The organism is Rhizobium sp. RU36D, from assembly GCF_900176345.1.
Taxonomy (GTDB): Bacteria; Pseudomonadota; Alphaproteobacteria; order Rhizobiales; family Rhizobiaceae; genus Allorhizobium.
The window spans coordinates 112973-170492 of the sequence record NZ_FWXU01000003.1; the positions used below are offsets into that span (position 1 = coordinate 112973).

At 61.8% G+C, this 57520-nt stretch carries 50 protein-coding genes and 1 other RNA gene (1 of these 51 only partly in view); 13 read left to right on the forward strand and 38 right to left on the reverse strand.

Annotation, left to right across the window (positions count from 1 at the left end):
• Nucleotides 1-15: 15 nt before the first annotated feature.
• The 17 genes from murB to B9A97_RS05205 all read right to left on the reverse strand — a co-directional run bounded on the left by murB (nucleotide 16) and on the right by B9A97_RS05205 (nucleotide 18510).
• The gene (murB, locus tag B9A97_RS05125) at nucleotides 16-990 is read right to left on the reverse strand and encodes a UDP-N-acetylmuramate dehydrogenase (protein ID WP_084363954.1); all 975 of its coding nucleotides are present in this window, start codon (nucleotides 988-990) and stop codon (nucleotides 16-18) included.
• Nucleotides 987-2402 carry a UDP-N-acetylmuramate--L-alanine ligase gene (gene murC, locus B9A97_RS05130; protein ID WP_084363955.1) on the reverse strand — a complete coding sequence of 472 codons (1416 nt, stop codon included), beginning with the start codon at nucleotides 2400-2402 and terminating at the stop codon, nucleotides 987-989. Before murC ends, murB begins: the two co-directional genes overlap by 4 nt.
• Nucleotides 2399-3520 (reverse strand): undecaprenyldiphospho-muramoylpentapeptide beta-N-acetylglucosaminyltransferase, encoded by a 1122-nt coding sequence (gene murG, locus B9A97_RS05135; RefSeq protein WP_084363956.1) that lies wholly within the window; start codon nucleotides 3518-3520, stop codon nucleotides 2399-2401. Before murG ends, murC begins: the two co-directional genes overlap by 4 nt.
• 186 nt (nucleotides 3521-3706) lie before the next feature.
• Complete coding sequence (gene ftsW, locus B9A97_RS05140) at nucleotides 3707-4861, reverse strand: putative lipid II flippase FtsW (RefSeq protein ID WP_084363957.1); 1155 nt, start codon at nucleotides 4859-4861, stop codon at nucleotides 3707-3709.
• A gap of 1 nt (nucleotide 4862) precedes the next feature.
• Nucleotides 4863-6272, reverse strand: a complete 1410-nt coding sequence (gene murD, locus B9A97_RS05145; protein WP_084363958.1) for a UDP-N-acetylmuramoyl-L-alanine--D-glutamate ligase — start codon at nucleotides 6270-6272, stop codon at nucleotides 4863-4865.
• A gap of 7 nt (nucleotides 6273-6279) precedes the next feature.
• Entirely contained in the window at nucleotides 6280-7380 is a 1101-nt protein-coding gene (gene mraY / locus B9A97_RS05150) for a phospho-N-acetylmuramoyl-pentapeptide-transferase (protein WP_084363959.1), read from the reverse strand.
• Nucleotides 7381-7405: 25 nt separating this feature from the next.
• The gene (locus tag B9A97_RS05155; protein ID WP_084363960.1) at nucleotides 7406-8839 is read right to left on the reverse strand and encodes a UDP-N-acetylmuramoylalanyl-D-glutamyl-2,6-diaminopimelate--D-alanyl-D-alanine ligase; all 1434 of its coding nucleotides are present in this window, start codon (nucleotides 8837-8839) and stop codon (nucleotides 7406-7408) included.
• The gene (locus B9A97_RS05160; RefSeq protein WP_084363961.1) at nucleotides 8836-10296 is read right to left on the reverse strand and encodes a UDP-N-acetylmuramoyl-L-alanyl-D-glutamate--2,6-diaminopimelate ligase; all 1461 of its coding nucleotides are present in this window, start codon (nucleotides 10294-10296) and stop codon (nucleotides 8836-8838) included. Before B9A97_RS05160 ends, B9A97_RS05155 begins: the two co-directional genes overlap by 4 nt.
• A gap of 60 nt (nucleotides 10297-10356) precedes the next feature.
• A complete protein-coding gene (locus B9A97_RS05165) occupies nucleotides 10357-12102 on the reverse strand; it encodes a peptidoglycan D,D-transpeptidase FtsI family protein (RefSeq protein WP_084363962.1) in 1746 nt (581 codons plus the stop codon).
• Complete coding sequence (locus tag B9A97_RS05170; RefSeq protein ID WP_084363963.1) at nucleotides 12102-12494, reverse strand: cell division protein FtsL; 393 nt, start codon at nucleotides 12492-12494, stop codon at nucleotides 12102-12104. The genes B9A97_RS05165 and B9A97_RS05170 overlap by 1 nt, the downstream gene beginning before the upstream one ends.
• The gene (rsmH, locus tag B9A97_RS05175) at nucleotides 12487-13521 is read right to left on the reverse strand and encodes a 16S rRNA (cytosine(1402)-N(4))-methyltransferase RsmH (RefSeq protein WP_084363964.1); all 1035 of its coding nucleotides are present in this window, start codon (nucleotides 13519-13521) and stop codon (nucleotides 12487-12489) included. The genes B9A97_RS05170 and rsmH overlap by 8 nt, the downstream gene beginning before the upstream one ends.
• A 14-nt stretch (nucleotides 13522-13535) precedes the next feature.
• Nucleotides 13536-13976, reverse strand: coding sequence for a division/cell wall cluster transcriptional repressor MraZ (gene mraZ / locus B9A97_RS05180; protein ID WP_084363965.1), 441 nt, complete (start codon nucleotides 13974-13976; stop codon nucleotides 13536-13538).
• 407 nt (nucleotides 13977-14383) lie between these two features.
• Nucleotides 14384-14813: RNase P RNA component class A (gene rnpB, locus B9A97_RS05185), an RNA gene on the reverse strand.
• Nucleotides 14814-14872: 59 nt separating this feature from the next.
• The gene (locus B9A97_RS05190; RefSeq protein ID WP_084363966.1) at nucleotides 14873-16066 is read right to left on the reverse strand and encodes an FAD-dependent oxidoreductase; all 1194 of its coding nucleotides are present in this window, start codon (nucleotides 16064-16066) and stop codon (nucleotides 14873-14875) included.
• Nucleotides 16067-16221: 155 nt separating this feature from the next.
• A complete protein-coding gene (locus B9A97_RS05195) occupies nucleotides 16222-16746 on the reverse strand; it encodes a lytic transglycosylase domain-containing protein (RefSeq protein ID WP_084363967.1) in 525 nt (174 codons plus the stop codon).
• 268 nt (nucleotides 16747-17014) lie between these two features.
• The gene (locus tag B9A97_RS05200; protein WP_084363968.1) at nucleotides 17015-17776 is read right to left on the reverse strand and encodes an N-acetylmuramoyl-L-alanine amidase; all 762 of its coding nucleotides are present in this window, start codon (nucleotides 17774-17776) and stop codon (nucleotides 17015-17017) included.
• Nucleotides 17773-18510: a J domain-containing protein gene (locus B9A97_RS05205; protein ID WP_084363969.1), complete on the reverse strand. Its 738-nt coding sequence runs from the start codon at nucleotides 18508-18510 to the stop codon at nucleotides 17773-17775. The genes B9A97_RS05200 and B9A97_RS05205 overlap by 4 nt, the downstream gene beginning before the upstream one ends.
• Before the next feature lie 178 nt (nucleotides 18511-18688).
• On the opposite strand from B9A97_RS05205, the gene B9A97_RS05210 reads away from it, so the two are divergent.
• The 4 genes from B9A97_RS05210 to B9A97_RS05225 all read left to right on the forward strand — a co-directional run bounded on the left by B9A97_RS05210 (nucleotide 18689) and on the right by B9A97_RS05225 (nucleotide 22660).
• A complete protein-coding gene (locus B9A97_RS05210) occupies nucleotides 18689-19576 on the forward strand; it encodes a DMT family transporter (protein WP_084364155.1) in 888 nt (295 codons plus the stop codon).
• Nucleotides 19577-19668: 92 nt separating this feature from the next.
• Nucleotides 19669-20883, forward strand: coding sequence for a pyrophosphate--fructose-6-phosphate 1-phosphotransferase (locus B9A97_RS05215; protein ID WP_084364156.1), 1215 nt, complete (start codon nucleotides 19669-19671; stop codon nucleotides 20881-20883).
• A gap of 48 nt (nucleotides 20884-20931) precedes the next feature.
• Nucleotides 20932-21567: a LysE family translocator gene (locus B9A97_RS05220; protein ID WP_084364157.1), complete on the forward strand. Its 636-nt coding sequence runs from the start codon at nucleotides 20932-20934 to the stop codon at nucleotides 21565-21567.
• Between the two features lie 121 nt (nucleotides 21568-21688).
• Nucleotides 21689-22660, forward strand: a complete 972-nt coding sequence (locus B9A97_RS05225; RefSeq protein ID WP_084363970.1) for a transglycosylase SLT domain-containing protein — start codon at nucleotides 21689-21691, stop codon at nucleotides 22658-22660.
• A 20-nt stretch (nucleotides 22661-22680) separates the two neighbouring features.
• Here B9A97_RS05225 and B9A97_RS05230 read toward each other — a convergent pair whose 3' ends face one another.
• Nucleotides 22681-24051, reverse strand: coding sequence for a serine hydrolase domain-containing protein (locus B9A97_RS05230; RefSeq protein WP_084363971.1), 1371 nt, complete (start codon nucleotides 24049-24051; stop codon nucleotides 22681-22683).
• Nucleotides 24052-24143: 92 nt separating this feature from the next.
• Complete coding sequence (locus B9A97_RS05235) at nucleotides 24144-25709, reverse strand: putative bifunctional diguanylate cyclase/phosphodiesterase (protein ID WP_179145227.1); 1566 nt, start codon at nucleotides 25707-25709, stop codon at nucleotides 24144-24146.
• Between the two features lie 141 nt (nucleotides 25710-25850).
• Here B9A97_RS05235 and B9A97_RS05240 point away from each other — a divergent pair, with 141 nt between their 5' ends.
• The 4 genes from B9A97_RS05240 (at nucleotide 25851) to B9A97_RS05255 (ending at nucleotide 29991) form a co-directional block, all read left to right on the forward strand.
• Nucleotides 25851-27098 (forward strand): BtaA family protein, encoded by a 1248-nt coding sequence (locus tag B9A97_RS05240; protein ID WP_084364158.1) that lies wholly within the window; start codon nucleotides 25851-25853, stop codon nucleotides 27096-27098.
• Entirely contained in the window at nucleotides 27098-27757 is a 660-nt protein-coding gene (locus tag B9A97_RS05245) for a class I SAM-dependent methyltransferase (protein ID WP_084363973.1), read from the forward strand. Before B9A97_RS05240 ends, B9A97_RS05245 begins: the two co-directional genes overlap by 1 nt.
• Before the next feature lie 137 nt (nucleotides 27758-27894).
• Nucleotides 27895-28677: a glycoside hydrolase family 25 protein gene (locus B9A97_RS05250; RefSeq protein ID WP_084363974.1), complete on the forward strand. Its 783-nt coding sequence runs from the start codon at nucleotides 27895-27897 to the stop codon at nucleotides 28675-28677.
• A 138-nt stretch (nucleotides 28678-28815) separates the two neighbouring features.
• Nucleotides 28816-29991, forward strand: coding sequence for a lytic murein transglycosylase (locus B9A97_RS05255; protein ID WP_244564134.1), 1176 nt, complete (start codon nucleotides 28816-28818; stop codon nucleotides 29989-29991).
• A 27-nt stretch (nucleotides 29992-30018) separates the two neighbouring features.
• On the opposite strand, the gene B9A97_RS05260 is transcribed toward B9A97_RS05255, so the two are convergent.
• Nucleotides 30019-31332 carry a cation:proton antiporter gene (locus B9A97_RS05260; RefSeq protein WP_244564135.1) on the reverse strand — a complete coding sequence of 438 codons (1314 nt, stop codon included), beginning with the start codon at nucleotides 31330-31332 and terminating at the stop codon, nucleotides 30019-30021.
• Between the two features lie 140 nt (nucleotides 31333-31472).
• Between B9A97_RS05260 and B9A97_RS05265 the strand changes: the two genes are divergently transcribed.
• Nucleotides 31473-32366 carry a DMT family transporter gene (locus tag B9A97_RS05265; RefSeq protein ID WP_084364160.1) on the forward strand — a complete coding sequence of 298 codons (894 nt, stop codon included), beginning with the start codon at nucleotides 31473-31475 and terminating at the stop codon, nucleotides 32364-32366.
• 475 nt (nucleotides 32367-32841) lie between these two features.
• On the opposite strand, the gene metF is transcribed toward B9A97_RS05265, so the two are convergent.
• The 5 genes from metF to ettA form a co-directional block, all read right to left on the reverse strand.
• Complete coding sequence (gene metF / locus B9A97_RS05270) at nucleotides 32842-33750, reverse strand: methylenetetrahydrofolate reductase [NAD(P)H] (protein WP_084363976.1); 909 nt, start codon at nucleotides 33748-33750, stop codon at nucleotides 32842-32844.
• Nucleotides 33737-34765 carry an ArsR/SmtB family transcription factor gene (locus B9A97_RS05275; protein ID WP_084363977.1) on the reverse strand — a complete coding sequence of 343 codons (1029 nt, stop codon included), beginning with the start codon at nucleotides 34763-34765 and terminating at the stop codon, nucleotides 33737-33739. The genes metF and B9A97_RS05275 overlap by 14 nt, the downstream gene beginning before the upstream one ends.
• 180 nt (nucleotides 34766-34945) lie before the next feature.
• Nucleotides 34946-37261, reverse strand: coding sequence for a methyl-accepting chemotaxis protein (locus B9A97_RS05280; protein WP_084363978.1), 2316 nt, complete (start codon nucleotides 37259-37261; stop codon nucleotides 34946-34948).
• A 356-nt stretch (nucleotides 37262-37617) separates the two neighbouring features.
• Nucleotides 37618-39879, reverse strand: coding sequence for a methyl-accepting chemotaxis protein (locus tag B9A97_RS05285; RefSeq protein ID WP_084363979.1), 2262 nt, complete (start codon nucleotides 39877-39879; stop codon nucleotides 37618-37620).
• Nucleotides 39880-40071: 192 nt separating this feature from the next.
• Nucleotides 40072-41721, reverse strand: coding sequence for an energy-dependent translational throttle protein EttA (gene ettA / locus B9A97_RS05290; protein WP_084363980.1), 1650 nt, complete (start codon nucleotides 41719-41721; stop codon nucleotides 40072-40074).
• A 258-nt stretch (nucleotides 41722-41979) separates the two neighbouring features.
• Between ettA and B9A97_RS05295 the strand changes: the two genes are divergently transcribed.
• The 3 genes from B9A97_RS05295 (at nucleotide 41980) to B9A97_RS05305 (ending at nucleotide 45939) form a co-directional block, all read left to right on the forward strand.
• The gene (locus B9A97_RS05295) at nucleotides 41980-42954 is read left to right on the forward strand and encodes an alpha/beta fold hydrolase (RefSeq protein ID WP_084363981.1); all 975 of its coding nucleotides are present in this window, start codon (nucleotides 41980-41982) and stop codon (nucleotides 42952-42954) included.
• A 133-nt stretch (nucleotides 42955-43087) separates the two neighbouring features.
• Nucleotides 43088-44290 carry a succinate--glutarate CoA-transferase gene (locus tag B9A97_RS05300; RefSeq protein WP_084363982.1) on the forward strand — a complete coding sequence of 401 codons (1203 nt, stop codon included), beginning with the start codon at nucleotides 43088-43090 and terminating at the stop codon, nucleotides 44288-44290.
• A complete protein-coding gene (locus B9A97_RS05305; RefSeq protein WP_084363983.1) occupies nucleotides 44287-45939 on the forward strand; it encodes a thiamine pyrophosphate-binding protein in 1653 nt (550 codons plus the stop codon). Before B9A97_RS05300 ends, B9A97_RS05305 begins: the two co-directional genes overlap by 4 nt.
• 8 nt (nucleotides 45940-45947) lie before the next feature.
• Here B9A97_RS05305 and B9A97_RS05310 read toward each other — a convergent pair whose 3' ends face one another.
• From B9A97_RS05310 to B9A97_RS05330, 5 genes are all read right to left on the reverse strand, one after another.
• Complete coding sequence (locus B9A97_RS05310) at nucleotides 45948-46340, reverse strand: GFA family protein (RefSeq protein WP_084363984.1); 393 nt, start codon at nucleotides 46338-46340, stop codon at nucleotides 45948-45950.
• Between the two features lie 141 nt (nucleotides 46341-46481).
• Nucleotides 46482-46823 (reverse strand): RidA family protein, encoded by a 342-nt coding sequence (locus B9A97_RS05315; protein ID WP_084363985.1) that lies wholly within the window; start codon nucleotides 46821-46823, stop codon nucleotides 46482-46484.
• 43 nt (nucleotides 46824-46866) lie between these two features.
• A complete protein-coding gene (locus B9A97_RS05320) occupies nucleotides 46867-47205 on the reverse strand; it encodes a protein tyrosine phosphatase family protein (RefSeq protein ID WP_084363986.1) in 339 nt (112 codons plus the stop codon).
• Between the two features lie 79 nt (nucleotides 47206-47284).
• The gene (locus tag B9A97_RS05325) at nucleotides 47285-48115 is read right to left on the reverse strand and encodes an aldose 1-epimerase family protein (RefSeq protein ID WP_084363987.1); all 831 of its coding nucleotides are present in this window, start codon (nucleotides 48113-48115) and stop codon (nucleotides 47285-47287) included.
• A gap of 5 nt (nucleotides 48116-48120) precedes the next feature.
• Nucleotides 48121-48564 carry a MarR family winged helix-turn-helix transcriptional regulator gene (locus B9A97_RS05330; protein WP_244564136.1) on the reverse strand — a complete coding sequence of 148 codons (444 nt, stop codon included), beginning with the start codon at nucleotides 48562-48564 and terminating at the stop codon, nucleotides 48121-48123.
• Between the two features lie 318 nt (nucleotides 48565-48882).
• Here B9A97_RS05330 and B9A97_RS05335 point away from each other — a divergent pair, with 318 nt between their 5' ends.
• Nucleotides 48883-50148 (forward strand): L,D-transpeptidase family protein, encoded by a 1266-nt coding sequence (locus tag B9A97_RS05335; protein ID WP_244564141.1) that lies wholly within the window; start codon nucleotides 48883-48885, stop codon nucleotides 50146-50148.
• Between the two features lie 315 nt (nucleotides 50149-50463).
• On the opposite strand, the gene B9A97_RS05340 is transcribed toward B9A97_RS05335, so the two are convergent.
• The 8 genes from B9A97_RS05340 to B9A97_RS05375 form a co-directional block, all read right to left on the reverse strand.
• Entirely contained in the window at nucleotides 50464-51183 is a 720-nt protein-coding gene (locus B9A97_RS05340; protein WP_084363989.1) for a ParA family protein, read from the reverse strand.
• Between the two features lie 259 nt (nucleotides 51184-51442).
• Nucleotides 51443-51829, reverse strand: coding sequence for a hypothetical protein (locus B9A97_RS05345; protein ID WP_084363990.1), 387 nt, complete (start codon nucleotides 51827-51829; stop codon nucleotides 51443-51445).
• 143 nt (nucleotides 51830-51972) lie between these two features.
• Nucleotides 51973-53118, reverse strand: coding sequence for an iron-containing alcohol dehydrogenase (locus B9A97_RS05350; protein WP_084363991.1), 1146 nt, complete (start codon nucleotides 53116-53118; stop codon nucleotides 51973-51975).
• The gene (locus B9A97_RS05355) at nucleotides 53115-54500 is read right to left on the reverse strand and encodes an aldehyde dehydrogenase family protein (RefSeq protein ID WP_084363992.1); all 1386 of its coding nucleotides are present in this window, start codon (nucleotides 54498-54500) and stop codon (nucleotides 53115-53117) included. The genes B9A97_RS05350 and B9A97_RS05355 overlap by 4 nt, the downstream gene beginning before the upstream one ends.
• Before the next feature lie 18 nt (nucleotides 54501-54518).
• Nucleotides 54519-54935 (reverse strand): type II toxin-antitoxin system VapC family toxin, encoded by a 417-nt coding sequence (locus B9A97_RS05360; RefSeq protein ID WP_084363993.1) that lies wholly within the window; start codon nucleotides 54933-54935, stop codon nucleotides 54519-54521.
• On the reverse strand, nucleotides 54928-55356 hold the full coding sequence (locus B9A97_RS05365) for a helix-turn-helix domain-containing protein (RefSeq protein ID WP_084363994.1): 429 nt from the start codon (nucleotides 55354-55356) through the stop codon (nucleotides 54928-54930). Before B9A97_RS05365 ends, B9A97_RS05360 begins: the two co-directional genes overlap by 8 nt.
• 76 nt (nucleotides 55357-55432) lie before the next feature.
• Nucleotides 55433-56803, reverse strand: a complete 1371-nt coding sequence (locus B9A97_RS05370) for a glutamine synthetase family protein (RefSeq protein ID WP_084363995.1) — start codon at nucleotides 56801-56803, stop codon at nucleotides 55433-55435.
• A 96-nt stretch (nucleotides 56804-56899) separates the two neighbouring features.
• Nucleotides 56900-57520: the 3' portion of a TRAP transporter substrate-binding protein gene (locus B9A97_RS05375; protein WP_084363996.1), read on the reverse strand. It continues 420 nt past the right edge of the window; the window shows 621 of its 1041 coding nt (coding positions 421-1041); its start codon lies off the right edge, out of view; the stop codon is at nucleotides 56900-56902.

Below are 57520 nucleotides of genomic sequence, written 5' to 3' on the forward strand. Positions count from 1 at the left end.
TAACCAAAGATTTTGTTATGCCGTGGTAACGCCCATGAAAGGCTTTACCTCACGACCCGGCATGAACAGCCCGAGTCGCTTGATCTCCCATTCCAGCTTGATGCCGGCGGTTTCGAAAACCCGCTGACGCACCGTTTCGCCGAGATATTCCAGGTCATATCCGGTGGCGTGGCCGACATTGATCATGAAATTGCAGTGAAGCGACGACATCTGGGCGCCGCCAATCATAAGACCGCGGCAGCCCGCCTCGTCGATCAGTTTCCAGGCGGAATGACCCTCTGGGTTCTTGAACGTCGAACCGCCGGTCTTTTCCTTGACCGGCTGCACGGTTTCACGGTGGTGGCGCACTGCATCCATGTCGGCGCGGATCTGCGCCCGGTCGCCCGGATAGCCTTCGAACACGGCGCTGGTAAAGATCAGGTCCGACGCTGCCTCGCTGTGGCGATAGCTGTAGCCCATATCGGCATTCGACAGCGTCAGGATATTGCCCTTGCGATCGACCGCCTCCACCTCGACGACGCGCTGGGACGTGTCGCCGCCGTTCGCGCCGGCATTCATGCGAAGCGCGCCACCGATCGAACCGGGAATGCCATAGTAGAAATGGAAGCCGCCGATATTGTTGTCCATTGCCATGGCGGCAATGTATTTGTCCGGGCAGATGGCGCCGGCACGAATGCGGTTTTCGCCGGCCAGTTCCACCTGGCCAAAGCCCTTGGCCGACAGCCGCAGAACAACGCCGGGAATGCCACCATCGCGCACCAGAAGGTTGGAGCCGACGCCAACCACCGTCAGCGGCACCTCTTCCGGCAGGATCTTGAGGAAGGCCACGAGATCGTCCCGGTCATGGGGCTGGAACATCAGTTCGGCCAGCCCACCCGCCTGGAACCAGGTCACCCGGTCCATCGGCGCGTCAGGCGTCAGCCGCCCCCTGATATCCTTGACCCCGCTTCCCAGCGAGGCCAGCAGCTTTTCCCCATCCACCTGTTTCATGCCGTCTTTCCCGAAAGGCTTTCCAATTCCCCGGGCAGCGCCGCCGCCCACTGCGTGATACTACCCGCGCCCAATAGAACTACGAAGTCACCAGGCTTTGCAATGTCTGCGACAATTGGCGCAAGTTCGGCCGGCGAAGAGAGGAAGCGCGCATCGCGATGGCCGCCGGAACGGATCCGTTCGACCAGCGCTTCCGACGTGATGCCCTCGATCGGGTCCTCGCCGGCTGCATAGACCGGGGCCAGGAGAATGCTGTCGGCCTCGTTGAAGCAGTTCGCGAAGTCATCAAACAGGCTGGAGAGCCGCGTGAAGCGATGCGGCTGATGGACGGCAATGATTCGACCCTGGCAGGCCTCTCGGGCCGCTTTCAGCACGGCCTTGATCTCAACGGGATGATGACCGTAGTCGTCGAAGACGCTGACACCATTCCAGGTGCCGGTCAGGGTGAAGCGCCGCTTGACGCCGCCAAAGGCCGACAACCCCTTCTTGATCGCCTCCTCGGAAATCCCGAGCCGGTTGGCAACCGCAATGGCGGCAGTCGCATTGGAGATGTTGTGGCGACCCGGCATCGGCAGGGCCAGGTCCTTGAACTCGAACACGCGGCCGGTGCGCCGACGGCGGATAACCACGTCGAACAGCGAGCGGGTGCCCTCATGGCGCACATTCATGAAGCGCACATCCGCCTGCGGGTTCTCGCCATAGGTGATGACCTTGCGATCCTCGATCCGGCTGACCAGCGCCTGGACCTCTGGATGATCGATGCACATGACGCCGAAGCCGTAGAACGGCACGTTTTCCACGAACTGGCGGAAGGCCGCCCGAACCGCGTCGAAATTTCCGTAATGGTCCAGATGCTCGGGATCGATATTGGTGACGATGGCGACATCGGCGGGCAGTTTCAGAAAGGTGCCGTCGGATTCGTCGGCCTCGACCACCATCCACTCGCCCTCGCCCATGCGGGCATTGGTGCCATAGGCATTGATGATGCCGCCGTTGATGACGGTCGGATCGAGACCGCCAGCCTCCAGCAGGGTCGCGACCATCGAGGTGGTCGTCGTCTTGCCATGGGTGCCGCCGATCGCGATGGCATTGCGGAAGCGCATCAGTTCGGCCAGCATCTCGGCGCGACGCACCACCGGCAGCAAGCGCTCCCGTGCGGCCTTCAGTTCCGGATTGTCCTTCTTGATCGCGGTCGAGACGACCACGACTTCGGCATCGCCTAGGTTCTCGGCGCGGTGCCCCACGAACACCTCGATACCCTTGGCACGCAGCCGCTGCACATTGGCGCCATCGGACTGGTCGGAGCCCTGCACCCTGTGGCCAAGATTGTGCAGTACCTCGGCAATGCCACTCATGCCGATGCCACCGATCCCGATAAAGTGGACCAGCCCGATGGTTTGCGGCATTTTCATGCGTTGGCTCCCTTGATGTCCGTCAGCGTCTTGCCTGCGGCAATAGCCTCAACGAGGTCGGCAAGCAAGCGCGCGGCATCCGGCTTGCCGGAAAGCCTGGCTGCGGCCGCCATGGCAGACAGTTTTTCCGGCTGGCGCATGGCCTCGCTCAGCAGGGATGCGACGCGCTCCGGCGACAGTTCGGCCTGCGGAATGACCGTCGCACCACCCGCCTTTTGCAAGGCGGCGGCATTGGCGGCCTGGTCATGGTCCAAGGCGTAAGGATAGGGCACCAGGATGGACGGCCGGCCGATGACCGACAGTTCCGACACCGTCGAGGCGCCCGAGCGGCAAATGACGAACTGCGCCTTGGCGATACGCGCGGCCATGTCGGAGAAGAAGGGCGACACCTCGGCCTGCACGCCAAGCTCGCGATAGGCGGCAACCACCTGCTCGCGATCCTCAGGCCGGGCCTGGTGGGTCAGGACAAGGCGCTGTCGCAGATCGGCATCCATCAGGCGGATGGCAGCAGGTAGAGCTGCCGAAAAGAACTGCGCGCCTTGGCTCCCGCCGAACACGACAAGATTGAACGGCGCATCACCGTGAGACGCGACATAGGGAACGGCAGATGCCTCTATGACCGCCGGTCGCACGGGATTGCCTGTTACCACGGTCTTGCCGGCATAGGCGCCGGCCGCCGGCAGAAAGCCACCGGCGATGGCGCGCACGCGTGCGGCAAGCGCCTTGTTGGCGCGCCCCATGACAGCGTTCTGCTCATGCACCAGGCTTGGTACGCCGAGCCGGGTCGCGGCAAGAAGCGGTGGCACGGTCGGATAACCACCAAAGCCCACGACAGCCTTTGGCCTGAGCTGGCGGACCAGCTTCGTGGCAAGTCTCACGCCGCGCCACAGCGTCCACGCCGTTTTCAAGACGGCAATCGGGTTCTTGGAGGCAAAGGTGGCCGACGGAACGGTATGGATCGCCCCGGCCGGGAACTTGCCGGCAAAGCGCTCCGCACGACTGTCTGTGACAAGGTGAACATCATAACCGCGATCCGCCAGCGTATGCGCCAGCGCCTCGGCAGGAAACAGATGCCCGCCGGTTCCGCCGGCAGCAAGAAGGATGATACCTTTGGTCATGATTTTACACCTGGGGCATACCCCCCTCTGCCCTGCCGGGCATCTCCCCCACAAGGAGGGAGATCAGTTGGAGCCGCCGCAGTCAATGCTTGGTTTCGTGAATGCGATACGCCGCCCCGAGTCGATCTCCCCCCATGTGGGGTAGATGCCTGGCAAGGCAGAGAGGGGTAAACCACAGTCACTGCTCTACTCCGCCGGCACGCCATGCGAGCCGCGGAACAGGATGCGCTCCTGCGCCCGCTTTTCCGGCCGGCGTCGCGTCAGCGCCAGAATGAAGCCGGCGGTCACGCAGATGGCGATCATCGAGGAACCGCCCGAGGAAATCAGCGGCAGGGTCATGCCCTTGGCGGGGAGCAGTTCCAGATTGACGCCGATATTGATCATCGACTGTGCACCGATCTGCAGCACGAGGCCCGCCACGGCGAAGCGGTTGAAATCGTCCCGCTCGCTATAGGCATGGGAGAGGCCGCGCACCACCAGGACTGCAAAGAGCGCGACAAGCGCCATGCAGAACAAGATGCCGAATTCCTCGGCGGCGACGGAGAAGATGAAGTCGGTATGGCTGTCGGGAATGATCCGCTTGACGATGCCTTCGCCAGGCCCCTGCCCCAGCCAGTCACCGCGAATGATCGCCTCGCGCGCCGTATCGACCTGAAACGTATCGCCTTCCCCGGTGAGAAAGCGATCGACACGCGCCGTAACGTGCGGAAGACTGTAATAGGCAGCCGTGAAGCCCACCGCCCCCAGCGCGCCTAGCACCGTGATCCAGAGCCAGGGCATGCCGGCCATGAAGAACATGCCGCCCCAAACGACCGAGGTCAGGATGGTCTGGCCAAGGTCCGGCTGCGCAATCAGCAGGACCGCCACGATGCCGAACAGCATCATGGCAAACAGGTTGCCCGGGATATCGGGCTGGCGAGCATGTTCGGCGAACAGCCAGGCGCAGACGACCACGAAGGCCGGCTTCATGAATTCGGAGGGCTGGATCGAGTTGCCGAAAATGTTGATCCAGCGGCGCGCGCCCTTGATCTCCGCACCGAAGAACAGCGCCAGCACCATCAGGCCCAGCGAGACGATCAACAGCACCAGCGCCGTGCGCCGGATCTGTCGCGGGCTGAGGAAGGATAGGCCGATCATCACCGCAAGTGACGGCACGATGAACATGGCGTGACGCTTGACGAAGTGGAAGCTGTCGAGGTTCAGGCGCTCGGCAACGGCGGGCGACGCCGCAAAGGACAGCATCAGCCCGATGCCCATCAGCAGCACGAACAGGATTAGAAACAACCGGTCGATTGTCCAGAACCAGTCTGCGACCGGCCCGCGTTCCGCGCGACTTACCATCTCACGTCCCTCCTTGTGGCGCTTCCACCAGCATGGTTACTCCATCGAGTGCCGCGACATGGCCGACAAAGGCCTCACCGCGCACTTCGAAGTTCTTGTACTGGTCGAAGCTTGCGCAAGCCGGGGAGAGCATCACGGCCACGTCGCGCCCATCTTCGGCCGCATCGGCAGCCGCATGGACCAGCGCCCGCTCAAGCGTGCCGGAAATCTCGAAAGGCACGGCGTCACCAAGCGTGGCCGCGAAGGCGGAGGCCGCCTCGCCGATCAGATAGGCCTTGGCAATGCGCGGGAAGAGCGGCGCAAGCGTGGTGATGCCACCCTCCTTGGGCAGGCCACCGGCGATCCAGTAGATGCGGTCATAGCTGGAAAGCGCCGGCGCGGCGGCATCGGCATTGGTCGCCTTGCTGTCGTTGACGAAGACGACATTGCGGCGCCGTCCGACCGGCTGCATGCGATGCTTGAGACCGGCAAAGGATTTGAGCCCCGCCCTCACCTCGTCAGCGGAGACGCCAACGGCCAGGCAGGCGGCAATCGCCGCAGCGGCATTCTGCGCATTGTGGCTGCCGCGCAACGTCTGGATGCCATCCAGATCGCAAAGCAAGGTGGCCGTTCCACCATGCGCCTCCATGATCCGTTGCCGCTCGGCATAGAAGCCATCGGCCAGCGGCTGGCGCTTCGAAATGCGGACTACTTTTGTGCCCGAACGCTCGATGCGGTCGGCAATGCGCTCGCAATAGCTGTCATCGACACCGACGACGGCAGTGGCGCTACCCGCCACGAGCCGTTCCTTGACATCGGCATAATGCTGCATCGTGCCGTGACGGTCGAGATGATCCGGCGTGAGGTTGAGCAGGATGCCGGCGGATGGATCGATCGTCGGCGCCAGGTCGATCTGGTAGGACGAGCATTCGACCACGAAGAACCGTCCGGGCTTCGGCGGATCGAGCGTCAGCACGGCGCGGCCGATATTGCCGCCCAGTTGCGTGTCGCGGCCCGCGGCAGAAAGGATGTGCGCGATCAAGGCCGTCGTGGTGGACTTGCCGTTTGTGCCGGTAATGGCAATGAACGGGCAGTCCGGCGCATGCGCCCGGCGCTCCCGCACGAAGAGTTCGACATCGCCGATGATCTCGACCCCGGCCGCTTTGGCCAGCCCCACCGTCCAATGCGGCTTGGGGTGGGTGAGCGGCACGCCGGGCGAGAGCACGAAGGCGGCGAAGCCGTTCCAGTCGACACTACGAAGGTCGGCGGTTCCGATGCCCTGGGCCGCAGCCTTGGCGACGCTGTCGGGATTGTCGTCGCAGGCAACCACATCGGCGCCGCCGGCAACCAGCGCCTGCGCCGTCGCAAGGCCGGAGCCGCCGAGGCCGAACAACGCCAACCTGCGACCCTTGAAGGTGGTGACCGGGATCATGGCCGCCTCACCGCAGCTTGAGCGTGGACAGGCCGAGCATGGCCAGGCCCACGGCGATGATCCAGAAGCGGATAACCACCTGGCTTTCGGTCCAGCCCAGCTTTTCGAAGTGATGGTGGATCGGCGCCATCAGGAAGACCCGCTTGCCGGTCATCTTGAAATAGCCGACCTGGATGATGACCGACAACGTCTCGGCGACGAACAGGCCACCGATGATGACCATGACGATCTCGTGCTTGGTGGCAACGGCCACCGAGCCGATCAGGCCGCCGAGCGCCAGAGATCCGGTATCGCCCATGAAGATTGCGGCGGGCGGTGCGTTGAACCAGAGGAACCCGAGACCGGCACCGATCACGGCACCGAGGATCACCGCAAGCTCGCCCGTTCCCGGCACGAAGTTGATCTGCAGGTAGTTGGCGAACATGGCATTGCCGGCCAGATAGGCGATCAGCCCGAAGGCGGCCGCAGCAATCATGACCGGCACGATGGCAAGACCGTCGAGACCGTCGGTGAGGTTGACGGCATTGCCGGCCGCCACGATCACGAAGCCGCCGAACAGCACGAAGAAGATGCCGAGATCGACAAGGAAATCCTTCACGAAGGGAAAGGCGATCGAGGAGCCGAGATGCGAGCCGGAAGCGCTGGCGTTGAGCGCGGAATTCATCATGAAATAGACAGCGATACCGGCAACGACAAACTCGATGGCCAGGCGCGCCTTGCCGGAAAAGCCCTTGTCGGTCTGCTTGGTGACCTTGAGATAGTCGTCATAGAAGCCGATTGCGCCGAAGGAGAGCGTCACCAGCAGCGTCGCCACCACATAGATGTTGGAGAGATCGGCCCACAAGAGCGACGAACCGACGATGCCGGCAAGGATCATCAGGCCGCCCATCGTGGGAGTGCCAGCCTTCTTGAAATGCGTCTGCGGACCATCGGCGCGGATTGGCTGCCCCTTGCCCTGGCGCACCCTGAGGGAGGAGATCATCCGCGGCCCGAACAGGAAGACAATCAGCGCCCCGGTGAACATCGCCGCTCCGGTACGGAAGGTGATGTACCGGAAGAGATTGAAGAATTGCAGGTTGTCCGCCAGTTCGACAAGCCAGATCAGCATTGGAGCCCTTTCGAAGAAGCCCGGATTAAATTTGGCGCCCCGTGTCGTGGAATGCCGGATACTTGTCAAGCAGGGCTGCGACGATCTTGCCGAAACCGATGCCGAGGGATGATTTGACCATGACGACATCGTCCGGACGCACCGCATCCACGACGAATTGAGCCAGATCCTCGGTGCGCTCGCGATACTCCACCTGGACGTTTTCCGGCAGAGATGCCTTCAGCGCGGCCATTTCGGCGCCGGCGAGCCAGACATGCTCGATGCCAGCTGCCAGGATCGGGCTCGACAGCTCGGCATGCACCTTCTCGGAGAATTCGCCCATTTCCAGCATGTCGCCAAGGACGGCAATCCGCCGCCCTGCCCCCTCGGGATGGGAGGACGCGAGCACCGCAAGGGCGGCCCGCATGGAGGCCGGATTGGCATTGTAGCTTTCATCGATCAGCGTGAAAGCGCCGTCGCCCAGGTCAAGCCGGTGGCGAGCGCCCCGTCCCTTGACGGGCGTCAGCCGGGTCAACACCTCGATCGCCTGATCAAGGTCGGCGCTGCACAGCCGAACGGCGGCCAGCACGGCGAGCGCGTTTTCCGCGATATGCTTGCCCGGAGCCCCAATTTCGACTTCGCGGGCGACACCCGCCAGATCGACCGACATTGCCGAGCGTTCCGGCCCGCCATGAAACTCCAGCAGCCGGAAATCAGCCTTGGAATGGTGGCCGAAGCTCATGACGTGGTCGATGCCGATGGCATGCGCCGCCTTTTGCAGGAAGTCATACTGCCCGTTGTCGCGGTTGAGGAGTGCGTAGCCACCCGGCTCCACGCCTTCGAAGATTTCCGCCTTGGCAGCCGCGATCTCCTTGAGATTGCGGAAATTGCCGAGATGAGCCGCGGCGATGGTGGTGATGATCGCGACGTGCGGCCGCACCATCCGGGTGAGCGGCGATATCTCACCGGGATGGTTCATCCCGATCTCGAACACGCCGAAATCCGTATCGGCCGGCATGCGCGCGAGCGTTAGCGGCACGCCCCAGTGGTTATTGAAGGAGGCGACCGCCGCATGCACCTTGCCGGAGGGCTCCAGCACCTTGCGCAGCATTTCCTTGGTCGTGGTCTTGCCGACCGAGCCGGTGACGCCGATGATGCGCGCGCGTGACCGATCGCGAGCCGCAATGCCCAGCCGCTGCAGGCCGACCAGCACGTCATCGACCACGATCATCGGCACGGTCAGGCGCCCAAGCGCCGGAAGCTTGGCCTCGCTCACGACCAGCAGCGAAGCGCCGTTCGCAACGGCAAGGCTCGCAAAATCATGGCCGTCGACACGGTCTCCCTTGATGGCGAAGAAGACATCGCCGGGAGAGATTGAACGGCTATCGATGGAAATGCCGGTAATGCCATCCGGAAGGCTGCCATAGGGGCGCCCCGCCATGGCTGCGATCATGTCCTTCGTGGTCCAGAGAAAGGTCAAGTCCGAAGCTCCTCCAATGCCTTGCGTATTTCGGCATGGTCCGAGAAGGGCAGCGTGACATCGCCAACGGTCTGCCCCTCCTCATGCCCCTTGCCGGCGACGATCAAAGTATCGCCCGTGCCCAGCAGACCGACGGCATGCCGGATGGCCGCGGCCCGGTCGCCGATCTCCGTCGCGCAACTGGCCGCCGCCATGATCTCGGAGCGAATGGTTTGCGGCACCTCCGAGCGCGGATTGTCGTCGGTCACGATCACCACATCGGCCAGCCGGCAGGCGATCTCGCCCATGATCGGCCGCTTGCCGCGATCCCGGTCGCCGCCGCAGCCGAAGACGACGATGACGCGGCCCGTCGTGAACGGGCGAACCGAATTCAAAACGTTTTCCAGTGCATCCGGCTTGTGCGCGTAGTCGACATAGGCGAGCGCGCCCGAGGCCGTGTTACCGACCAGTTCCAGACGCCCGGCCGCACCCTTCAGTTTTTCCAGCGCCTTCAATGCCATCTCGGCCGGAACGCCGGTCGAGATGGCAAGCCCGGCGGCAACAAGCGCATTCGCCACCTGGAAATCCCCCGCCAACGGGATATGCACCTCGAAAATCTGACCACCGACATGCACCTCGACGGTCTGCTTGTGGCGAAAATGCTCGATCCGCTTTACGGTCAGGAAATTCCCTTTGCGACCGACGGTGCGGACGTCATGGCCAGCCTCGGTTGCGACGCGGATCGCCTGATCAGACCAGGCGTCATCCGCAAAGATGATCGCCGGCGCGCCCTTGGGCAGCAGCGTGTCGAACAGCCGCATCTTGGCCGCCATATAGTCTTCAACGGTGGGATGATAATCCATGTGATCACGGCCAAGATTGGTGAAGGCCGCAGCAGCGAGCCTGACGCCATCCAGGCGGCACTGGTCCAGACCGTGGCTCGAAGCCTCCATAGCAGCGTGGGTCACGCCTTCGGCGGCAAGCTCTGCCAGCATGCGATGCAGCGCGACCGGGTCCGGCGTCGTCAGCGAGCCGTAGTCGTTGCGCGTCGGCGAAACAACGCCGGTCGTGCCTACCTGCGCCGCGGCCAGGCCGGCAGCCGCCCAGATCTGGCGGGTGAAGGAAACAACCGATGTCTTGCCGGCCGTGCCGGTCACCGCCACCATCGTCTCCGGCTGCGCGCCTGCGAGCTTGGCGGCGGCTAGCGCCAGGAAGCGCCTGGGATTGCCGACAACAAACACCGGCACAGCGGCTTCGACGACATGCGCGGACACGACGGCGGCCGCCCCCTTGGCCACGGCATCCTCGACGAACCGCGCGCCATCGGCCTTGGAGCCGGCCAAAGCGACGAAAACATCGCCCGGCACAATCTTCCGGCTGTCGGCCAAGACCCCGGATATCTCAATTGAACCGTCCGGGCCGTCAAGCCGATCGCCCAGATCGGCATCCCCGTCGAAAGCCAGGTCACGCAGTTTCATGTCCGCCACTTTTCCATTCCTGACGCGCGATTTCCAGCGAATCGCGCGACATAATCCTACTCAATAGGAAACGAGCAATCCCGACCCGTCGTCCCCGAAGCTGGGTTCTACACCAAGAATTGCGGCGGTTCTGCGGATAATATCGCCCGCCATGGGCGCTGCAGACGTGCCGGCCAGCGCAGCACCATTGCCTTTGTCCGTTTTCGGCTCGTCGATGAAGGTCAGCACCACATATTGCGGATCGCTGATCGGAAAGGCCGCGAGGAAGGCGTTAAAGTTCTTGTCGCCGACATAGCGGCCGTTCACGACCTTGTCGGCGGTTCCCGTCTTTCCGCCGACATCAAAGCCTTCGACACGCGCGTTGCGGCCGGAGCCCTTGACCCCGTTCCAAGCGAACAGGAAGCGCATGTCCTTGCTGGTGGAGGGCTGCATGACCTGCTGGGCCACGAGATCGGCCTCTTCGCGGGTTCTCGGCAGGAATGTCGGCTGGATCAGCTTGCCGCCATTGACCAGCGCGACCCCGGCGACGGCAGTCTGCAGCGGCGTGGTCGAGACGCCGTGACCGAAGGAAATGGTGATCGAGTTGATCTTCTTCCATTCCCGGGGCTGGCTCGGCATGGCCACCTCGGGCAGTTCCGTCTTCATCTTCGTCAGCAGGCCCAGCCGCGTCAGGAACTCCTTATGTCCCTCGGTGCCAACCATGTCGGCAATCTTCGCCGTACCGATGTTGGAGGAGTACTGGAAGACTTCCGGCACCGACAGGACACGGTTCTTGCCGTGAAAGTCTTTGATGGTGAAGCCGCCGATCCGGATCGGATAACGCGCATCGACGGAATCGCGCAACGTGATCTTGCCGGCATCGAGACCCATGGCGAGCGAGAAGGACTTGAAGGTCGAGCCCATCTCGAACGTGCCGTTCGACATCCGGTTCAGCCAACCTTCCTTGCTACCCTCAGCCGGATTGTTGGGATCGAAATCCGGCAAGGACGACATGCCGAGGATTTCGCCGGTATGGGCATTGATCACGACCGCACCGGCACCCAGAGCCTGGAACTTGACGACGGCATCCGCCAGCACGTCCCGGACAATATTCTGAACGCGCAGATCGATCGAAAGCTTGACCGGTTCCAGCGGTGCGTCGCTGGTCATGCCGACAGCCAAGAGGTCTGCAAGACCCTGGTTGTCGATGTATTTCTCCATGCCCGACATGCCGTGGTTGTCGATATTGACATAGCCGACGATATGCGAGGCGGTCGAACCGCCGGGATAGAAGCGCCGCTTCTCCGGCCGGAAACCTATGCCGGGAATGCCGAGCGCCAGGATCTGGCTCTGCTGCTTCGGCGTCAACTGCCGGCGCAGCCACTGGAAATGAGACTTGGAGGAGAGCTTCTTGTAGGTGCCCTTGATGTCGAGATCAGTTAGAACGGTCGCGAGCTTTTCCACCGCCTCATCCGGATCGACGACGCGATGCGGCTCGGCAAACAGCGACACGGTGCGGATATCGGTCGCCAGCACCTCGCCGTTACGATCGAGGATGTCCGGACGCGATGCCATCAGCCGGTCTGCCGGCAGGATGCTGGATGTCGTTTCCGGCTGCGCGAAACCGTATTGAACCAGACGACCGCCGATCACTGAATAGGCGACCGCGAAGCCCGCAATCATCAGGCCGACGCGTTTGCGGGCCAGGCCCGCCTTGCGCTTGCCGGTGCCTTCAAACGTCGTGCCCGAGGCAAAGCCGCCACGATTGCCGTTGGCGGAAAAGTGGGCCTGGCTCTTCAGAAGCATCAAACGGGAGAGAAATGACATCAGCGGTCCACCGATCCTGTCTCTATATCATCCGTGTCGGGCTCCCCCTCCGACGTCGGCGCGAATTGCGATATGGCTTTGGCGATGTCGTCAGGCGGCAATTGCGCACGCGGCATCGGCAATTCCGTCGAACGAGCCAGTTGCGTCGGCTGGGTCGGCTCCAGCTTCAACTCGTTGCTGTAGACGGCAATGAGCCGCTCCAGCCGGTTCGGCTGGGACAAGAGCGCCCAGTCGGCCTTCAGCAGGTCGATGGTGTCCTTCTCCAAGCGGATTTCCGCCTCGAGCCGGCGCACCTCTTCCAGCTTTTCCTCGGCATGGTGCTTGATCTGATAGGTCACCGTGGCGGCGGCCACCATGGCCCCAACCATGATGGCGTCGAAGGTTCTAAACATGGTCTCCTCCGATACGGTCGAGACTGGCTAGGTCAGGCAAATCGAAAATGGAAAAATCGGGCTTTTCGGCCGGGGCTTCGGTGCGCATCCCGACCCTCAGCTTGGCCGAGCGGGCGCGCGGATTGGCCTCGGCTTCCGCCTCAGTCGCGGCCACCATGCCCTTGCCGACGGGCAGAAAGGTCGCGGCCTTTTCGACCACCATCGGCAGATGTCGCGAACCGGAGGCCTTGCCGGAGCGCTCGGAAAAGAACTTCTTGACGATGCGATCTTCAAGGGAATGGAAGGTCACGACGACAAGCCGCCCTCCCGGCTTCAGCGCCTGCTCTGCCGCAAACAGGCTGGCAGCTAGCTGGCCGAGCTCGTCATTCACGAAGATGCGCAAAGCCTGGAAGACGCGCGTGGCGGGATGGATCTTGTCCTTTGCCTTGCGCGGATTGACCGTCTCGATCAGGTTCGCGAGATCGCGGGTGGTCGCAAATGGCTCGGTTGCCCGGCGCTTCTCAATGGCGCGCGCAATACGGCCCGCATGCTTCTCTTCGCCCAGGAAGCCGAAGATGCGGATGAGGTCGGAAACCTTCAACCGGTTGACGACATCGGCCGCAGATACGCCCGCACCCGACATGCGCATGTCGAGCGGTCCGTTGCGCTGGAATGAAAAGCCGCGTTCGGCCTCGTCGATCTGCATCGAGGACACGCCGATATCGAGCACGACGCCATCAAGGCCGTCCTCCGGCGCGAAGTCGGCAAGCCTGGAAAATTCGGTGTGATGAAGGGAAAGCCGGCCACCATAATTGGCAACCAGCGACTGCCCGCCGGCGATCGCATTGGGGTCCCGGTCCAGCGCGATCACGCTGGCACCTCGGTCGAGGATGGCAGAGCTGTAGCCGCCAGCGCCGAACGTGCCGTCCAGCACGATCTTGCCAGGCTCCACCGCCAATGCCTCGACAACCTCTGAGAGGAGGACCGGAATGTGACGAACCGGTCCGCCACCGGCATCAGTAGAACCTCCGCCAGGATTCGCCGCCATTCCGTTTCCCCGTCTCAATTGGAACGCAGGCCCCGCAGCCGGCGCTCCTCTCTTGCCGCCGCCTGCGCCTCGTGGAACGCCTGCGGCTGCCAAAGCTGAAAATGATCGGACCGCCCGACAAAGGCGACTTCCGATGTGATGCCCGTGAAGTCGCGGATGAAATCCGTGACCATCAGACGCCCTTCGGCATCGAGCTTCATGAAGACCCCGCCACCGTGAACCAGCAGCGACATCTCGTTCGCCAGGGGCGAAAACGGATCCTCCTGCCCGATCTGGCGCTCGTAGCGCTCCAGAAGATCGGGGCCACCCACCGTAATGGCCGGAAACACGAAATCCTGGATGCAATAGAGCTCCTGGATATCGCGCTGCGCCAAGACCGCACGGAAGGGCGCTGGGACGGAGACCCGGCCCTTGGAATCGATCCTGTTCGTTGCGTTGGACAGGAAGCGGTTCATGACGCCTTACCGCCGCTCCTCCTGGAAAGGGATGCGTGAGGCACCCCCGGAAACCCGAATACACGTGCATTGCGGCCGACATTGCCGGGCGATCAGCAACAGGGGCTGAACACCGTCCAATCTCGAAATTTGGAGCCTTCATCGGCTCTCCGACAATACGCATTTGGGATACCATGGGACAGCATGGGCGTCAATGGGACGGGACCCCCTCGGGAGGTCGCCGACCCTCAATCCTTTCTAACCGGTTAAGCTTAACGAAACGTTAGGATGCCATTGAAAAGACAGCCGGAAACGGGCCTGTTGCGCTCCCCGCCAGGGCACAACCGGAATGATTTTTCTTAAGTTTTTCAATGGATTGAAAAAATATGGCGGAATCGCTTCCTGATCCGCTTCAAGCTTTGGGTGAAAACGCCAGTCGGCCTGTAAGCCGGGTTCTGTATGGCCCCGGTTTCCCGGAACGTGGCAGCCATTCCTCTGGGACAGCGCTTGCGCACTGCCTCTCGCAACCCACCCGGATGACTGGCCCGGAAACAGGCTGTAGCCCCGCTTGCGCGCGGCCCGCATCATCCCTATTCGGTCTTGCTCCCGGTGGGGTTTACCATGCCGGTCCTGTTGCCAGGTCCGCGGTGGGCTCTTACCCCACCCTTTCACCCTTACCCCGCCGCCTCTCCCGCTCTCGGTGAGCAGGACAGAAGGCGGGGCGGTCTTCTCTCTGTGGCACTTTCCCTGAGGTCGCCCTCGCCGGACGTTATCCGGCACCGTGTTTCCGTGGAGCCCGGACTTTCCTCACCCCATCGCCTTTCGGCATTGATGAAGCGCGGCTGCCCGGCCGACTGGCAGGGGCTCAATAGCCGAGACGGCGGGTGAAAGCCATCAAAATATCGGAGGACCCGAACTCAGTGGAATATCGGTTGGAAATCAACGCCATAGTCCGGATCGTTGATTCGCCCTGCCAGAAGCACTTCCGCGCCCAGGCGCCCGATTTCATCGGAACTCTTGGCCGCCGCGCCGCAGCCACCCGTGACGGTCGCGATACGGCTGCTGCCGGGCGCAAAACCGATGGCCGGATAGCCCGTCGGCGTGAAGCTCGTCACGCAGGCCGACATGCTCGGCTCGGTGTTTGCAAGGCTCGGGATCAGTTGATCGATGATCCGCTTCAAATGCTTGCGCGTGCTTTCGCGGCCACCGCTTCGAAACCAGGCCCGGATGTCAGGCTCGTTGGTCAATTGCAGATCATCGGGATCGCCGCCGATCTTCAGATAGGTCTTGCCGTCGGGGTAACGCACCGGCGGCAGCAGATAGATGTGGTCGGTGGGATTATCAGGCTGATGGATGAGCGACGGCATGCCGGCGTAACGGCCGAGCTCATGCTCTGGAATTTCGAAGAAAGCCACGGTGCGGGCAAAGACCTTGAGATCGATCTGACGCGGCATAAGGCCTTCGGCAATCGAAAAGCCACCGGCGGCAACCAGCACCTTGTCGGCCTCGTAGCGCCCGCCGACATCGGTCTCCACCACAACGCCACTCCCCTCTTCCCGTACGGAAACGACCGTCTCCGCAATCAGCGTCGCACCGGCCTTCTTCGCCAGGATCGACTGTGCCTCGACCAGCCGACGCGGGTTGACATAGCCGGCATCGCGGGCCTGAAACACGCCTTCGCAGCCGTGTCCGAAATCGAAATAGTCAAACCGGTTCGACAACTGTCCCGCGTCTAACAATTCGGTCTTGACGGACAGTCGCCCAGCGGCCTCCAGGATGTTGCCGACATAGGGATCGGAACCGCCCTGCCGCGGACCGACCATCAGGCACCCGGCCTCATGGTAAAACTTGACGCCACTCTCCCGCTCGATCTCGTCATAGCGGGCGATCGCGCGGTTCGCGAGAAGCGCCCAGACCGGATTGGGATCGATCGTCCGGGTGATGCGCGCCTCGTCGTAATGGCTGGCAAACACCCCGCCATGACGCGGGATATCGGCGGGTTCGTCGGGACCGATGAGCGCAACGCCGTCGCTGCCTTGGGCAAGGTAGCGTGCGGCCGCTGCCCCCATCATGCCCCGTCCGATAACGATATATTTGAAACGACCCGCCATGCGCCACGGCTCCAGAAAATTGACAAATTTCGATTCTGAAACCGGAGCTTATACGGAGAGTTGGAATCAAAACCAGAGCCAAGCCGTCGCAGGCTTCATACGCAACATCAAAAGGCGACCCAGCAGACCGGATCGCCTTTCAAGTGACACGGGCGTCAGTTGATCAGCGCCAGCACCTTGCCGCAATAGCGCTTGGAGATCGGGTTCATGCGCTTGGCGCCATGACCCGCATTGTATTTCAGGATCGTGCTGCAGGTCTCGCCACCGCCGAGCTGGTGCGCGGCCGCCAGGTACTTCATGCCGAAGCGGATATTGGTTTCAGGATCATACAGGCCCTTGGTGGAGCCGCCGTAGCCCATGGCGCGCGCCGTGGCCGGCTTGATCTGCATGAGCCCAACTTCGCCTGCCGCGCCCCGCGCCTTCGGATTGAAATTGCTTTCGATCCGCACCACCGCATGGGCAAGCGATACCGGCACACCATATGCCCGCGCATATTTGGAGATCAGTTTTCCATAGGGAGCCTTGGGAACCTCGGCATCCGAGGCTTTCTCCGTGCCGCTTTTCAAGGAGGCAAACAGGGGCTTGATCGTGATTGTCTCGCGCTCATTGGCCATCGCAGGGACGCAAAAAGACACAACGGCGGCAATGCATGCCGCAGCAGCAACAGATAGTCTCATCATGTGGAAATTCAGTCTCCGAACCTAAAGTCCTGGCAACCCGCGCATATTAGCGACATGGGCGTTTGCGGCAGTCGCCATCGACGAACCGCAGCCAGGCCTTATCGTTGATATCGACGGTCGCAGGACAGGAGATTTTCTCAACGCCTTCCAGACCGCCATTCAGCAGGGAGGTTAAAGCGGCCCAATATGGATTTCCTGTGGCGGTGCAGCATTTTCACATCCGGCAGCGTATCCGGCCAGCGAATCGGCTGCCGGAAACGAATGTGGATCAGCTGAATTTCGGCAGGGACGAAAGCAGCCGGTGCAGCGTGCCGATCGTCGACATATCGGCAATTCCGTCAACCCTTTCGGTCCGGAAATGCCGCTGGAAGGCGGCCACCACGCCTTCCGTCCGGTCGTCGTATTCGCCAGTCACTTCAATGCCGTAGCCATAGAGCGACAACATAGACTGCAAGGCCTCGACCGGCTGCCCCACATCGCCCCGCTGGAAGAAGCGACCACCCTGCACCGGCAGCGGCTCGACCAGATGACCCACACCCGCCGCATGCAGCTTGGCCCAGGGAAACTTTTCACCCGGATCGACCTTGCGAACCGGCGCGACATCCGAATGCGCCAGCACCCTTTCAGGGGCAATACCGAGCCGCCTGCCGCAGTCGAGACACAATTCGATGACCGCCTGGATCTGGATATCGGGAAAATCCGGAAGCCCCGCGGGATGGCCGCCATTGGCAATCTCGATGCCGATCGAGCGGGAATTGATGTCCGTCTCCCCGGCCCAGACGCTCTTGCCCGCATGCCAGGCCCGGCGCTCCTCCGGAACCATCTGCACCACGCGCCCGTCTTCATGGACGAAGTAGTGGCACGAGACCTGGCTTTCGGGATTGCAAAGCCATGCCAGCGCGCCAAGCTCGGTCGCCATTCCGGTATAATGCAACAGGATGATATCGGGCGCGCAGCCATCCGCACGCGCGCCGTGATTGGGAGACGGCAAGACGCTCGCTCCGCTGTAATCGGCCTTGAACAGGCTCATGCTGCGCGGCGTTCTTTCTCGATCGCCGTGTAGGCGGCGTTCAGGGCCGCCATGCGATGATGCGCCACCGCATGAAACTCGGCAGGCACTCCCCGGGCATGCAGGCGATCAGGGTGATGTTCGGCAGCGAGCGCGCGGTACCGCTTGCGGATCGTTGCAAAGTCATCGGCCGGCGAGACGCCAAGAATGCCATAGGGATCGCCATCGGGGCGCAGATGCCGGTTGGCGATGCGTTCGAATCGCTCCTCGTCGATGCCGAAGATCTCGGCGATGCGCGCCAGGAAATCGAGCTCCTTGGTGTGCAGCATGCCATCGGCCTTGGCGATGTGGAACAGACCGTCGATCACGTCCTGCAGAACGGGGCAGTCTCGCTCGCCGGACGAGCACATGCGCGCGATCTTTTCCGCATAGGCCTCATAACCCGCCACGTCCTGCCGGGCGAGATTGTAGAGGCGCGCGACATTCTTGGCTTCCTCAGGCGGAAAATCGAAGATCGTGCGGAAGGCATCGACCTCGGCATTGGTCACCACACCGTCAGCCTTGGCCATCTTGGCGGACAGCGCGATGATCGCGACGGAGAAGGACACCTTGCGGCGCGTTTCCGGATCGCCTTCGAACACCGTGCGCACGGCCTCGACCAGGCCGGACAGCACGCTGCCTGCCGTGTCGCTGACTGCGCCAAGCAACCTGTCCCAGAGCGATGCTAATTGTTCACAGGCAAAATCGAATATCATGGTGCGAGCTTGGACATATAATCGTTGAAATGCAAGAAGCGACGATGCCGCAACTGGATTAAACTTCGTCCATAATTGCACGGGCAGCGATTGCGGTTAAGAGACCGTTGCAACAGTTAATTTGATTGGATGATCAGGGGTATTCATGCCAGAGGCGGCAGAAGAACCAGGATTGATCATGACCGCCTCCGACAGAACGCCTCGCCAGTCCCTCATCCTCGGCTATAGCCTCGGCCTGATCGGCGTCACCATCTTCGGCCTGACCCTGCCGATGACCCGCCTTGCGCTGACAGGCTTTTCGCCGCTGTTCATCACCTTCGGCCGCGCTGTCATGGCAGCCTGCATTGCCGGAACCGTGCTTATTCTTCTCGGCAAGCGCTGGCCCAAAGGCAGCTTCCTCACCATGCTCGGCGCGGGCTTCTGCCTCGTACTCGGCTTTCCGATTTTCACGTCAATCGCCATGCAGACCCTGCCTGCCAGCCATGGCGGCATCGTCCTGGCCATCCTGCCGCTGGTGACATCCTTCTTCTCCGTCGTCATGACCGGAGAGCGACCGAGCCCGTTGTTCTGGCTCTGTGGCGTGGCCGGAGCGGCAATCGTCATCGGCTTCTCGCTCAGGCAAAGCGCCTTTCATCTTGCTGTCGGCGACCTGTGGCTGCTGGCCGCCGCGATCGTGACGGGATTGGGCTATGTCATCTCGGCCCGGCTGGCCAAGCAGCTCTCCGGATGGGAAGTCATGGCCTGGATCCTCGTTGTCATGCTGCCGATCACGCTGGTCGGCACGGTTCTCACCGCGTCCTCGGGCATTCATTCTCCCGGCTACGACGCCATCGGCGCGCTTGCCTATCAAGGCTCGTTTTCCATGTTCATCGGATTCGTGTTCTGGAATGCAGGCCTGTCGATCGGCGGAATTTCGCGCGTCGCGCAGGTGCAACTGTTCCAGACCTTCGTCACCCTTGCCTTCTCGGCACTACTTCTGGGCGAGCACATCGGCATTGAAACGATTATATTCGCGCTGGCCGTCGCATTGACTGTGTGGATGGGGCGAAAGGCCCGAATTTCTTGATTTATTCACTTTACAGAGCCGCCGTTCCTGTCGCATCCATGCGTCCGGATTGCTTTCGAACATCGCGCTAGACCGGCGTTGAAGGAGGAATGATGGCCAAACAGAAAGTTGCAATGTTGACCGCCGGAGGGCTTGCACCCTGCCTTTCGTCGGCTGTCGGCGGATTGATCGAGCGTTACACCGACATTGCTCCCGAGGTGGAACTCATCGCCTACAAATCAGGCTATCGCGGCCTGCTGATGGACTACAAGATCGAAATCACCAAGGAGATGCGCGAGAAAGCCCATGTGCTGCATCGCTATGGCGGCTCCCCGATCGGCAACAGCCGCGTCAAGCTGACCAATGTCGCCGACTGCCTGAAGCGCGGCCTGATCCAGGAAGGTCAGAACCCGCTGCAGGTGGCAGCCGAACGGCTGGCTGCAGACGGCGTCACCATTCTCCACACCATCGGCGGCGACGACACCAACACCACGGCGGCCGACCTCGCGGCCTATCTCGGTGCCAATGGCTATGAACTGACGGTCGTCGGCCTGCCCAAGACGGTCGACAACGATGTCGTTCCGATCCGCCAGTCGCTTGGCGCCTGGACGGCGGCCGAGGTTGGCGCGCGCTTCTTCGATCACGTCTCGAACGAGCAGAGCGCCTCGCCGCGCACGCTCGTCATCCATGAAGTCATGGGCCGGCACTGCGGCTGGCTGACGGCGGCTACGGCACGCACCTATATGCAGCGCACGAAGCACAACGAATATATCGAAGGCTTCATGATGAATGCGCAGCTGAAGAACATCGACGGCCTCTATATTCCAGAAGCGCATTTCGACCTGGATGCCGAAGCGGACCGCCTGAAGAAGATCATGGATGACACGGGCTTCGTGACGCTGTTCGTTTCGGAAGGCGCCTGCCTCGAGGAAATCGTCGCAGACCGCGAAGCCGCGGGCGAGGACATCAAGCGCGACGCCTTTGGCCATGTGAAGATCGACACGATCAATGTCGGAAGCTGGTTCCAGAAACATTTCGCCAAGCTGCTCGACGCGGACCGCTCGATGGTGCAAAAATCGGGTTATTATGCGCGGTCGGCCCCAGCGAATCACGAAGACCTACGACTGATCCAGAGCATGGTTGACCTGGCGGTCGAGAGTGGCCTGAACAAGGTCTCGGGTGTAACCGGCCATGATGAGGACCAGAACGGCCGTCTGCGGACCATCGAGTTCCCGCGGATCAAGGGCGGAAAGGCCTTCGACGTGACGACGCCGTGGTTCCTGGAGGTCATGGACCGCATCGGCCAAAAATTCGACGCGAACAATTGACGAGCACCCGTTTTGGTGGCTTTGCTGGCTTCAGGAGGAGTGATCATCATGTCTATCGAACATTGGTTGGCTTTCGCCGCCGCTTCGGCGGTGATGCTTGCTATTCCTGGCCCGACGATCTTGCTGGTCATTTCCTATGCGCTCGGCCATGGCCGCAAGACGGCGTTTGCAACCGTGTCGGGGGTTGCGCTCGGCGACCTCACCGCCATGACGGCATCCATCCTTGGACTGGGCGCCCTGCTCGCCACGTCGGCGACCGCCTTCACGGTGCTGAAGTGGATCGGCGGCGCCTATCTCATCTATCTCGGCATCCGCCTGTGGCGGGCGCCGGTGGGCGACGGGCCGCTGGCGGACAATGACAACCTGCCGGAAAAGAAGTCTCTGCGGATCTTTGGCCATGCCTTTGCGGTGACGGCGCTCAATCCCAAGAGCATCGTTTTCTTCATGGCCTTCATGCCACAATTCGTCGATCACTCGGCCCCATTCTGGCCGCAGATGGTGATTTTCGAAGCGACATTCCTGGTTCTGGCAATCCTGAATGCGCTGACTTACGCCTTGGTCGCGGACAAGGCACGCGGCTTCATCCGCCGCCGTTCGGTGCAGAAAGCCGTCAATCGGACCGGTGGAACCCTGCTGATCGCGGCTGGAGCGGTTACCGCGGGCTATCGCCGCATTGCAGCATAAGCATGCGTTAACGCATAAGCTTCTGTTAACACTTGCCGCAATTTTGCCCTTCCATTATGACAAGCGAATAGGACAACGCGCATCGCTTGAGGCGGGCGTCACCTCATTGCATGGGTTTCCGATGACCGCTTGTACGAATCGCCTTCTTGGCCTTGGACTGACCGCAACGCTGCTGACCGGCCTTGCCGGATGTGTCGGCATCGAGGAAGCCACCAAGATCGACCCCAAGACTTTGCCTCCGGCGAGCAAGTCCGCAAATCCCCAGGCCGTTGCCGCCGTGCAGCCGCCGCCGGGCATGCCGGTCACGCCGACCGGACCGGTCACGATCGAGGGCACCACGGTCTCCAATATACCCGTGCCGATTCCGAAGGGCGGACCGACCATCGAGAATGCCCAGGCCATGAACCCGGCCGCGCCCACCCTGGCCAATGCGCAGGCGATCAAGCCCGGCGGACCGACCATCGCCAACGCCATGGCGGCCAATACAGCAAGCCCCGCCACCCAGGCTGTCAACGCGCAGGCCATGGCGCAGAACACCGCCCTGCCGCCCGAGGTTGAAGCCGAATCGGCCGTGGCGACGACCGAACTGATCGCCGCCCAGAAGGTCATTCCGCTGCCGAAGCCGAAAATGGAACTGGCCTATGCCGCAAACCCGGCTGCGGCGCGTTTCTCGGCCATCGACAACCAGTTTGACACCTCGCCTCCCGGCGCGCCGCCGGCCCTCCAGCCCAAGGCGGCAACATCAGGCCCCGGTCCGATCAACGATCTGATCAAGAAATACGCGGCCATGTACGAATTGCCGGAAGCGCTGGTGCACAGGGTGGTCCACCGCGAAAGCCGGTACAATCCCGCCGCCTTCAACCGTGGTCACTACGGGCTGATGCAGATCAAGTACAATACGGCGAAGTCCATGGGCTTCAGCGGCACCGCAGCCGGCCTGTTTGATGCGGAAAACAATCTGAAATACGCCATCAAGTATCTGCGCGGCGCCTATCTCGTGGCGGACCGCAATCCTGATGGCGCCGTGAAGCTCTATGCACGCGGCTATTATTATGACGCCAAGCGCAAGGGTATGCTGCACGTACTCGAGTAACAGGGCCACCGTCCGGCACCTTACCGAACAGACTCCAACACCCCGTTCAGCAAGGTTTGCGGCCGGTAGCCGCGGCGCGAAGGAGTTAGCCCCAGCCGGACGACAACAAGCCTCTCAGACGGAACGATCGCGATCGTCTGACCGTCATGTCCCTGCAGCCAGGTCGTATCCTCCGGCAGCCCAAAACTTGCATCACTGCCTCCGCCCGGCCCGTTGGCCCAGGCCTGAACCTTGGTGTAATTGCCGCCCGATAGCGGCGTCGGTTCGCGCAGCGCCGCAACATAGCCTTCCGGCAGCAGCCGTTCGCCGTTCCACATACCATCCTGCAGCAGAAACAGGCCGAAGCGCGCCCAGTCCCGGGCCGAGGCGTAGAGATAGGAACTGCCGACGAAGGTGCCGGCAGCATCCGCTTCCATGACGGCGCTGGTCATGCCAAGGGGCCGAAACAGCGCCTCCCGCGGATAGGCCAAGGCTTCAGCGGAACTGGCAAACCTGTTCATCCAGATCTTCGACAGGAGAACCGCCGTTCCGGATGAATAGCTGAACTTAGTGCCCGGCGACGCTTCCAGCGTACCTGACGCAGCAAACCTCGCCATGTCGGGCTCCAGATAGAGCATCCGGGTGACATCCGCCACGTCGCCGTAATTCTCGTTGAAGGCAAGGCCGCTTTCCATGGCCAGAAGCTGCGACAGGGTGATCTTGCCGCGATCATCGCCCTTCCATTCGTCAAACAGTTCGGAATCGGTAAGGTCGAGGCGCTCCTCCGCAATCAGGCGTCCGATCAGCGCCGCATTCACGGTTTTTGTGATCGACCAGCCAAGCAGGGGCGTGGTTGGGCCAAATCCAGGGCCATAGACTTCGCCTATAATGCGGCCATCCCGGACGACCACCACGGCGCGCATGCCGGGTCCGGTCAGGGCGCGGTTGCTCAGAACGGCGCCGAGGCGGGGCGTAACCCGCTCTAGCATGTCTCCCTGCGGCCAGAAGCCACCAGCCTGGCCCGCGATTGGAGGCTGTTGCGGAAGCGAGACGGCACGTGCCGCTTCGACATCACCGTCGGGCACGTTGGCGCATCCTAGGCCTTCACGATAGATGGCGGTCGAGGGCGTAAAGGCACTCATGAACCGCGCCGTCACCCAGCGCTCTTCCTCGTTCACTTCGACATCAATGAGCCGCAACAAGGGATTGCCCGGTGCCTGCACATCTTGTGACAGCACGTCAGCAGCAGGACGACCGGCAATGAAGACATTGGAACAGACGATCTTGGCTGCGTAGCCGGTTCCGACCCTCAACAACTCCGGCTGCACAAGGGTGAGATAGATGATCAGACCCGTCAGAGCCATCACCAGCAGGAGGACAGTGCCTCGACCGATCATCACAAGCCAGCGCATATCCGCCTCCCAGTTGGCTCGACGCCATGCAATCAGCAATCACGACGGGGCGGAAGTCCGAATCACCCCCGACCGGATATTTGCACGGTTTCTTATGATGCTACTGCGAAGAGGTTACGATCTGGCGTCAGCAGGTCAGGAACCATGTCCGCGGCGACGGGCCGAGATATCAGGAAGCCCTGCGCCTCCTCGATCCCGAGCGCCCGGACGAAATCCAACTGCGGCCTAGTCTCGATACCTTCGATGGTCGTATCGATCTGGAAAGTCTCCGACAGAAGCCGGATCAAGTCGACAAGGCGCGCGTCCCGCGTGGTTTCCAGCATTTCCCGCGCAAAGGAGCGGTCGATCTTTAACTGGTCGAGCGGGAACACCTTGAGATTGTTGATGGAGGAAAATCCCGTCCCGAAGTCATCCAGCGCCACCCGCACGCCCGCGGCGCGAAGCTGCGCCAGGCTCTCCCGCACCAGCTGGATATCGACGGAGAACACCGCCTCGGTCACCTCGATGGTCAGCCGCCCAGGCGCCAGCCCGCTGTCGTCAAGGCAGCCCAGGATATAGGCAACGAAGCCGCGATCCTTGAATTGGTCGCCGGAAACATTCACGCCGACACCGACCGGCGCAGGCCACTTCACGGCCTCGCTGCAGGCCTTCTGCACGACCCATTTGCCTATGGCCAGGATCATGCCACTGCGCTCAGCCAGCGGCACGAAAACCTCGGGCGAGATGACGCCGAGGCTCGGATGCCGCCAGCGCAGCAAGGCTTCCAAGGAGCGGACCTTGCCGCTCTTGATGCCGATGATCGGCTGGTATTCGAGGAAGAATTCGCCTTCGCTCAAGGCCCGGCCGAGATCCCGCTCGATCTCGAACATCCTGAGATCCTCGGCCGCCATGAGAGGTTCGTAGAAGGTATGGGCGGAGCCAAAATCCGCCTTTGCGCGGTAGAGCGCCAGATCGGCCCGCTTCAGCACCTGTCCGATAGAGTCATCCTCTTCCTCAACGAAGGTGACGCCGATGCTGAGCCCCGTCGCAACCCGCCCCTGGGCAAGCTCGAACGGCGTGCTCGCCTCCCGTGCCAGGTCAAGGCAATAGGGTTCGACAGCCTGGGGAGTGGCGCAGCCATCCAGCAGGATGACAAATTCGTCGCCGCCCAGCCGGTAGATCTCGCCACGGCCGCCCAGGACCTGCTTCAGCCGCTGGGTCAGTGCGATCAGCAGCGAATCGCCCGTATCATGGCCCATCGTGTCGTTGACGAACTTGAACCGGTCGAGGTCGATGGCAAGCACGGCCGTAGAGGTCTTGTTGACCTTGGCCATCCGCGCTTGCAGTGCCTGTTCCATCGCCAGCCGATTGCCGATGCCGGTCAGGGGATCGCGGGAAGCGACTTCCTGCAATTCCCGACGGCGATGCTCCAACTCATGGATGCGTTGGCGCAGTTGCAGTGTCCGCCATCCGATCTGATAGGCCAGATAGCCCGTCGCCGCGGGCAGCGCCGCGGTCGCAAACAGCAGGGGATCGGATGTGAATTGATGGAAGCCGGACCAGGGATCGCCGGGTGAGGCGAGCAGATAGAGCGTAGTCAGCGGTGCCACAGCACCTAACGCCGAGCCGGCGAAGACATATCGCCACAAAGAGCCCGGCGAAAACGTCCTTAACATCATGTTAATCGTCCTCGTCACTTTCGAGCAGTATTGACCAGCACGAGTTAAGCCTTCGTTATTCACTTTCGGATTTGGCCACGTCATGAAGCTGTAGCATTAGAGTTTTACACGCCACCAACTGCAAACAGGATGGCGGAATCGATGACCGACGTTGCACGGGATACTGGCTTTCACAAGAACAGGAAGCTCAAGGACGCTCTTCTCCAGCACAAGCCATTGTCGCGCGACGGCCTGTCGGAACGGCTGTTCGGCATGCTGTTTTCCGGTCTGGTCTATGCCCAAATCTGGGAAGATCCCGAGGTCGACATGGAGGCCATGGAACTGAAGCCGGGGCACTCGATCGTCACGATCGGCTCCGGTGGCTGCAACATGCTGACCTATCTCTCCCGCGATCCCAAGAGCATCGACGTCGTCGACCTCAATCCGCATCATGTAGCCCTGAACCGGCTGAAGCTTGCGGCCTTCCGCAGCCTGCCCGACCACGCCGCTGTCGTGCGCCAGTTCGGCATGGAGAACATCAAGGGCAACAGCCGCAACTACGATCGCTTCATTTCGCCCGCCCTGGACACCTCGACGCAGGCCTATTGGAGCAAGCGGACGCTGTCGGGCCGTCGCCGCATCGCGGTCTTCAACCGCAACATCTACCGCACGGGCCTGCTTGGCCGCTTCATCACTGCAGGGCATCTGCTTGCGCGCCTGCACGGCGTGAAGCTCACCGAAATCACCCAGACCCGCTCGCTGCGCGAACAGCGCCAGTTCTTTGATGAGCGCATCGCGCCGCTGTTCGAAAAGCCGCTGATCCGCTGGATGACCAGCCGCAAGAGCTCGCTCTTCGGCCTGGGTATCCCGCCGCAGCAGTATGACGAACTGGCCAGCCTCTCCGAAGGTGGCACGATTGCGCCTGTCCTGCGCCACCGGCTCGAAAAGCTCGCCTGCCACTTCCCGATCCGCGAAAACTATTTTGCCTGGCAGGCCTTTGCCCGCCGCTATCCCAAGCCCCATGAAGGCGCCCTGCCCGCCTATCTCAAGGCGGAATACTATCCGGCGATCCGCCGCAATGCCGAGCGCGTGACCGTCCATCACGCCAACTTCACCGAGCTTCTGTCCGGCAAGCCGGCCGCCAGCGTCGACCGCTATGTGCTGCTCGATGCGCAGGACTGGATGAACGACAGCCAGTTGAACGCGTTGTGGGCGGAGATCACCCGCACTGCGGCGCCCGGCGCGCGCGTGATCTTCCGCACGGCCGCGGAAAAGAGCGTGCTCGACGGTCGCCTGTCGCCGGCGCTGCTCGACCAGTGGACCTATCACGCCGCGCGCTCGGCGGATCTCAACAAGCAGGACCGGTCCGCCATCTATGGAGGCTTCCACATCTACGAAAAGAGGGCGTGATGAGCTTCGCCGACTTCAAGCCCGCCGCCAGCGAACACGCCGAGCAGATGGACAATATGTACCGCTACCAGCGACACATCTATGACCTCACGCGGAAATACTACCTGCTCGGCCGCGACACCACGATTGCATCCCTTGATGTGCCGCGGGGCGGCAGCCTGCTGGAAGTCGGCTGCGGCACGGGGCGCAACCTCCTGCTGATCCACAAGCTCTATCCCCACGCCAAGCTTTATGGCCTCGACATATCGGCGGAGATGCTCACCTCCGCCAAGGCGAATTTCCGCGGAACCACGCTCCAGCCGGTGCTGCGCGTGGCCGATGCCACGGCATTCGAAGCCTCGGAGTTCGGCACCGACGGCTTCGACCGAGTGATGATCTCCTATGCCCTGTCCATGATTCCCGACTGGGAAAAGGCGGTGGAGCGGGCCTTGGCCGCGCTGAAACCCGGCGGCTCCCTGCATATCATCGATTTCGGCCAGCAGGAAAACCTCCCCGCCTGGTTTGGCCGCATGCTGAAGGGCTGGCTCGCCCGCTTCCATGTGACACCACGTCCTGATCTGCGGGAGGTCCTGGAAGCCAAGGCCGCCGCCATCAATGCCCGGCTCGAATTCAAGACGATCGGCCGCGGCTATGCCTGGCAGGGCACGATCCGCACCTGAAACCGCTTTTTCAGTTGATCCTAACGCATTATTTACCATGATGCGGGATGAGGGAGGATAAGCCTCTCTTGTTCCCGCGTCGGTGCGCACCGCATCAGGGGCAACTCTGTGGAAGTCAGCGGGATTACGGATTTTCGATGCGGTGGTTATTCGCGGCGCTCTTGCCCCTCACGCTCCTGGTCGGCGGCTGTACGTCCAACAGCCTTGATGCGCTGGAAACGGCGGCGATATCCCCGCGTTTTGCCGACACAGACCCGCAGGATTTCGGCCGGATCACGCCGCACCACCATCAGGTCCACGGCATCGACGTGTCGAAGTGGAATGGCGACGTCGAATGGTCCAAGGTGCGCCAGTCGGGCGTCTCCTTCGTCTTTATCAAGGCGACCGAAGGCGGTGATATGCTCGATCCGCGCTTCCACGAATACTGGCGCGGCGCCCGGGCTTCCGGCGTGCTGCATGCGCCCTACCACTTCTACTATTTCTGCTCCACGGCGGACCAGCAGGCGGACTGGTTCATCCAGAACGTGCCGAAAGAGGCCGTGCGCCTGCCGCCGGTCCTCGATGTCGAGTGGAACCCGCTCTCGCCCACCTGCAAGCTGCGGCCGCCACCGGAGACAGTGCGTTCGGAAATGCAGCGCTTCATGGACCGGATCGAGGCGCATTACGGCAAGCGGCCGATCATCTACACCTCGGTCGACTTCCACCGGGACAATCTGGCCGGCCATTTCGACAAGTATCATTTCTGGGTCAGGGCGGTCGCCCAGCACCCGCAGGAGATCTATCCCGGCCGCCGCTGGGCCTTCTGGCAATACACGTCCACCGGCGTCATACCCGGCATCCGTGGCGAGACCGACATCAACGTCTTTGCCGGTACGGCAGCCAACTGGAAGAAATGGGTGGCCGCATCATCCGCCCGATGATGTCGAACGCCTTGATTCCTCCGGATTCCTGGGCTTGAACGGGGTCAGAATTCCGGTCGCCTGCGCCTCGAAGTCGTCAGCGTCGCCGTCATCGGAACAGTCCTGATCATTTTTCAAAATCGAGGATCTTATATGCACATGCTACGCCTCCCCCTTGCCGTCACGCTCGCCTCGCTGCTTGCGACCTCCGCCATGGCTGCCGAATGCGGCGGCGATCTCTCGACCTTCCTTCAGGGCGTGAAGGCTGAGGCCGTGGCCGCCGGTGCCTCTGCGGCAGCAGCCGACAAGGCACTGGCCGGCGCCCAGATCGATCAGAAGGTGCTGAGCCGCGACCGCGCGCAAGGCGTGTTCAAGCAGACCTTCCTCGACTTTTCCCAGCGCACCGTCAGCAAGGCGCGCCTGGATATCGGTGCAAAGAAAATCCGCGAACTCTCTGACGTCTTTGGCCGGGCAGAAAGCGAATTCGGGGTCCCCGCCGGTGTGATCGCCGCCTTCTGGGCCATGGAAACGGATTTCGGCGCCGTCCAGGGCGACTTCAACACCCGAAACGCCCTCGTCACCCTCGCCCATGACTGCCGCCGCCCGGAACTCTTCCGGCCGCAACTGCTGGCGCTGATCACCATGGTCGAACACGGAGACCTGGAGCCGGAAAGCAATACCGGCGCCTGGGCCGGCGAAATCGGCCAGGTGCAGATGCTTCCCAAGGATATCGTCGCACTCGGCGTCGATGGCGACGGCAACGGCCATATCGACGTGAAGAAGAGCTCGGCGGATGCCATCCTGACGGCTGCCAAGTTCATCCAGCATCTCGGCTTCCGTCGCGGCGAACCGTGGATCCAGGAAGTGACCGTTCCTGAAAACCTGCCCTGGGAAAAGACCGGTTTTGACGCCGGTATGACCGCTGGCGACTGGTTCAAGCTCGGCGTGAAGCCGCGCAACGGCGATACCAGCGCCGCCAATCTCGAAGGAGAACTGCTGCTCCCGCAAGGCCGCAAGGGTCCGGCCTTCATGGCCTATCCCAATTTCAACATCTATCTGGAATGGAACCAGTCCTTCATCTACACCACGTCTGCCGCCTATTTCGCCACCCGCCTGATGGGTGCCGAGCCCTATCTCAAGGGCAATCCGGAGCAGGGACTGGACGACAACCAGATGAAGCAGTTGCAGACCAAGCTGCAGGCCGCCGGACATGACGTCGGCAAGATCGACGGTATCCTGGGCGCTGGCACGCGCGTGGCCATCCAGAAAGAACAACAACGCCTCGGCATGCCCGCGGACGGCTGGCCGACGCCTGCATTGCTGGCCGCACTGTAAGCGACAGGCAAGACGAGAACGCCTCGCCTATCGGCGCTTGCCGATGGCGAGGCGTATACTATTATAGATGTGCTTGAGCACGTCGCGGCCACGCACCACTTCGTTCAGCTCGCGGGCATAGGCAAGCCGGAGCACCTGGCGATAGTTTTCCAGACGCTCCGAGGCCAGGTTCTCCAGCCGGTGCATCAGACTGACCCACAGCGGCGACAGCAGCAGCGAAACGGCCGTCACGGCAATCGAAAGCCGGAACAGGTCGAAACCGAGCGCGCCGGACGAGAAGCCCGCGGCCGCTAGCACAAACGAGAATTCCCCGATCTGCGCCATCGACAGGCCCGCGATCAGCGCGGTCTGCGGATCCGATCCGGTCTTGCGCAGCAGGAAGATGTTGAGGATCGTCTTGACCGTCGTCACCAGAACCGACAATCCGAGCACCTGCCAGAGAAATTCCCGGATGAAGTCCAGGTCGATCAGCAGGCCGATCGACAGGAAGAAGATGACCAGCAGCACGCTCTGGATCGGTTCGATGACCGGGATGACGCGGCTGCGTAGCGTCGAATTGCCGACCAGGATGCCGGCGAGGAAGGCGCCATAGGCGGGAGACAGACCGGCAATACCGGACAGGGCTGCCGCCGTGAAGCATAGCCCCAAGGCACCGAGCGCCAAGAGTTCGATCTTGTGCTCCACCCGCTCGGCAAAGGGCACCTTCAGCTTGACGTGCTTGCCGAACCACCAGAGCACGCCAGCTAGAAGCGCGACGGCGACCAGGATGCGCAGGGCGATGCTGCCATAATCGATGGCACCGCGGCCCAGGCTGGTGACGAAAATCAGCATCGGCACGACGGCGATATCCTGAGCAATCAGCACGCCGATCGCCACACGCCCAGCATTGCCGCGCAAGACGCCCATGTCCTCCAGCATCTTCATCGCCACGACGGTGGAAGACATGCCAATGATAAAGCCGAGGATAATGGTTTCCGCCGCCGTAGCCTCGATCAGCATGCCGAAGCCCAAAGCCAGCAGCATGGCGGCCAGCAACTGCCCGCCCATGACCAGAAGCGCCTGACGCAATGACAGCACGAAGGCGCGCACCGACAGCTCCATGCCGATGAAGAACAGCAGCACCACGACGCCCATTTCCGCGAACAAGGCGACGTTCTCGGAATTGTCGATCAGCTCAAGGCCGGTCGGCCCAAGTGCCACGCCGGCGACGATGAAACCGACAAGCGGCGGTTGACGTAGCCACAGGAACAGCAATCCCAGTAAGGTTGCGATGGCGATCACGCCGGCAATGGCGACAAGCGCCCCGCCATGCCCTGCCGCTTCTGGCACCGTTCCCGTCACAAGCGTTTCCAGGGGCCTCTCCTTCCAAGCGAATCCTGTTCAATATCATGCACATCAGGAATCGGGTGGCAAACCGGCGCCAGGCTGAATATGGTCTGCCGCCACAAGAGGATAATTCGATGCCGCAGCAGAGCCCATCCATGACCGCCAAGACTTGGGGCTTGCTGTTGATCCTCGGCCTGATCTGGGGCGGCTCGTTCTTCTTCGCGCGGATCGCCGTTCAGCATGTTCCGCCCTTCACGCTGGTTTTCCTGCGGCTTTCCCTGGCCGCCCTCGCGCTCCACATCTATCTGCGCGGCGGCTTTGGCCTCTATGGTGCACTGAGATCCCGCTGGCGCGAATTTCTTGTCATGGGGCTGATCAACAACGCCCTGCCCCACACCCTGATCTTCTTCGGCCAGACCGAGATCGGCGCGGGGCTGGCGGCGATCCTGAATGCCACGACGCCCATCTTCACCGTCCTGATCGCCAACAAGCTGACCACGGATGAGAAGCTGTCCTCGACCAAGCTTGCCGGCTGCCTGCTCGGCCTTGCCGGTACCGCCGTGCTGATCGGCCCCAGCGCCTTGCTGCAGCACAGCGTTCCGCTATGGGCGTTGATGCTACCGGTACTCGCCGCGGTGTCCTATGGACTGGCCAGCACCTACGGCAAGCGTTTCAAGGCCTTGCCTGCACCGGTAACCGCCACCGGCCAACTCACGGCATCGACCCTCATCATGCTGCCGGTCGCGCTCCTGGCAGACCATCCCTGGACACTGAGCCTTCCGCCAATGACGTCTATCCTTGCGATCCTGGCGCTGGCCCTGATATCCACCGCCTTCGGCTACATCCTGTTCTTCCGCATCATGGCCCTAGCGGGCGCAACAAACGCCTCCCTGGTGACGCTGCTGGTGCCGCCAAGCGCGCTGCTTCTCGGCATCCTGTTTCTCGGCGAGCGTCTTGAGGTGACGGATCTGGCGGGAATGACGCTGATCGGTGCAGGCCTCGTAGTCCTGGACGGGCGGCTTTTGCACCTGCGAAGAGCAGGTGCCTGAGACTCGGGCGCACCTTGTCCAATGGTGCAGAAATAGCACAGATCGGCATGAAAATTTGTTGCGGGGACATCCAGGCGGCAGCTTTCCTTAATGATCATCAGCTGCGACTAAATTTTATTTACCAAAATAAATTCATGGTTTTAGGCCATAAATTGGAATGTTATCCACTGACTCACGCCGCATCGCAGCACACTATTCGCTTTCCAACCGACACAAATCCGACATATTATCTGCTCGTCAACGCAAGGAGGCAGATATGGGACTAACGCATTCTTTGAATGTCCTGATCGTCGGTGCAGCGTTTGTGTTCATTGGCGCTATGCTCTTCATCTGAGACATAAGCGGCATCATCAGGCAGAACAGCTGGTAAAGATCGCATATCCCTAAAGTCGCCTTTGAGGCACGGGTTCAAAACATAAGGCGCATGGACCAGAGCGGTTCATGCGCCTTTTAGCTTTTCGCTTTCGACCAACGGTCAGGCAGCCGCTTCCGCCGGGTTCGCGGCACGGGGGCGCAGGCCAAGACGCTCGAGCGTGCCGGCGATCAACGGCACGCGGTTCATCGTATACAGGTGGAACTCGTGGATGCCTCGGCGCTGCAGGTCTGCGATCTGCTCGGCGGCGATATCCGCCGCCACTTGCGCCCGGTCCTCGGGCTTATCATCCAGCCCCTCGAAACGGTCATCGAGAAACGCCGGCACGGAAGCGCCGCAACGCCGCGCAAACCGCTTCAACTGCGTCAGGTTCTGGATCGGCATGATCCCCGGCACGATCGGGATCGCAATCCCGGCCGCCCGTACCTTGTCGAGGTAGCGCTCGAAGATATCGTTGTCGAAAAAGAACTGCGTGAGCGCACGATGGGCGCCGGCATCCGCCTTGCTCTTCAGCGTATCGATATCCACGTCGATGCTCGGGCTTTCGGGATGCATTTCCGGATAGGCCGAGACCGACACATCCAGGTCGCCATAAGCCACGAGGTCACGCACGAGATCTGCGGTGCGCTGATAGCCTTCTGGATGCGGAACATAGCTGGTGCCGACACCCGTCGTCGGATCGCCACGCAAGGCGACGATACGGCGAACACCGGCCGCGCGGAATTCCTCAACCACGGCGCGGACCTCGTTACGGGAGGCGTCAACGCAGGTCAGGTGGGCAGCCGTGGACAGCTTCATCTCGCCGACCATACGCTTCACCGCCGAAAGTGTCGGTTCCCGCGTGGAGCCCCCTGCCCCATAGGTCATGGTGACATAATCAGGATTCCAGTTCGCGAGCTCGGTTACCGTCTCCCAGAGCTGGCTTTCCATTTCATCGGATTTTGGCGGGAAGAACTCGAAGGAGATCCGCAAATTCGACTTGCCACCGGTGCCGTTGTCATTGCGCGCCATTGCCAAGCTCTCCCTGTTGAAACGTGGAATTTCTGCCGCTCACCGGAACCACCGCATCCGCATCCGCCTGACGGGCAAGCCAGATGGTCACGGTCAGCGAATTCGGACCAGATTTTGTTGGCCTGACATCCGTCACCTCCTCGACCGTGAGGCCGGTGCGCGTCAGCCATTCGGCCATCAGATCCTTGGCGAAGCCAAGCCTCAGATGGGCATGGTCTTCGCGAAGATATTCAAGGCCATGGGGCGCGAGATCGATGATCACAAGCCGTCCGCCCGGCTTCAGCAGGCGAGCGGCCTCGCTGATCGCCAGTTCCGGCTGCGGCAGGAAATGCAGTACCTGGTGCACGGTGATCAGGTCGAATTCGCCACCATCGAGCGGCAGGTTCAGGATATCGCCGTGTCGCACCGAGGCCTTGACCACCCCGGCCTTGTCCAGGTTGGCCCGCGCCACCGCGAGCATGTCGCGGCTTGCGTCGATCCCCACGGCACGGGTAAAATGCGCTTCAAGCAGTTGCAGGATACGGCCGGTGCCGGTGCCCAAGTCCAGCAGCGCATCGACCGGTTCCGAGCCGATCAGACGCAGCAGGGCCGCCTCGACATCGGCATCATCCACATGCAGCCGACGCAGTTCATCCCATTCGGAAGCGTTGCGGCTGAAATAGACCTGGGCTCGTTCCGCCCGAAGCCGCTTGACGGCGGCCAGCCGCTCGCTGTCACGCTGCAACACCTGGTCCTGAGATGAGGCGGCCTGAAGCAGCACGCGTGCCAGCTCCGCCGCATCGCCATGCTGCTTCAGCCGGAAATAGGCCCAGGCGCCTTCCTGGTAGCGGTCGATCAGCCCGGCTTCCGTCAGAAGCTTGAGATGCCGCGAAATCCGCGGTTGCGACTGCCCGAGGATATCGGTGAGATCGGTCACCGTGAGGTCGCCGGAAGCCAGAAGAACCAGCAGGCGCAGCCGTGTAGGCTCTCCAGCCGCCTTCAGCAACTCAACGAGATCATCGACACCAAAATCCATTCAACATCCTCAAACCTAATCAAGATATAAAGATATCTTTATATCGTTTCGACTGTCGATGCAAGGAAAAATCGCCGGCTTTTCTCGCCCACAGGTCGACTGTGGAGAATGCCCTTCTGAAAACGACAAACGGCCGCGCTATGGCGGCCGTTTGCAGAAGCGTGCGTGGGTCGGTTCGGCTCAGAACTCTTCCCAGTTGTCGCCCTTTGTTGCAGCAGCAGCGCCACCATAACCACCCGCGGCGGCACGAACTGGGGCACGGGCCGCGGCAGGACGCGACGGCGCCGGGCTGCGCGTGGCGGCCTGGTGGCTCGGAGCGGACGGTGCGCGCATGGCGCTGGCCGTCTGGCGAAGCGCATGAACCGGATTGCCGAGCTGGAACCCGGACAGCAGCGATTCGAGCTTGCTGCTTTCCTGCGCCAGGCCGGCACCGGCCGCATTCATTTCTTCCACCATCGCGGCATTCTGCTGCGTGGCCTGGTCCATGTGGTTGACCGCGGAGTTGACTTCTCCGAGACCCACGGACTGTTCCTGCGCGGCGGTGGCAATGGCATCCATATGCTCGTTGATGGCCTGGACGAGCTGCGCGATGGCCGTCAGGCCTTCGCCGGTATCGTTGACCAGCTTGACGCCCTCGCTGACCGCAACTTCCGAATTGCCGATCAGAGACTTGATCTCCTTGGCAGCATTGGCGGAGCGCTGGGCGAGTTCGCGCACTTCCTGGGCCACGACCGCAAAGCCCTTGCCCGCTTCACCGGCACGCGCAGCCTCAACACCGGCATTCAGCGCCAGCAGGTTGGTCTGGAAGGCAATCTCATCGATCACGCCGATGATCTGGCCGATCTGGCGCGACGAATGCTCGATCTTCTCCATGGCCGTGACGGCATTGGATACGACGACGCCGGACTTTTCGGCGCGGGTCTTGGTGTCGCGAACGAGGTCGCGGGCATCGCCGGTGCGCTTGGACGTAGCCGTGACATTGGCCGTGATCTCTTCGAGCGCCGCGGCAGTCTCTTCTAGGGAAGCGGCCTGCTGCTCGGTGCGCTTGGCCAGATTATCAGAGGCCTGCGAGATCTCGCCGCTACCGCTGGTCACAACGGTTGCCGACTGCCCAACAGCCACCAGCGCTTCGCGCAACTGGCTGACGGATGCGTTGAAGTCGTGGCGCAGGGCCTCGAATTGCGGTGCAAACTGCTCGTTGATCTCGCAGAGCAGGTCACCGGCCGCCAGCCGCTTCAGACCGGTCGCCAGAGCGCCGGTCGCCTTGGTGAGCCGCTCCTCGGCTTCCGCCTCGGCAAGCTTCTGGGCTTCCGCACGCTGACGCTCAGCCGCGGCACGATTGGCCTCGGCGCCGGCTTCCAGTTCGCGGTTGCGGATCGCGGATTCGCGGAACACTTCCACGGAGCGCGCCATGTCGCCGATTTCGTCCTTGCGCGCGACATAGGGGATCGCGCTGTCGGCATCGCCTTCGGCAAGCGCCGTCATGCGATGTCCGATCGTCCGGATCGCGCCGGAGAGCACGCTGGCAATCGCCACCATCAAGCCGACAGCCACGAGAACGAAGGCGCCGAGCAGGGAGAGGAACAGGATGAAGGACGACTGCGCAGCCTCAAGCTTGTTCACGGCGGTCTCGCGAACCTTGGTCGCGGTTTCGACAAGAAGACCGGCGACGAAGTCACGGCGCTCGGCCATGGCCTTGGTCCAGTTGTCGAGATCGGTCGGAGCCGGCGTATAGGCGAGGCTCTTGGACATGTCATCGACCGTCTTCAGGACCAGTTGGCCCGTCGGGGTCTGCATGAAGGTGTCGTAGCGCGACATGATGTCAGCATCGACGAATTCACGCACCGTGCGGGTATAGATACGAATCTGGTTGAAGCCGCCGGAGAATCGCGAGAATTCCTCGACGTTCAATGTGCCATTCTTGGTGTATTGCTGGCCAATACGGTTGAAGACCAGGAAGCCCTCGTTGAATTGCAGGAAGGCGTGATAGCCGGACACGCCATGTGCCAAATCGCTGTCCTGCATGAGATTGGCAGCGCGGGCCGTCATGCTGATGGATGCGGCCGAGAGCGGCTGCAAGTATCGCAAGGGAACCATGGCCTCGACGGGGCCCGCATCCACCATCGCGCGGAACTCCGCAAGCTTGGCATAGCGCTCGTCGACCATCTGCTTGGTGTCGGAGAGGAACTTGTCGCTGAGCCCGGTGGCCGTCACGGCAGCATAGGCGGCATCCAGGTTCTTGTAGGCCGCGTCGGTCTTCTGGCGAAGCTGCGCCCGTGTCTCGGGCTTTGCGGCACTTTCGACCGGCAGCGCCATCATCAATTCGCCACCGGCATTGCCGATGCGCTCAAGAAGCACATCGCGCGCAAGCGCGTCGTAGTTCTGATAGGCCTCGGTGACGGCGAGCGTGCCCAGCCCCAATACGGCGACGAGGGGCACCACGGCGAGTGTTGTCAGCAAAGTTCGAAAAGAAAGGGCTTCCAATAATCGGCGCATGGGCTTCTATCCTCCAAGAATTTGCCTGCGCGCTGCCGCGAACCGGCGACGGCGATCACAATTCAGTGAGGATAGGCAGAAGATTCTTATGAATTGATTTAAGTTTGCAATATCGCCGCCCGAGCCAGACTGGGAAAAGCCAACAGCGCCAGACCTTTTTGGGATATGGAAGAAGATGACGCTGCCTTGGCAATCCGGTCCACCGACGGGCCGGCGGCCTGCAAGCAGTAGCCCTAAAATATCGAGATGCCTCTTTCATGCATGCGACGCACTCGCCTTTCGGCAGTGCGTCGCCATGATCGTCGTCCGGCTTGCCAGCCTTTCAGCGCGCTTGCCGGGGCAGCACTCTCCCGCGCCTAGAACTCTTCCCAGTTCTCCCGTGCCACCGCTGTGTTGCCGACAACGGCAGGACGAGCCGAAGCACGCGCCGGCGCCGGGCTGCGTCGAACGTCCTGCACGGGCGGGCGGCCAGTAGCGTTGGACGCGGTGGCCGGGGCGTCGGTGCCGGTGCGGAACTGGCTGAGCAATTGCGCAAGATTGGCCGCTTCCTGCGCGAGGCCGGCAGAGGCCGCATTCATTTCTTCGACCATGGCCGCGTTCTTCTGCGTCGCCTGGTCCATGTGGTTCACCGCATGATTGACCTCACCCAGTCCCACCGATTGCTCATGCGCAGCCGAGGCGATCGCATCCATGTGTTCGTTGATGGTCAGTACGAGGGCAGCGATTGCGGTCAGTCCGTCGCCGGTATCGTGCACGAGCTTGACGCCTTCGCTGACGGCCAGTTCGGAATTGCCGATCAGGTGCTTGATCTCCTTGGCGGCATTGGCGGAGCGCTGGGCAAGCTCGCGAACTTCCTGCGCCACGACAGCAAAGCCCTTGCCCGCTTCGCCGGCACGCGCGGCCTCGACCCCGGCATTGAGAGCCAGAAGGTTGGTCTGGAAGGCGATCTCGTCGATCACGCCAATGATCTGGCTGATCTGCTTGGACGCATGCTCGATGCGCTCCATCGCCGTCACGGCATTGCCGACCACGACGCCGGATTGCTCCGCCCGATTGCGCGTGTTGCGAACGATGTCACGCGCTTCGCCGGTGCGCCGCGATGTGGCGGTCACGTTGGCGGTGATCTCCTCAAGCGCGGCCGCGGTCTCCTCAAGCGAGGCCGCCTGCTGCTCCGTTCGCTTGGCCAGGTCGTCGGAGGCGTGAGAAATCTCGCCCGAGCCGCCGCTGACCACATGGGCCGAGTGCCCGACCGACAGCAACACGTCACGCAATTGCTGGACCGACGTGTTGAAGTCATGGCGCAGCGCCTCGAACTGTGGTGCGAACTGCTCCTGGATCTCGCACAGCATGTCGCCGGAGGAGAGGCGCTTCAGTGCCAGCGCCAGCGATCCGGTCGCCCGGTTGAGCCTATCTTCGGCTTCGGCCTCGGCAATGCGCTGGACTTCCAGACGATCAAGCTCGGCTTTCCTGCGGTTCTCCTCGGCTTCAACCTCAAGCTGGGCATTGCGGATGGCAGCCTCGCGGAACACCTCGACTGAGCGGGCCATGCCACCGATTTCATCGCCGCGATCGGCAAACGGGATCGGCATGTCGCGATCGCCTTCCGCAAGCCGGTGCATGCGGTCAGCCGTTGCACGGATCATCCGCGAGACAGCGCGAACCACGAAGAAGAAGAGACCCAGCACGACAAGCGTCACGCCGACGGCGATCACCGCCGCGCGGATGAAGCTGCTATACAGGCTGTCGAGCTTCTGTTGTGCGCCGGCATTCAGCATCGCCGCCGTCTTCGGAATAAGCTCGCGCATCAGGGCCGCCTGGGCACCGGAAGCCTTGGTCCAGGCGCTACCGGCAGCCTCGTCAGGACCTGCGGGCGTATTCTCCTGGAGCTTGACGCGGCCGGTCGCCAGGGCCTGGCCGTCGGGACCGCTGCGGAACGCGTCGAACGGCTGGACGATCTCGGACGGCAGAAATTCGCGCATGATGGGCGTGAAGCGTTCACGCAGCCCCTTGGCATGCAGCGCAAAAGCATATTGCACCGGCTTCAGGGGTTCCCCCCGATAATATTGCTCGCCCTGGCGAAACTCGATCAGGCCGGAGTCGTTCACCTGCATCAGCGCATAATAGCCCTCGATGAAGCGCGCCAGTTGCAGATCGTTGATGGTTCCACCGGAGCGGCGCACCAGCTCAAGGCCGGCCGCCGAGGCAGGCTGCAGCACCACAAGCGCTTCGTTGGAACTCTCGACGCCCGCATCCATGTTCTTGCGATAGGCTGCAAGACCGGGTTCCTTGCTGAGGATCAGGTTAAACGCGTTCTCGATGGTATCGTCCTTGCGCCCCTGCTCCTTCCAGGCGGCAAAGGCGCTCTTCAGCTCTACCAGCCCTTCATCAACAGCCTTGCGTCGGTCGGCCCGGTTCTCCGGCGTAGCGAAAGCCTCCGCCGGCAGCACTTGGGCCATGCGGCCGCCAGCCATGGCCAGCGTCTGCACCACCATCTGCTGGTTCAATTCGGCATATTGCTGGTAGCTCGTCCAGACTGCCGAAATACTCAGCCAAAGGAATGCGACCAACGGTGCAAGAGCGATCAGATACAGTTGTTTGCGAAGCGACAGCGCAGCCATGAGACCCCCATAAACGCAAATGGCAAATCAGCCACCCAACGATTGACGGTGATGCTATGGCGAGCAAATTAATATTTGCTAAATTATAAATTAATTAACATTTTGCTGTGGTTTCACCCGCAGATCTAGCCATGAAAAAGGGCGAGCTTCGATGGAAGCCCGCCCTCTTGATTGAAGACCTGTTCGTCCGGCTCAGCGCGTCAGGCGCTTGTAGGCCTGGCTGCCGGGGTTCAGGGCATCTGGGCCGAGACGGCGGACCTTGTCCTGCTCGTAGTCTTCGAAGTTGCCTTCGAACCACTCCACATGGCCGTCGCCTTCGAAGGCAAGAATGTGGGTCGCCAGACGGTCGAGGAACATGCGATCGTGGCTGATGATGATGGCGCAGCCGGCAAAGGCTTCGAGCGCGCTTTCAAGAGCGCCGAGCGTTTCCGTATCAAGGTCGTTGGTCGGTTCGTCGAGCAGCAGCACATTGCCGCCGGCCTTCAGCATCTTGGCGAGATGCACACGGTTGCGCTGGCCGCCGGAGAGGTTGCCGACCTTCTGCTGCTGGTCGCCGCCCTTGAAGTTGAAGGCGCCGCAATAGGCGCGGGAGTTCATGTCGAACTTGCCGAGCTTGATGATTTCGGCCCCACCGGAGATTTCCTCCCAGACGGTCTTGTTGGCATCGAGCGAATCGCGGCTCTGGTCGACATAGCCCAGATGAACCGTGTCGCCGATGCGGATCGAGCCGGCATCCGGCTTTTCCTGGCCGGTGATCATCTTGAACAGTGTTGACTTGCCGGCGCCGTTCGGGCCGATGATGCCGACGATGCCGCCCGGCGGCAGCTTGATCGACAGGTCGTTGATCAGGGTGCGACCCTCGAAGCCCTTCTTGATGCCCTCGAGTTCGATGACGACGTTGCCGAGACGCTCGGAGACGGGGATGATGATCTGAGCATCGCCCGGCCGGATGTTTTCCGCCGCATCGACCAGCTGTTCATAGGCCTTGATACGGGCCTTGGACTTGGCCTGACGTGCCTTGGGGCTGGAGGCGATCCATTCCTGTTCACGCGACAGCGCCTTCTGGCGGCCGGCCTCTTCGCGGGCCTCCTGCTGCATGCGCTTGGCCTTGGCGGTCAGGTAGGCGGAATAGTTGCCTTCGTAGGGAATGCCGCGGCCTCGGTCGAGCTCCAGGATCCAGCCGGTAACATTGTCCAGGAAGTAGCGGTCGTGGGTGATCATCATCACAGCGCCGGGATAGTCGCGCAGGTGCTTTTCAAGCCAGGCAATGGTTTCGGCATCGAGGTGGTTGGTCGGTTCGTCGAGCAGCAGCAGGTCGGGCTGCGACAAAAGCAAGCGGCATAGCGCGATACGACGACGCTCACCACCCGAGAGATTGTTGACGTCGGAGTCCTTCGGCGGGCAGCGCAGTGCTTCCATCGCCATCTCAACCTGCTGTTCCAGGTCCCACAGGTTCTGGCTGTCGATGATGTCCTGGAGCTTCGCGCCTTCGTCGGCGGTCTCGTCGGAATAGTTCATCATCAGTTCGTTGTAGCGATCGAGAATGGCCTGCTTGTCGGCCACGCCTTCCATGACGTTCTCGAAGGCGTTCTTGTTGGGGTCGAGATGCGGCTCCTGCTCCAGATAGCCGACGGTCGCACCATCGGCGAGCCAGGCTTCACCGGTATATTCCTTGTCCTTGCCGGCGATGATGCGCAGCACGGTCGATTTACCGGCGCCGTTCGGACCGAGGATACCGATCTTCGCATCCGGGTAGAACGACAGGTTGACGTTCTCGAGAATCTTCTTGGCGCCATAGGACTTGTTCAGTCCCGACATATGATAGATGAACTGACGTGCCATCGATAAACTGCTCCGCAAGGGGGAAAATGGGGTTTGCCGCTATGTAGGCGAAACCGGCTACAGGAGCAATCACCAAGGACAAAATCTATCCTTGTCCGTGCGTCCTGTGCCGGCTGGGACATGGTCCGCGCGCCCTGTGCCGCTAGCTTTGGTCAAGCATCTGTGAATTCATGCGTTCATTGCGAGACAAGCCGACTTCGACCATTGCGTGAATTCGAAAAATCGCATTTGCTATATGTATGTCGAGGCGGAGGACACATGTTCAGCGAAACGAAAAGGTTCTCTAGCCCCAGTGGCGCCCTGCTCGCCTATCACCATCAGCGGGCCCGTGGCGAGGCGCGCGGACTGCTGCTGTTGAGTCACGGCATGATCGAGCATTCCCTGCGCTACGAGCCGTTTGCTCTGACGATGGCAGCGCGCGGATATCATGTGTATGCTCACGATCACCGCGGCCACGGTGAAACGACATCGGCGGAAGCGCCGCTCGGTCGTTTCTCCGATCACAACGGCGCGGAAAAGCTGATTGAAGACCTGAAAGCCATGCGCGACATGGCCAGCGTTGACCATCCCGGCCTGCCGATGCTGCTGCTCGGCCATTCCATGGGTGGGCTGATCGCGCTCAATACGGCCGCCACCCACCCCCGGGCCTTTCAGGGTGTGGCCATCTGGAACTCGAATTTCAACACCGGCCTCGGCGGCGTGGTCGCAAAGGCGGTCTTGCGCCTGGAGCGCATGTTGAAAGGTTCCGACGTACCCAGCGGCATCCTGCCCAAAGCCACCTTCGATGCCTGGGGCAAATCCATCGACAGGGCGCGCACGCCGCATGACTGGCTGTCGAGGGACCCCGTGGAAGTGGACAAATACGCCTCTGATCCCCTGTGCCGCTTCGACGCAACGGTATCGATGTGGCTGGACGTGGTCAGCCTTGCCAGCCGCGGCGCGAAGCCAGGCATGCTGGCCCGGTTGCCGAGCGATTTGCCGCTACATCTGGTCGGCGGCGGCAAGGATCCCGCGACCCGCGGTGGGCGGGATATCGCCTGGCTCGCCAATCGCCTCATTGGCAAGGGTTTTTCGCGGGTCACGCATCGTCATTATCCCGACATGCGACATGAAACGCTGAATGAAATCGGCCGCGAGATCGCCATCGAAGACTTCGCGTCCTGGTGCGACCGCATCGCCACCCTTCCCGCCGCCCCAACCCGTTTCTCCGAGGTTCTTTCCGAAACGGAATAGCCCCATGACGGAAAATCACGTGCACGCCCTGCCGCGGGAGGCTAGAGCGATGATGCCGCTCCGGCTGGGGTCACGGAGGGCGGCATAGGCCGGCAAATGCGGCTTGATGATGCGCCCCGCGGAAAGGCCCGACATGAGCGACGGCACGACAGGCTTGCCTCCCCTCCATGGCATCAGAGTTCTGGAACTCGCGCGCGTTCTTGCGGGCCCCTGGGCCGGCCAGATGCTGGCCGACATGGGCGCCGACGTGATCAAGGTGGAAAACCCCGGCGAAGGCGATGACACCCGCGCCTGGGGACCGCCCTTCGTCGAGGGCAACGACGGCGCCAACCTGTCGGCCGCCTATTACCATTCGACCAACCGGGGCAAGCGCTCCATCGCCGTCGACCTGAAGACGGAGGAAGGCCGCGAGACGGTCCGCCGCCTTGCAGCAAATTCCGACGTCCTCATCGAAAACTTCAAGCTCGGCGGCCTGAAGAAATACGGACTGGATTACGAGAGCCTGCGGGAAATCAATCCGCGCCTGATCTATTGCTCGATCACCGGCTTTGGCCAGACCGGCCCCTATGCGAATTTCGCCGGCTATGACTATATCGTCCAGGGCATGTCCGGTTTCATGTCGATCACCGGAGAGCCGGACGGCCAGCCTATGAAGGCTGGCGTCGCGATCGCTGACATTTTCACAGGCATCTATGCCGTCACGGCGATCCAGGCAGCGCTGATCCATGTGCTGAAGGGCGGCCAGGGCCAGCATATCGATATGGCGCTGCTGGATGTCCAGGCCGGCGTGCTCGCCAACCAGAACATGAACTACCTCGTCTCCGGCAAGGCACCGGTGCGGCTCGGCAACGCCCATCCGAATATCTCGCCCTACGAGGTCGTGCCCACGGCCGACGGACACCTGATTCTTGCTGTCGGCAATGACGGGCAGTTCCGCCGGCTCTGCGCCATTCTGGGGCTTGATGGCGTGGCCGATGATGAGCGTTTCGCCACCAACAAGGCGCGTGTGGCGCACAAGGGGGACGTCCAGCGCCTCGTGACCGAGCAGACCTCAAAATGGGCGAAGCGGGAGCTTCTGACCGCCTGCGAAGCCAATGCCGTTCCGGCAGGCCCGATCAATTCCATCGAGGAAATGTTCGAGGACCCCCAAGTCAAGGCGCGGGGGCTAAGGATCGACCTGCCCGATGGCGACGGCAATCTCATCCCGGGTGTCCGCACCCCCATTGTCCTGTCCGAGACCCCCTTACGCTATACAAGGCCAAGCCCGCGCCTGGGAGAACACGGCGAAGACATCCTGGCCGAACTGGCCGAACTAGAAGGAAAGGCCACGAAATGAAGAAGACTGGTGGTCAATTGATCGTCGACGCGCTGAAAGCCAATGGCGTCAAGCGCATTTCCTGCGTGCCGGGCGAAAGCTATCTGGCGGTGCTCGACGCGCTGCATGACAGCGGCATCGACACCCTGGTCTGCCGACAGGAAGGCGGAGCCGCGATGATGGCCGATACCTGGGGCCGTCTGACCGGCGAGCCCGGCATCTGCATGGTGACCCGCGGCCCGGGCGCCACCAATGCCTCTGCCGGCCTGCATATCGCCCGGCAGGACTCCATTCCGATGATCCTGTTCATCGGCCAGGTTGCCCGCGACATGCGCGAGCGCGAAGCCTTTCAGGAAGTCGAATACCGGCGCGCCTTCACCGAATTCGCCAAATGGGTCGGCGAAATCGACGACGCCCGCCGCATTCCGGAATTCGTCACCCGCGCCTTCGCCGTTGCCACCTCAGGCCGGCCCGGCCCTGTGGTGTTGACACTCCCTGAAGATATGCTGGTGGACGAGGTCGAGGCTCCCGAGGCCCAACCCTATACGCCGGTGGAAAACCATCCCGGCCCCGCCCAGATTGCCGAACTTGGCGAACTCCTGAAGACGGCAAAGCGCCCGCTCTTCATCATCGGCGGCACCCGCTGGAACGAGGAAGCCGTCGCGGACTTCAAGGATTTTGCCGAACGCTGGAAGCTGCCGGTGGGCTGCTCCTTCCGCCGCCAGATGTTGTTCGACCACACCAGCCCTTCCTATGCCGGCGATGTCGGCATCGGCATCAACCCAGCCTTAGCAAACGAAATCCGCGAGGCCGACGTGCTGGTGCTGCTCGGCAGCCGCATGTCGGAAATGCCGTCGTCCAGCTACACGCTGATCGACATTCCCTACCCACAGCAGACCCTGGTGCACATCTTCCCCGAAGCCGAGGAACTCGGTCGCCTCTACCGGCCGGATCTCGCCATCTGCGCTGCGCCTGCGGAATTCGTGGATGCGCTCAAGATGCTCGAGGCGCCGGCTTCCCCGGCCTGGGCGGAGCGCACGGACGCCATGCACGCGACCTATCTCAAGTGGTCCACACCTCCCACGACCGGCCCCGGCCAGGTCCATATGGGGCCGATCATGACCTGGATCGAGGAGAATGTCGCCGCCGACACCATCTTCACCAATGGCGCCGGCAACTATGCCACCTGGGTGCATCGCTTTCACCGTTTCCGCAAGTACAACACCCAGTCGGCGCCAACATCCGGCTCCATGGGCTACGGCCTGCCGGCAGCCGTGGCGGCCAAACATTTGTTTCCGGAGCGGGAGGTCATCTGCTTTGCCGGCGACGGCTGCTTCATGATGCATGGGCAGGAATTCATCACAGCCGTGCGCTACGGGTTGCCGATCATCACGGTGCTGGTCAACAACGGCATCTACGGCACGATCCGCATGCATCAGGAGCGGGAATATCCGAACCGCGTCAGCGCCACCGATCTGGTGAACCCCGACTTCGTCGCTTATGCCAAAGCCTTCGGCGGCCATGGCGAACTGGTGGAAAAGACAGAGGATTTTGCTCCGGCCTTCGAGCGAGCCCGCGCCAGCGGCAAGCCGGCGATCATCGAGGTCAGGCTCGACCCCGAGGCGATCACCCCCACCCGTACCTTGTCGCAGATCCGCGACAAGAGCTAAAAGCGCGCCTACTCTTCCGTGCGGCCGGAATTCTCCCGGTTGCCGGTATGGTGGCGCGACAAGGGCAAGGGCGGCAGCCAGGACTCGCGCCTCACTGTCCAGAGTTCGTAGGTCGGCTTAAACTGGTCGGGCGCATCGAGCGTGCCGGCATGCAGTTCGATCTCGTCGTCCGCCTCGATAAAGACTGACGATCCGCAGCGGGGGCAGAAATTTCTGCCGCCATAGGCGCTTGTCTGGCCCTCGACCGAAAACGCGTCCTTCGGGACGATCGCGATCGTCGAAAAGATCGCACCGTGATGTTTGCGGCAATCGAGACAATGGCAGATGCCAACCCGATAAGGCTTGCCCCGAACCTTGATCCTGACATCACCGCACAGGCAACCACCCGCAATCTCGTTCATGTCCGCGTCCTCCTTTGCGCCTCAGGAGAGCCCCGGGCAGCGACGCAACGGCATAACCGAAAATCCCGCCCGCGGGTTCCGAAACGAAAGAAGCCGGCGACGTTCATCACCGGCTTCCTGATTTTTCTTGTCTTGCAGCGCTTAGATGGCGGCGGTGACGATGAACTCGACCTTGTAGGCCGGCGTTGCCAGCGGTGCGCCCGAGGTGGCGCGGGCCGGCGGGTTGGCCGGATCGATCCATGCTTCCCAGACGGCATTCATTTCAGCGAAGGTCGACATGTCAGAGAGGTAGATGATCGTCTGCAGGATCTTCGACTTGTCGGTGCCGGCGAGCGCCAGCAGGCGATCGACTTCAGCCAGCGCCGACTTCGACTGCTCGGTCACGGTGGCGCCTTCGCCGACCTGGCCTGCCAGGTAGACGGTGTTGCCGTGGACGACGGCGCCGCTCATGCGGGCGCCCGGCTCGATGCGCTTGATGCTCATGGATAGTCTCCTTGTGGTATGGAAATGGGTGGGCTGATCAGGATCAGCCGCGCTGGCTCATGGCCAGTTGGTAGGTCTTGGTGGAACGGGCGCCGGAGCGGCAATAGCCAAGCATCGGGCGGTCGAAATCGTCGAGCGCATCGACCATGTCGGCCACGGCCTCTTCGGTCACGCCCATCGGACCAACAGGCACATGCTTGACCTTGAGGCCGAGCGATTCGGCGCGCGCCGCGATCTCAGCGAAATCAGGCTGGCCCGGCTCCTCGTGATCGGGACGATGGCAGACCATCGACTTGAAGCCGAGCGCCTTGATCTGGTCGACATCCTCGACCGTGATCTGGCCGGAAACCGAATATTCGTCGTTGATCTGCCTGATATCCATGGCCTTGCTCCCATCCGTTTTCGGGGGAAACATCTACGCTGCCGGGTCAGGTGCGTCAATCGCCGGCCGGGCGCTGCCCTCAGATGAATGCGAAGGACAGCCCGTATTCCCGGCTTTCGCCCGGCGCCATCAGCGGCAATTCGCCGGCCTGCTGCAGCTCGGCGCGGCCAACCCAGCGATGGGACACAGGCTCGATGCCCAGCACATGGGCCGGCGCCTGCTGGTTGCGCCAGATCTGCAGGAAGGGCAAGGTATCCGTGCGGAAGCGAACCTTGAGCGTCAGCCCGGCAACCCGCTCGATCGGCCCGAGCCTGAGTTCGGCCCAGCCGCCGAAGCCCGCCGGCACGCAGAACACGCCACCCGGCTCCTCGCCGAAGTTCCACGGCATCCCGCCGCCCTCCAGCATGGCGCCGGACAGCCGCACATTCCCATCGAACAGGTGCGCGCCGATGTTCATGTGATACATCAGCATAGGCGGAAAGGCGCTGTCACCGGTATTCGTGACCCGGTCGCGCAGATGCACTTCGCCGGTCTGGCTGTCGATCCGCCAATGCCGCTCAAGCAGCGCGCTGCCGCCATCGGCGCAGCGGACGGGAACACGCGCATGACACTCGACATTGCCATCCACCTCGCCGACGGAAACGATTTCCGCCGGATGCGACGAAAAGGAGCCGTGCAGAGGATAGCGCCCCTCGCGCCCGCCGCCCAGGGGTTCGGGATGGCGGATGTGATCCGGCCCACAGGTAAAGAGGAAGCCCTCAAGGGAATGATCGATTCGCGGATCGCCGTCGTCGGGAATGGCACGCCCAGGGGCGAGATCCACGCCGGCAATATAGAGCGAACGGATGTCAAGCACCGACGTGGGATCCAGGATCACACGAGGTCCACGCGACGCCTTGAATTCCATCAATCCCCCTACCGAGAGACGCCTGTGCCGGGAACGGTCAGAAGACCGCCGGCGATGGCGTCTTCCATGCCAAGCAAACCCTCGTCCAGGGCATTTCGATAGGGCAGATCGAGCGTGGTTTCAAGCCAGCGCTGATAGTGACCGGCGAGCTGCCTGAGCTCGTTATAATTGCGCCGGCCTTCCGAGGTCAGTCGCAATTGCTCGAATCGGCGATCCTCTTCGCTGGTGCTGCGCTCCAGCCAGCCTCGGTCATCCAGCGCCTTGACGGCCCGGCTGACCTTGGTTTTCCCAAGGCCGGAATGATTGGAGATTGCCTTGGCAGTGGCATGCACTTCTTCGCCGAGCGCCCAGAGCACTTGCCACTCCGACCAGGAGAGCTCGTAGTTCTGGCTGCAGTAGCGCGCGAAGTTGCCGCTGAAAGTTTCTGCAAGGCGATTTAGCCTGTAGGGCAAGAATCGCTCTATATCGAATTGAACATGCATCGTGCTGCTCACAGTCGTCATCGAGGAGCGCCGGGATTGACGTCCTTTGCCGGGCTGCCGCAACCCGGTCATCTCCTCGCCATAAAAAAGGGAATTTCTTAATTAATTGTTCACCATGAATTCACCTTTTGCATTTTAATGTAGATTTGCCTGAATAAAGCCCCGGGGACCCTTCAGAGGATGCGAATGACACTGCGAAAAGCCCAGAAATCTGGACTGTTGCTGGCGACGCTTGCGGCGCTGCACACTGCCGCAGCCTGGCCGGCGGCCGCCCAGGTGCGCTACGGCATGCCGGAAAGCTCGACATTGCTGGTAACGCCCGAAGGCGACCTGTTGGGATTCGTTCCGGAGGCCGGTGAAGTGATCATCAGCCGCGACCGTATGGGCCGTCGCATCCTGCTCGACCACTACGGCAATCTCGTTGCCACCGAAGTTCCCTCCGAGGCCTATTATCCCCGCCAGCGCAACACGCGTTATCCCGCGGAGTATGACGACCTCAACAACCGCCGCGCCGCCTGGAACGACCAGCCGGGCTGGCAGGAAGACGATGTCATCACCGGCACCGTGCCGGCCCCCGGCGGCATTGACCGGCAACCGTTACAGGAGCCAGGCGAAGGCATTTACCCGAACGATGACACCCCGGCCATGGCAGCCCCTCAGCCGGCCCCTGCCCCCGCGCCGCATTACAACATCATCGAACCCAAGGGCCGCACGACCGCGGAAATCACAGCGCTGCAGGTCTTCCTGGATCGCGAAGGCATTTCCCCTGGCGTGATCGACGGCAAGGTCGGCCAGAACGTCAACAAGGCCATCGACGCGTGGCAGAAGAAGACGGGCGAAACCCTCGACCCGAACAATGTCGATGATATCCTGGAGCGCCTGCGTCTATCAGGCGGTCTGGCCATCATGACCTATACGATCACGCCAGGCGATGCAGCCGGGCCATTCGTCGCCGCGATCCCGGAAGACTATGCCCATAAGGCGATGCTGCCGGCGCTCAGCTACACATCGACGGTGGAAATGCTCGCCGAGCGCTTTCACATGGATGAGAACTACCTGCGCGCGCTCAATCCCAATGTCGATTTCACCATTCCGGGCACGATCATCAAGGTGGTCGATGTCGGACAGCCACAGACCGGACAGGTCGCCAAGATCGTGGCCGACAAGGGACGCAAGCAGGTTTTTGCCTATGATCAGGCCGGCGGCCTGATCGCGGCCTATCCCGCGAGCATCGGCTCGTCCGACACCCCCTCCCCGTCCGGCACGGTCACGGTCGAGCGCGTCGCGCTCAATCCCGGCTATACCTACAACCCGAAGATCAACTTCAAGCAGGGCAACAACGACAAGATCCTGAACATCCCGCCGGGTCCAAACGGCCCGGTCGGTACCGTCTGGATGGCCTTGTCCAAGCCGACCTACGGCATCCACGGCACGCCCGAGCCCTCCAAGATCGGGCGCACCCAGAGCCACGGCTGCATCCGCCTCAGCAACTGGGACGCGACCGAACTCGCCAAGATGGTCAAGCCCGGCGTGACAGTCGAGTTTATTGACTGATAGCTGCGGCGACTTTTCCGAATGGCCACCGGACAAAAAAGCCAGGTTGATGACAAAGATAGGTGTTCCGCGAGACCCTATTCAGCCGTCATTCCGGCGAAGGCCGGAATCCAGCCACGGCGCGTCTGCGCCGTGAAAAGAGTCTTTCGCAATCAAGGACTTGATTGCACTGGATGCCGGCTCGACGGCCGGCATGACGGTGAGGTTTTCGGTGAAAACCAACGTCAAAAGACCTGGAATGACAGTTTGTCAGCACGAAAAAGCCGCCGTCTTTCGACCGGCGGCTTTTTCGTCTGAGGTCCCCTTACCGACGCCTTATGCGGCGTCGCGCACCAGTTTCAGCCAGTTGCGGGTTGCCGGGCTGCGGACCACCCGCATGGGCAAGAGGCGCGATACTTCCATGGCAAAGGCGCGGGAGTTTTCGCGGGCCTTGTCGAGATTGCTGACCTTCGCCGGATCCATGGTGTAGAGCGTGCCGCCGTAATCGAACAGCTCGCGGAAGGCGCTGCGCTCGGCAATCGGCGTGTCGATGACGTTGACGCCACGGGTGGCCAGAAGGCCTTTGATCGTCAGCAAGGCACGGGTCGTCACCATCGAGGCGACGCGGGTGAGAACCACCGAATGGGAAATCTTGACGTTGCCGGCCTGCTCCATCAGCTTGATCAGGTCGAGGATCTGCGCGCCCCCGCGCGCATCCATCGCACATCCTTGAACTGGGATCATCACGTGGTCCGAAAGCCCAATAGCCGCTGTCACCAAGGCATCGCGCGCGCCAGCCAGATCGATGATCGTGTATTCGACTTCACCGGCGAGGCTGCGGATATGCCCCTGCAAGGATGCCACAGACACTTCGGAGATCACCTGGATATTCGGCAGCGCCCCGGTGATGTCGTGCCATTGGGTAATCCAGCGTTGCGGATCGGCATCGAGAATGGCAACACGAAAGCCCTGTCGGGCGAACTCGGTGGCAAGCAACAGCGCGGCTGTCGTCTTGCCTGCTCCGCCCTTGGCATTGGCGAAAGTGATGACTGGCATGCTATGTCCTCAAAGTCTGAACCGAGCCGATCATCGCTCATCAAGGGCCCCCAATTTCATCGGCCTTGTAAATGCAGTCTTGCTAATTATGGTTAATAAACAGCAAAGACCGCATACAACTTATCTTCCATCAAAGTTTGAAAAATGAGAGCATCTCTTGATAATCATCAAGAATAGCGATCTGACAGCGGTTAACGGGTTGCGTTGCCGTCGTCGGGTCCTCGACTTTAATTGGCATCACGGCCACGTCAGTAGAGCCTCATTTGCGGTGTGGTCCGCAGCTACCAACATCTTGCGGCCTTGGACGACCGCCTTGAAGGTCCGCCCATTGAGGAAGAGAGGGATCCGGGCCTCCGATGGCCGCCTCGAACACCTTCCGATCGATCGCAACAATTCGGCCGGCAGCTGTGAATCCGCCCATCTTGTGCTTGCCGTCGTAGAAGGTTGAAACGTTCATTTGGCAGAAGAACTGCTTGTCAGCCTTTGAGACCACCCAGCCGCGGTTTCCCGATTTCGCCTGGGTCAGCTTCCCCGTCTTGTAGCCCTGCTTTACAAGATTGCTATAGGTCTCGGCCTGCGCCAATCCGGGCAGCATCACCACACCAAGACCGGCGGCCACCACACAACGCAAGAAGATCGATCTCATTATTCTGCTCCCCCAAGAATCTTAAATCGATCGCGTATCTAAAGCGCGGCGTGGAGACCGATAAAGTGGGATCAAACCGGAACCTGCAACCGGCACAAAAAAGGCCCGGATCGCTCCGGGCCTGTGTGCGATGAGACCGCGGCTCAGAAGCAGTCCTTGAACAGCTGGATCGTGTTCTCCAGGGTCATCTTCACCGGATTGCCGCCGGCGCTCGGATCTTCGATGGCCATGGCCGAGAGTTCTTCGATGCGGTCGGGCTTGATGCCCATCGCCGAGAGATTATCCGGCACATGCAGTTCGGCACGCAGCGACAGCACATAGTCATAGAAGCCGTCGAAACCGCCCGAAATGCCGAGATAGGCAGCCGCGAGCTCGATGCGTTTCTCGATGACGGAGCGGTTGAAACGCAGCACCGGCGGCATGACGACGGCATTGGTCATGCCGTGATGGGTATTGTAGACCGCGCCGATCGGGTGCGACAGCGCGTGGATCGCGCCGAGCCCCTTCTGGAAGGCGACGGCACCCATGGCCGCGGCCGACATCATGTTGGTGCGGGCCTCGATATCCGCGCCGTCCTTATAGGCGCGCGGCAGGAAATCCTTCACCAGCCGCATGCCTTCGAGCGCGATGCCCTGGCTCATCGGATGATAGAAGGGCGAGGAATAGGCTTCCAGGCAATGGGCAAAGGCATCCATGCCGGTGCCGGCGGTGATGACCTTCGGCATGCCCATGGTCAGTTCGGGATCGCAGATCACCACGCCCGGCAGGAACTTCGGATGGAAGATGATCTTCTTCACATGGGTCTTGGAATTGGTGATGACCGAGGCACGACCGACTTCCGAACCGGTGCCCGCCGTGGTCGGCACGGCGACGATCGGAGCAATGCCGTCGACATTGGCCCTAGTCCACCAGTCGCCGATATCTTCGAAATCCCAAACGGGCCGCGTCTGGCCAGCCATGAAGGCAACGCATTTGCCGAGATCAAGGCCGGAGCCGCCGCCGAAGGCGACGACGCCATCATGGCCGCCATCCTTGAAGGCCTTCACACCGGCTTCGAGGTTGATCTCATTCGGATTGGGATCGACATCGGCGAAGATGGCACGGCCAAGCCCGGCTGCCTCAAGCACGTCAAGCGCGGCCTGGGTGATCTGCATGCTCGCAAGGCCACGATCCGTGATCAGCAGCGGCTTCTTGATGCCAAGCGTCTTGCAGGCCTCGGCAAGTTCCTTGATCCGGCCCCGGCCCATCTTGATGGCGGTCGGATAGCTCCAGTTGGCGACGATGTTCATTGGGTGACTTTCTTCAGGTGATAGGATTTCGGACGGGTCAGGTTCTGGAAGCCGAGTAGGGAGAGCGAGCCGCCCTTGCCGGTTTCCTTGACACCGGTCCAGCAAAGGGCAGGATCGAGATAGTCGGCTCGGTTCATGAACACTGTGCCGGTTTCAATGTCGCGACCGATCCGGGCCGCCCGTTCCGGATCCTTGGTCCAGAGCGACGCCGTCAGGCCATAGGGGCTGTCGTTCATCAGCGAGAGCGCTTCCTCGTCGCTCTTCACCTTCATGATACCAACGGCCGGACCGAACGTCTCGTCCTTCATGAAGGCCATGGAATGATCGACATTGACGAGGATCTGCGGCATCAGATAGGCGCCACCGTCATCCTGCGGGAAAAGCTTCGGGTCGACCAGGGTCTTGGCACCCTTGGAGACAGCATCGGCAATCTGCTCGCGAACAACCTTGGCGAAGCGCTTGTTGGCCATCGGCCCGAGCGTGGTTTCCTTATCGAGCGGATTGCCGAGCTTGTAATTCGACACCCAGGCGACCGACTTCTCGACGAAGCTGTCATAGAGGCTCTCATGCACATAGATGCGCTCGATGCCGCAGCAGCACTGCCCGGAATTGTAGGTCGCGCCATCCATCAGCGTGTCGACGGCAGCGTCGAGATCCGCATCCTCCATCACATAGCCCGGATCCTTGCCACCGAGTTCGAGCCCAAGGCCCGCGAATGTACCGGCCGCGGCGCGCTCGATCGACCGGCCGCCCTCGACCGAACCGGTGAAATTGATGAAGTTGAAATTTCCAGCGGCGATCAGGGCCGAGGTCGTGGCATGATCGAGGAACACATTGACGAACACATCGTCGGGCACACCGGCCTCGACGAACGCGCGCACCATGCGCTCGCCCACCAGCAGGGTCTGGGTGGCGTGCTTGATGACAACGGTATTGCCGGCCATCAGCGCCGGGGCAACCGTGTTGATCGCCGTCATATAGGGATAGTTCCACGGCGCGATGACGAAGACGACGCCATGGGGCTCGCGCTCGATCCGGCGCTCGAAATTGTTGCTGGCTTCGACAACCAGCGGCGCGAGTGAATCAGCGGCAATCGAGGCAACGTAGTTCGAGCGCTCGTTGAAGCCCTTGTATTCGCCGCCATAACGCACCGGCCGGCCCATCATATGCGCAAGCTCCGGCACCACCTCGTCCGCCATCTCGTTCAGGCGGGCAACGCCCTTCAGCACGAGTTGCACGCGCTCTTCGAGCGGCCGGCGGGCCCAGGCCTTCTGCGCCTTGCGGGCGCGGCCAACAGCCTCGGTCGCGGCATCAAGCGAAAGCGCCGGACGCTCGGCAAACACCGACCCATCGATCGGCGAAATGCATTGGATCATTGTCATTGTCTTCTCCAGATAGGCCTAGCAGGCCAGTACTTTCACATGTCCCAGGGCGCCATAGGACAGAATGGCACGGTCCCGGGTGATAATAGTCAAATCATGCTCGCGCGCGGTCGCAATGATAATGCGGTCGGTTGGATCATTGTGCACGGGTTGTGGAAGGAAGCATGAGGCCACGTAGATTTCGGCAGTAACCGGTTGCTCCTCAAGCCGGCTTTCCCGAATAAAATCCCGGTACCAACGCAACGGCTCCTTCGTTTCCGTCATTCTCCCCCTAGACACCAGCATCGCCATCTCCCACGCCGTAACGGCTGAGACGCAAACCGACACCTGATCACGCCAAGCCCTCTTCAGTGCCAGCCTCGCCTCGGGCGCGACTTCGGCACGTTGCGTGAGCCATATCGCAGCACAGGTGTCGACCAGATAGCCACTACTCATTATAGAGTGTTTGACCCCACTCAAACTCCATCGGCGCAGTCAGATCAACACCTGGCATGACGGTGATCGTTCCAGCCATGGAGCCCCATATGGGATGATCCGGCAAATCCTGATCATCATCGGTATCTTTCACTACGACCGCTAATCTTCCGCGCTTCACACCGCTCCCGGTATCGAATGGCGCTTGACCGCGCTCGGCAAACCCGCCCTGATCACCAGTCCGTAATGCTGCAAACTCCTCGACGCTGATACCAAGAATGTGCGCGATCTTGTCCTGCTCATGGGCATTCAAACCACGCTTGCCCGATAGAAGCCGGCTTACAGCACTTTTGTCGAGACCGAGCGCGCGAGCGATATCACTTTGATTCATGCGCTTCTTTTTCAACTGATCGACAAACCACTCCCGATTGATACTGGACATTGGCGCCTCCTATTGGAGGCACCGTACGCCAGTGTTGCGATTTCGTCAAAATTAGAACAACGTCAAATGTTGCGATTTACGCACGCTCGAACCCTCTGGCCACCTCCCAATCGGTGATCTTGCGGTCGTATTCCTCCTGCTCCCATTCCGCCGCGCGCACATAGTGGTCGATCACGTCGTCGCCGAAGGCGGAGCGCAGCATATCGGATTTCGCCAACGCCTCGGTCGCCGACCGCAGGGTGCGCGGTATTTCGCGAACGCCCTTGGCGCCATAGGCATCGCCCGTGAAGGCAGGCTCCAGGGCCATCTTCTTCTCGATCCCGTCGATACCGGCCGCCAAAAGCGCGGCCATTGCGAGATAGGGATTGAGGTCGGAGCCGCCGACGCGGCACTCGACACGGATGCTCTTGGTGCCATCCCCGCAGAGGCGGTAGCCGGCGGTGCGGTTGTCCTTGGACCAGATCGCCTTGGTCGGCGCGAAGGTGCCCGCCATGAACCGCTTGTAGGAGTTGATATAGGGCGCCAGGAAATACGTGATCTCGCTGGCATGGGCCAAAAGCCCGGCCATGTAATGCCGCATCAGTTCCGACATGCCATGCTCGCCGTCGGCATCGAAGAACATCGGCGTCTTGCCATCGGCGCTCCACAGCGACTGGTGGATATGCGAGGACGAGCCGGCGGCATTGTAGTGCCATTTGGCCAGGAAGGTGATGGCCTTGCCCTTGGACCAGGCGATTTCCTTGCAGGCATTCTTGATGATCACATGCCGGTCGGCCATCGCGAGCGCATCGGCGTAGCGGACGTTGATTTCCTCCTGGCCGGCAGAAGCCTCGCCCTTGGAGTTCTCGACCGGGATGCCGGCGCCCTGCAGACCCTTGCGGATCGCCCGCATCACATCTTCTTCCTTGGTCGTCTGGAAGATGTGATAGTCCTCGTTATAGCCGGAGGCGACCTGCAGGTCGCGGTAACCGCTCAGCCGCGCATCGTCATAGGTCTGGTCGAACAGAAAGAATTCAAGCTCCGTGGCCATGAAAGCTTTCAGGCCCATGGCCTCCAGCCGCTTGACCTGCTTTTTCAGGATCGACCGTGGGGCGTGGGCGATATCCTCATGGGTGTGATGATCCTGGGTGTCGCACAGCACCAGCGCCGTGCCTTCGAGCCACGGCGTCTTGCGCAGGGTCGAGAGGTCGGGCTTCATCGTGTAGTCGCCATAGCCCTTCTCCCAACTGGTGGACTTGTAGCCGGGCACGGTCTCCATTTCCATGTCGGTGGCCAGCAGATAGTTGCAGCTATGGGTTTCCTTGTAGGCGCTCTCCACGAAAAACTCGGCCTGGAAGCGCTTTCCCATCAACCGCCCCTGCATGTCGATCTGGCAGGCGAGCACGGTATCGATACGCCCCTCGGCGACATCCTTCTTGAGTTCGTCGAATGTGTATTGCGCAGTCATGACTTTATCCTGGAGACGGCTTGAGGCCTGGGGGCGGACGAATGATGGAAGGATGCCGGGAGCCGATCGCCCCCGACATCCGCGGGTTAAAAGCGGTTAGCCGTAACGGTAGGGCTTGCCGGCCTTTTCCATGTCGGCATTGTACTTCTTGAGGATCTCGACGACCTTGCCGGTGCGCGGCGTCTGCTTGGCGACCTCCTCCCAGAACACATGGGCGGCATCTTCCACCGTCTTCCATTCCGCATCCGGAATGCTGGTGAGTTCCAGCTTGCCGCCCTCGGCGCGAAGGCGGGCTTCGCCGCCCCAGTACCAGTGCAGGCGCTTGTAGTGGGACGAATCCATGCACATCTGCCACAGGGTCTGGAGATGCGGCGGCACTTCCTTCCAGCGGTCGGCATTGGCGAAGAACGAGCCACACCAGCCGCCCGAGACGTTGTTGGTGAGGAAGTATTTCGTCACATCCACCCAGCCCGATGTGTGGACTTCGGTGATACCCGACCAGGCGATCGCGTCGATTTCGCCGGTCTGCATCGCAACCGGAACATCCTCGAACGGGATGGTGACCGGCACCACGCCGAACTGCGCCAGAAACTGGCCGGCCGTCGGGAAGGTGAATACGCGCAGGCCTTTCAGATCATCCAGCTTGGTGATCGGCTTGTTGGTGGCGAAGTTGCAGGGGTCCCAAGCGCCGGCAGAAAGCCATTTCACGCCCACTTC

Excerpts from the sequence above, each read along its gene's own strand:
- B9A97_RS05295 (WP_084363981.1), top strand. The coding sequence starts at position 41,980 with ATGTTCAGCGAAACGAAAAGGTTCTCTAGCCCCAGTGGCGCCCTGCTC.
- B9A97_RS05160 (WP_084363961.1), bottom strand. The coding sequence starts at position 10,296 with ATGAAACTGCGTGACCTGGCTTTCGACGGGGATGCCGATCTGGGCGAT.
- murD (WP_084363958.1), bottom strand. The coding sequence starts at position 6,272 with ATGATCCCGGTCACCACCTTCAAGGGTCGCAGGTTGGCGTTGTTCGGC.
- B9A97_RS05245 (WP_084363973.1), top strand. The coding sequence starts at position 27,098 with ATGAGCTTCGCCGACTTCAAGCCCGCCGCCAGCGAACACGCCGAGCAG.
- B9A97_RS05310 (WP_084363984.1), bottom strand. The coding sequence starts at position 46,340 with ATGAACGAGATTGCGGGTGGTTGCCTGTGCGGTGATGTCAGGATCAAG.
- B9A97_RS05265 (WP_084364160.1), top strand. The coding sequence starts at position 31,473 with ATGACCGCCAAGACTTGGGGCTTGCTGTTGATCCTCGGCCTGATCTGG.
- B9A97_RS05355 (WP_084363992.1), bottom strand. The coding sequence starts at position 54,500 with ATGACAATGATCCAATGCATTTCGCCGATCGATGGGTCGGTGTTTGCC.
- B9A97_RS05220 (WP_084364157.1), top strand. The coding sequence starts at position 20,932 with ATGTCTATCGAACATTGGTTGGCTTTCGCCGCCGCTTCGGCGGTGATG.
- B9A97_RS05250 (WP_084363974.1), top strand. The coding sequence starts at position 27,895 with ATGCGGTGGTTATTCGCGGCGCTCTTGCCCCTCACGCTCCTGGTCGGC.
- B9A97_RS05340 (WP_084363989.1), bottom strand. The coding sequence starts at position 51,183 with ATGCCAGTCATCACTTTCGCCAATGCCAAGGGCGGAGCAGGCAAGACG.
- B9A97_RS05195 (WP_084363967.1), bottom strand. The coding sequence starts at position 16,746 with ATGATGAGACTATCTGTTGCTGCTGCGGCATGCATTGCCGCCGTTGTG.
- B9A97_RS05300 (WP_084363982.1), top strand. The coding sequence starts at position 43,088 with ATGAGCGACGGCACGACAGGCTTGCCTCCCCTCCATGGCATCAGAGTT.
- B9A97_RS05275 (WP_084363977.1), bottom strand. The coding sequence starts at position 34,765 with ATGGATTTTGGTGTCGATGATCTCGTTGAGTTGCTGAAGGCGGCTGGA.
- mraZ (WP_084363965.1), bottom strand. The coding sequence starts at position 13,976 with ATGAACCGCTTCCTGTCCAACGCAACGAACAGGATCGATTCCAAGGGC.
- murB (WP_084363954.1), bottom strand. The coding sequence starts at position 990 with ATGAAACAGGTGGATGGGGAAAAGCTGCTGGCCTCGCTGGGAAGCGGG.
- B9A97_RS05200 (WP_084363968.1), bottom strand. The coding sequence starts at position 17,776 with ATGAGCCTGTTCAAGGCCGATTACAGCGGAGCGAGCGTCTTGCCGTCT.
- mraY (WP_084363959.1), bottom strand. The coding sequence starts at position 7,380 with ATGCTGATCTGGCTTGTCGAACTGGCGGACAACCTGCAATTCTTCAAT.
- B9A97_RS05360 (WP_084363993.1), bottom strand. The coding sequence starts at position 54,935 with ATGAGTAGTGGCTATCTGGTCGACACCTGTGCTGCGATATGGCTCACG.
- ftsW (WP_084363957.1), bottom strand. The coding sequence starts at position 4,861 with ATGGTAAGTCGCGCGGAACGCGGGCCGGTCGCAGACTGGTTCTGGACA.
- B9A97_RS05215 (WP_084364156.1), top strand. The coding sequence starts at position 19,669 with ATGGCCAAACAGAAAGTTGCAATGTTGACCGCCGGAGGGCTTGCACCC.
- B9A97_RS05285 (WP_084363979.1), bottom strand. The coding sequence starts at position 39,879 with ATGGCTGCGCTGTCGCTTCGCAAACAACTGTATCTGATCGCTCTTGCA.
- B9A97_RS05190 (WP_084363966.1), bottom strand. The coding sequence starts at position 16,066 with ATGGCGGGTCGTTTCAAATATATCGTTATCGGACGGGGCATGATGGGG.
- B9A97_RS05370 (WP_084363995.1), bottom strand. The coding sequence starts at position 56,803 with ATGACTGCGCAATACACATTCGACGAACTCAAGAAGGATGTCGCCGAG.
- B9A97_RS05225 (WP_084363970.1), top strand. The coding sequence starts at position 21,689 with ATGACCGCTTGTACGAATCGCCTTCTTGGCCTTGGACTGACCGCAACG.
- ettA (WP_084363980.1), bottom strand. The coding sequence starts at position 41,721 with ATGGCACGTCAGTTCATCTATCATATGTCGGGACTGAACAAGTCCTAT.
- B9A97_RS05240 (WP_084364158.1), top strand. The coding sequence starts at position 25,851 with ATGACCGACGTTGCACGGGATACTGGCTTTCACAAGAACAGGAAGCTC.
- murC (WP_084363955.1), bottom strand. The coding sequence starts at position 2,402 with ATGAAAATGCCGCAAACCATCGGGCTGGTCCACTTTATCGGGATCGGT.
- B9A97_RS05315 (WP_084363985.1), bottom strand. The coding sequence starts at position 46,823 with ATGAGCATCAAGCGCATCGAGCCGGGCGCCCGCATGAGCGGCGCCGTC.
- B9A97_RS05210 (WP_084364155.1), top strand. The coding sequence starts at position 18,689 with ATGACCGCCTCCGACAGAACGCCTCGCCAGTCCCTCATCCTCGGCTAT.
- B9A97_RS05305 (WP_084363983.1), top strand. The coding sequence starts at position 44,287 with ATGAAGAAGACTGGTGGTCAATTGATCGTCGACGCGCTGAAAGCCAAT.
- B9A97_RS05365 (WP_084363994.1), bottom strand. The coding sequence starts at position 55,356 with ATGTCCAGTATCAATCGGGAGTGGTTTGTCGATCAGTTGAAAAAGAAG.
- B9A97_RS05280 (WP_084363978.1), bottom strand. The coding sequence starts at position 37,261 with ATGCGCCGATTATTGGAAGCCCTTTCTTTTCGAACTTTGCTGACAACA.
- metF (WP_084363976.1), bottom strand. The coding sequence starts at position 33,750 with ATGGCGCGCAATGACAACGGCACCGGTGGCAAGTCGAATTTGCGGATC.
- B9A97_RS05350 (WP_084363991.1), bottom strand. The coding sequence starts at position 53,118 with ATGAACATCGTCGCCAACTGGAGCTATCCGACCGCCATCAAGATGGGC.
- rsmH (WP_084363964.1), bottom strand. The coding sequence starts at position 13,521 with ATGGCGGCGAATCCTGGCGGAGGTTCTACTGATGCCGGTGGCGGACCG.
- B9A97_RS05255 (WP_244564134.1), top strand. The coding sequence starts at position 28,816 with ATGCTACGCCTCCCCCTTGCCGTCACGCTCGCCTCGCTGCTTGCGACC.
- B9A97_RS05235 (WP_179145227.1), bottom strand. The coding sequence starts at position 25,709 with ATGATGTTAAGGACGTTTTCGCCGGGCTCTTTGTGGCGATATGTCTTC.
- B9A97_RS05165 (WP_084363962.1), bottom strand. The coding sequence starts at position 12,102 with ATGTCATTTCTCTCCCGTTTGATGCTTCTGAAGAGCCAGGCCCACTTT.
- B9A97_RS05320 (WP_084363986.1), bottom strand. The coding sequence starts at position 47,205 with ATGGATATCAGGCAGATCAACGACGAATATTCGGTTTCCGGCCAGATC.
- murG (WP_084363956.1), bottom strand. The coding sequence starts at position 3,520 with ATGACCAAAGGTATCATCCTTCTTGCTGCCGGCGGAACCGGCGGGCAT.
- B9A97_RS05170 (WP_084363963.1), bottom strand. The coding sequence starts at position 12,494 with ATGTTTAGAACCTTCGACGCCATCATGGTTGGGGCCATGGTGGCCGCC.
- B9A97_RS05345 (WP_084363990.1), bottom strand. The coding sequence starts at position 51,829 with ATGAGATCGATCTTCTTGCGTTGTGTGGTGGCCGCCGGTCTTGGTGTG.
- B9A97_RS05335 (WP_244564141.1), top strand. The coding sequence starts at position 48,883 with ATGCCGGAAAGCTCGACATTGCTGGTAACGCCCGAAGGCGACCTGTTG.
- B9A97_RS05230 (WP_084363971.1), bottom strand. The coding sequence starts at position 24,051 with ATGCGCTGGCTTGTGATGATCGGTCGAGGCACTGTCCTCCTGCTGGTG.
- B9A97_RS05205 (WP_084363969.1), bottom strand. The coding sequence starts at position 18,510 with ATGATATTCGATTTTGCCTGTGAACAATTAGCATCGCTCTGGGACAGG.